The organism is Pseudomonas sp. R2-7-07, from assembly GCF_003852355.1.
Taxonomy (GTDB): Bacteria; Pseudomonadota; Gammaproteobacteria; order Pseudomonadales; family Pseudomonadaceae; genus Aquipseudomonas.
The window spans coordinates 410,858-468,528 of sequence record NZ_CP027759.1 but is presented as its reverse complement, the minus strand read 5'-3'; the positions used below and the strand labels follow the sequence as shown (position 1 = coordinate 468,528).

General features: G+C 58.6%; 48 protein-coding genes, 1 tRNA gene and 1 pseudogene (2 of these 50 running past the window's edge). 20 read left to right on the top strand and 30 right to left on the bottom strand.

The annotated features are described in order from the left end of the window. The 9 genes from hutH (C4J86_RS01955) to hutC all read right to left on the bottom strand — a co-directional run. On the bottom strand, positions 1 to 537 hold the 5' portion of the coding sequence (gene hutH / locus C4J86_RS01955) for a histidine ammonia-lyase (RefSeq protein ID WP_124369279.1). It extends 996 nt beyond the left edge of the window; the window shows 537 of its 1,533 coding nt (coding positions 1–537); its start codon is at positions 535 to 537; the stop codon falls past the left edge of the window. A 39-nt stretch (positions 538 to 576) separates the two neighbouring features. Next, on the bottom strand, positions 577 to 2,085 hold the full coding sequence (gene hutH, locus C4J86_RS01950; protein ID WP_124369278.1) for a histidine ammonia-lyase: 1,509 nt from the start codon (positions 2,083 to 2,085) through the stop codon (positions 577 to 579). A gap of 132 nt (positions 2,086 to 2,217) precedes the next feature. Then, the gene (locus tag C4J86_RS01945; protein WP_124369277.1) at positions 2,218 to 3,042 is read right to left on the bottom strand and encodes a glycine betaine/L-proline ABC transporter ATP-binding protein; all 825 of its coding nucleotides are present in this window, start codon (positions 3,040 to 3,042) and stop codon (positions 2,218 to 2,220) included. Next, a complete protein-coding gene (locus tag C4J86_RS01940; protein WP_124360879.1) occupies positions 3,039 to 3,890 on the bottom strand; it encodes a proline/glycine betaine ABC transporter permease in 852 nt (283 codons plus the stop codon). The genes C4J86_RS01945 and C4J86_RS01940 overlap by 4 nt, the downstream gene beginning before the upstream one ends. A gap of 71 nt (positions 3,891 to 3,961) precedes the next feature. Continuing rightward, complete coding sequence (locus C4J86_RS01935; protein WP_124369276.1) at positions 3,962 to 4,927, bottom strand: ABC transporter substrate-binding protein; 966 nt, start codon at positions 4,925 to 4,927, stop codon at positions 3,962 to 3,964. Positions 4,928 to 4,995: 68 nt separating this feature from the next. Further along, a complete protein-coding gene (locus C4J86_RS01930) occupies positions 4,996 to 6,456 on the bottom strand; it encodes a cytosine permease (protein ID WP_124369275.1) in 1,461 nt (486 codons plus the stop codon). 79 nt (positions 6,457 to 6,535) lie between these two features. Beyond that, the gene (gene hutU / locus C4J86_RS01925) at positions 6,536 to 8,239 is read right to left on the bottom strand and encodes a urocanate hydratase (protein WP_124369274.1); all 1,704 of its coding nucleotides are present in this window, start codon (positions 8,237 to 8,239) and stop codon (positions 6,536 to 6,538) included. Between the two features lie 671 nt (positions 8,240 to 8,910). Next, on the bottom strand, positions 8,911 to 9,471 hold the full coding sequence (locus tag C4J86_RS01920) for a HutD family protein (protein WP_124369273.1): 561 nt from the start codon (positions 9,469 to 9,471) through the stop codon (positions 8,911 to 8,913). Next, positions 9,468 to 10,247, bottom strand: coding sequence for a histidine utilization repressor (gene hutC, locus C4J86_RS01915; RefSeq protein ID WP_177412738.1), 780 nt, complete (start codon positions 10,245 to 10,247; stop codon positions 9,468 to 9,470). Before hutC ends, C4J86_RS01920 begins: the two co-directional genes overlap by 4 nt. A gap of 78 nt (positions 10,248 to 10,325) precedes the next feature. On the opposite strand from hutC, the gene C4J86_RS01910 reads away from it, so the two are divergent. Then, positions 10,326 to 11,690 (top strand): formimidoylglutamate deiminase, encoded by a 1,365-nt coding sequence (locus tag C4J86_RS01910; protein ID WP_124369272.1) that lies wholly within the window; start codon positions 10,326 to 10,328, stop codon positions 11,688 to 11,690. A 114-nt stretch (positions 11,691 to 11,804) separates the two neighbouring features. Here C4J86_RS01910 and C4J86_RS01905 read toward each other — a convergent pair whose 3' ends face one another. The 4 genes from C4J86_RS01905 to C4J86_RS01890 form a co-directional block, all read right to left on the bottom strand. Then, positions 11,805 to 12,374: a lipocalin family protein gene (locus tag C4J86_RS01905; protein WP_124369271.1), complete on the bottom strand. Its 570-nt coding sequence runs from the start codon at positions 12,372 to 12,374 to the stop codon at positions 11,805 to 11,807. Between the two features lie 30 nt (positions 12,375 to 12,404). Further along, entirely contained in the window at positions 12,405 to 12,659 is a 255-nt protein-coding gene (locus C4J86_RS01900; protein ID WP_033897714.1) for a lipoprotein, read from the bottom strand. A gap of 176 nt (positions 12,660 to 12,835) precedes the next feature. Further along, on the bottom strand, positions 12,836 to 13,846 hold the full coding sequence (locus tag C4J86_RS01895; RefSeq protein ID WP_124365499.1) for a class 1 fructose-bisphosphatase: 1,011 nt from the start codon (positions 13,844 to 13,846) through the stop codon (positions 12,836 to 12,838). A gap of 261 nt (positions 13,847 to 14,107) precedes the next feature. Next, complete coding sequence (locus C4J86_RS01890; RefSeq protein WP_124369270.1) at positions 14,108 to 16,558, bottom strand: glycogen/starch/alpha-glucan phosphorylase; 2,451 nt, start codon at positions 16,556 to 16,558, stop codon at positions 14,108 to 14,110. Positions 16,559 to 16,786: 228 nt separating this feature from the next. On the opposite strand from C4J86_RS01890, the gene C4J86_RS01885 reads away from it, so the two are divergent. Continuing rightward, positions 16,787 to 17,221, top strand: coding sequence for a YkgJ family cysteine cluster protein (locus C4J86_RS01885; RefSeq protein WP_003237464.1), 435 nt, complete (start codon positions 16,787 to 16,789; stop codon positions 17,219 to 17,221). A gap of 175 nt (positions 17,222 to 17,396) precedes the next feature. Here the strand turns inward: C4J86_RS01885 and typA are convergent, their stop codons facing one another. Together typA and thiI are read right to left on the bottom strand one after the other, a co-directional pair. Beyond that, positions 17,397 to 19,217: a translational GTPase TypA gene (typA, locus tag C4J86_RS01880; RefSeq protein ID WP_124365497.1), complete on the bottom strand. Its 1,821-nt coding sequence runs from the start codon at positions 19,215 to 19,217 to the stop codon at positions 17,397 to 17,399. 139 nt (positions 19,218 to 19,356) lie between these two features. Further along, complete coding sequence (thiI, locus tag C4J86_RS01875) at positions 19,357 to 20,811, bottom strand: tRNA uracil 4-sulfurtransferase ThiI (RefSeq protein WP_124360869.1); 1,455 nt, start codon at positions 20,809 to 20,811, stop codon at positions 19,357 to 19,359. A gap of 334 nt (positions 20,812 to 21,145) precedes the next feature. On the opposite strand from thiI, the gene glnA reads away from it, so the two are divergent. The 4 genes from glnA to ntrC all read left to right on the top strand — a co-directional run bounded on the left by glnA (position 21,146) and on the right by ntrC (position 26,177). Then, complete coding sequence (gene glnA / locus C4J86_RS01865; RefSeq protein ID WP_124360867.1) at positions 21,146 to 22,552, top strand: glutamate--ammonia ligase; 1,407 nt, start codon at positions 21,146 to 21,148, stop codon at positions 22,550 to 22,552. Between the two features lie 184 nt (positions 22,553 to 22,736). Beyond that, positions 22,737 to 23,273 carry a chorismate mutase gene (locus C4J86_RS01860; RefSeq protein WP_124369268.1) on the top strand — a complete coding sequence of 179 codons (537 nt, stop codon included), beginning with the start codon at positions 22,737 to 22,739 and terminating at the stop codon, positions 23,271 to 23,273. 385 nt (positions 23,274 to 23,658) lie between these two features. Then, a complete protein-coding gene (glnL, locus tag C4J86_RS01855) occupies positions 23,659 to 24,744 on the top strand; it encodes a nitrogen regulation protein NR(II) (protein ID WP_005783937.1) in 1,086 nt (361 codons plus the stop codon). Further along, complete coding sequence (ntrC, locus tag C4J86_RS01850; protein WP_003218003.1) at positions 24,741 to 26,177, top strand: nitrogen regulation protein NR(I); 1,437 nt, start codon at positions 24,741 to 24,743, stop codon at positions 26,175 to 26,177. The genes glnL and ntrC overlap by 4 nt, the downstream gene beginning before the upstream one ends. Before the next feature lie 449 nt (positions 26,178 to 26,626). Here the strand turns inward: ntrC and C4J86_RS01840 are convergent, their stop codons facing one another. Next, positions 26,627 to 27,067, bottom strand: coding sequence for a hypothetical protein (locus tag C4J86_RS01840; RefSeq protein WP_124369267.1), 441 nt, complete (start codon positions 27,065 to 27,067; stop codon positions 26,627 to 26,629). On the opposite strand from C4J86_RS01840, the gene C4J86_RS01835 reads away from it, so the two are divergent. Then, the gene (locus tag C4J86_RS01835; protein WP_003171120.1) at positions 27,066 to 27,521 is read left to right on the top strand and encodes a tRNA (cytidine(34)-2'-O)-methyltransferase; all 456 of its coding nucleotides are present in this window, start codon (positions 27,066 to 27,068) and stop codon (positions 27,519 to 27,521) included. The genes C4J86_RS01840 and C4J86_RS01835 overlap by 2 nt on opposite strands. A 120-nt stretch (positions 27,522 to 27,641) precedes the next feature. Here C4J86_RS01835 and secB read toward each other — a convergent pair whose 3' ends face one another. Genes secB through C4J86_RS01820 form a run of 3 tightly spaced genes read right to left on the bottom strand, consistent with a single transcriptional unit; the run spans position 27,642 to position 28,825 of the window. Next, complete coding sequence (gene secB, locus C4J86_RS01830; RefSeq protein ID WP_012721755.1) at positions 27,642 to 28,121, bottom strand: protein-export chaperone SecB; 480 nt, start codon at positions 28,119 to 28,121, stop codon at positions 27,642 to 27,644. Positions 28,122 to 28,155: 34 nt separating this feature from the next. After that, positions 28,156 to 28,410, bottom strand: coding sequence for a glutaredoxin 3 (gene grxC / locus C4J86_RS01825; RefSeq protein WP_124365491.1), 255 nt, complete (start codon positions 28,408 to 28,410; stop codon positions 28,156 to 28,158). A gap of 1 nt (position 28,411) precedes the next feature. Continuing rightward, positions 28,412 to 28,825 carry a rhodanese-like domain-containing protein gene (locus tag C4J86_RS01820; protein ID WP_124360862.1) on the bottom strand — a complete coding sequence of 138 codons (414 nt, stop codon included), beginning with the start codon at positions 28,823 to 28,825 and terminating at the stop codon, positions 28,412 to 28,414. 151 nt (positions 28,826 to 28,976) lie between these two features. Between C4J86_RS01820 and gpmI the strand changes: the two genes are divergently transcribed. From gpmI to C4J86_RS01800, 4 genes are all read left to right on the top strand, one after another. After that, positions 28,977 to 30,503: a 2,3-bisphosphoglycerate-independent phosphoglycerate mutase gene (gene gpmI, locus C4J86_RS01815; RefSeq protein ID WP_124369266.1), complete on the top strand. Its 1,527-nt coding sequence runs from the start codon at positions 28,977 to 28,979 to the stop codon at positions 30,501 to 30,503. Between the two features lie 258 nt (positions 30,504 to 30,761). Continuing rightward, a complete protein-coding gene (locus C4J86_RS01810) occupies positions 30,762 to 32,057 on the top strand; it encodes a murein hydrolase activator EnvC (protein ID WP_124365489.1) in 1,296 nt (431 codons plus the stop codon). A gap of 30 nt (positions 32,058 to 32,087) precedes the next feature. After that, positions 32,088 to 33,404: a S41 family peptidase gene (locus tag C4J86_RS01805; protein WP_124365488.1), complete on the top strand. Its 1,317-nt coding sequence runs from the start codon at positions 32,088 to 32,090 to the stop codon at positions 33,402 to 33,404. A gap of 1 nt (position 33,405) precedes the next feature. After that, a complete protein-coding gene (locus C4J86_RS01800; protein WP_124369265.1) occupies positions 33,406 to 34,179 on the top strand; it encodes a divergent polysaccharide deacetylase family protein in 774 nt (257 codons plus the stop codon). A gap of 166 nt (positions 34,180 to 34,345) precedes the next feature. Here the strand turns inward: C4J86_RS01800 and C4J86_RS01795 are convergent, their stop codons facing one another. The 7 genes from C4J86_RS01795 to C4J86_RS01765 all read right to left on the bottom strand — a co-directional run bounded on the left by C4J86_RS01795 (position 34,346) and on the right by C4J86_RS01765 (position 40,105). Beyond that, positions 34,346 to 35,101: an ABC transporter substrate-binding protein gene (locus C4J86_RS01795; protein ID WP_124369264.1), complete on the bottom strand. Its 756-nt coding sequence runs from the start codon at positions 35,099 to 35,101 to the stop codon at positions 34,346 to 34,348. A gap of 63 nt (positions 35,102 to 35,164) precedes the next feature. Beyond that, positions 35,165 to 35,935: an imidazole glycerol phosphate synthase subunit HisF gene (hisF, locus tag C4J86_RS01790; protein WP_003171107.1), complete on the bottom strand. Its 771-nt coding sequence runs from the start codon at positions 35,933 to 35,935 to the stop codon at positions 35,165 to 35,167. Between the two features lie 9 nt (positions 35,936 to 35,944). After that, on the bottom strand, positions 35,945 to 36,682 hold the full coding sequence (gene hisA / locus C4J86_RS01785) for a 1-(5-phosphoribosyl)-5-[(5-phosphoribosylamino)methylideneamino]imidazole-4-carboxamide isomerase (RefSeq protein ID WP_124369263.1): 738 nt from the start codon (positions 36,680 to 36,682) through the stop codon (positions 35,945 to 35,947). Between the two features lie 39 nt (positions 36,683 to 36,721). Next, a complete protein-coding gene (locus C4J86_RS01780) occupies positions 36,722 to 36,979 on the bottom strand; it encodes a DUF2164 domain-containing protein (protein ID WP_005783916.1) in 258 nt (85 codons plus the stop codon). Next, the gene (gene hisH / locus C4J86_RS01775; protein WP_124369262.1) at positions 36,980 to 37,618 is read right to left on the bottom strand and encodes an imidazole glycerol phosphate synthase subunit HisH; all 639 of its coding nucleotides are present in this window, start codon (positions 37,616 to 37,618) and stop codon (positions 36,980 to 36,982) included. After that, positions 37,618 to 38,211, bottom strand: a complete 594-nt coding sequence (gene hisB, locus C4J86_RS01770) for an imidazoleglycerol-phosphate dehydratase HisB (RefSeq protein WP_003237513.1) — start codon at positions 38,209 to 38,211, stop codon at positions 37,618 to 37,620. Before hisB ends, hisH begins: the two co-directional genes overlap by 1 nt. Positions 38,212 to 38,443: 232 nt before the next feature. Further along, entirely contained in the window at positions 38,444 to 40,105 is a 1,662-nt protein-coding gene (locus C4J86_RS01765; RefSeq protein ID WP_124369261.1) for an OFA family MFS transporter, read from the bottom strand. Positions 40,106 to 40,428: 323 nt separating this feature from the next. Here C4J86_RS01765 and C4J86_RS01760 point away from each other — a divergent pair, with 323 nt between their 5' ends. From C4J86_RS01760 to C4J86_RS01725, 9 genes are all read left to right on the top strand, one after another. Continuing rightward, entirely contained in the window at positions 40,429 to 42,645 is a 2,217-nt protein-coding gene (locus C4J86_RS01760) for an AsmA family protein (protein ID WP_124369260.1), read from the top strand. Next, positions 42,642 to 43,709 (top strand): A/G-specific adenine glycosylase, encoded by a 1,068-nt coding sequence (gene mutY / locus C4J86_RS01755; RefSeq protein ID WP_124369259.1) that lies wholly within the window; start codon positions 42,642 to 42,644, stop codon positions 43,707 to 43,709. Before C4J86_RS01760 ends, mutY begins: the two co-directional genes overlap by 4 nt. Continuing rightward, the gene (locus C4J86_RS01750; RefSeq protein ID WP_124369258.1) at positions 43,706 to 43,978 is read left to right on the top strand and encodes an oxidative damage protection protein; all 273 of its coding nucleotides are present in this window, start codon (positions 43,706 to 43,708) and stop codon (positions 43,976 to 43,978) included. The genes mutY and C4J86_RS01750 overlap by 4 nt, the downstream gene beginning before the upstream one ends. A 103-nt stretch (positions 43,979 to 44,081) precedes the next feature. Then, positions 44,082 to 44,157 (top strand) — tRNA-Phe (locus C4J86_RS01745). Between the two features lie 689 nt (positions 44,158 to 44,846). Beyond that, entirely contained in the window at positions 44,847 to 45,023 is a 177-nt protein-coding gene (locus tag C4J86_RS26780; RefSeq protein ID WP_164487760.1) for a hypothetical protein, read from the top strand. Between the two features lie 577 nt (positions 45,024 to 45,600). After that, positions 45,601 to 46,752 (top strand): hypothetical protein, encoded by a 1,152-nt coding sequence (locus C4J86_RS01740; RefSeq protein ID WP_256681719.1) that lies wholly within the window; start codon positions 45,601 to 45,603, stop codon positions 46,750 to 46,752. After that, entirely contained in the window at positions 46,753 to 47,232 is a 480-nt protein-coding gene (locus C4J86_RS01735; RefSeq protein WP_256681718.1) for a three component ABC system middle component, read from the top strand. It begins immediately after the preceding gene. Beyond that, positions 47,229 to 49,367 carry a DUF3732 domain-containing protein gene (locus C4J86_RS01730; RefSeq protein WP_124369256.1) on the top strand — a complete coding sequence of 713 codons (2,139 nt, stop codon included), beginning with the start codon at positions 47,229 to 47,231 and terminating at the stop codon, positions 49,365 to 49,367. Before C4J86_RS01735 ends, C4J86_RS01730 begins: the two co-directional genes overlap by 4 nt. Positions 49,368 to 49,695: 328 nt before the next feature. Next, on the top strand, positions 49,696 to 50,034 hold the full coding sequence (locus C4J86_RS01725) for a hypothetical protein (protein ID WP_124369255.1): 339 nt from the start codon (positions 49,696 to 49,698) through the stop codon (positions 50,032 to 50,034). A gap of 586 nt (positions 50,035 to 50,620) precedes the next feature. Here C4J86_RS01725 and C4J86_RS01720 read toward each other — a convergent pair. The 4 genes and pseudogenes from C4J86_RS01720 to C4J86_RS01700 form a co-directional block, all read right to left on the bottom strand. Continuing rightward, a complete protein-coding gene (locus C4J86_RS01720) occupies positions 50,621 to 51,124 on the bottom strand; it encodes a hypothetical protein (protein ID WP_124369254.1) in 504 nt (167 codons plus the stop codon). 487 nt (positions 51,125 to 51,611) lie between these two features. Then, positions 51,612 to 52,448: pseudogene (locus C4J86_RS01715) on the bottom strand (IS4 family transposase); the annotation flags it as partial. Between the two features lie 559 nt (positions 52,449 to 53,007). Continuing rightward, complete coding sequence (locus C4J86_RS01705; RefSeq protein ID WP_124369252.1) at positions 53,008 to 53,337, bottom strand: hypothetical protein; 330 nt, start codon at positions 53,335 to 53,337, stop codon at positions 53,008 to 53,010. Continuing rightward, positions 53,337 to 57,671: the final stretch of a DNA/RNA non-specific endonuclease gene (locus tag C4J86_RS01700; RefSeq protein WP_124369251.1), read on the bottom strand. It continues 6,195 nt past the right edge of the window; 4,335 of the gene's 10,530 nt are visible here — the last part of the coding sequence; its start codon lies beyond the right edge, outside the window; it ends in the stop codon at positions 53,337 to 53,339. The genes C4J86_RS01705 and C4J86_RS01700 overlap by 1 nt, the downstream gene beginning before the upstream one ends.

Sequence of the window (57,671 nt, the reverse complement as noted above, 5' to 3'; positions counted from 1 at the left end):
GGCGATTTTCAATGCGTCGGTGGCCGAAAGCCACTCGCCCTGGTAACGCGCCTTGCCTTCGCCGAGCAGCACCAGGGACATATGGGCCAGCGGCGCCAGGTCACCGGACGCACCGACCGAGCCCTTGAGCGGAATATGCGGGTAAACCTCGGCGTTGATCAGCGCGATCAGCGCGTCGATCACCTGTCGACGAATCCCGGAGAACCCACGGCTCAGGCTGTTGACCTTGAGCACCATGACCAGCCGCACCAGCGCATCGCTGATCGGCTCACCTACGCCGGCAGCGTGGGACAGCACCAGGGAACGCTGGAGGTTTTCCAGGTCAACACTTGCGATGCGGGTCGAGGCCAGCAGGCCGAAACCGGTGTTGATGCCATAGGCGGTGCGGTTCTCGGCGAGAATCTGCTCCACACAGGCCACACTGGCGTCGATTTGGGCAGTGGCGCTGTCATCCAGGCTGAGGGTTACCGGCTGCTGGTAGATGGCCCGCAGTTGGGCAAGGCTCAGTTGGCCTGGAATCAGGTTTAGCGCAGTCACATTCGTTCTCCTTGTGAATTGTTCTTCTTGAATAGGTGTTCAGTGCACATTCGGTAATGCGGTGTGTTTGAGCAGGTGGGCGGCCGCCGCGATGTCCGGCGCCAGCCAGCGGTCCTCTTCGTAGGCCGGTACGACTTCGCGCAGCAAGCGCCAGGCGCGGTCGGTGCCGGCGCCGAAGCGCTGGTCCTTGAGGAACTCGAACGCCTGGGCCGCCAGCAGGTATTCGATGGCCAGAATCTGGGTAACGTTGGCCAGTAGCTGATGCAGCTTGAGCGCGGCGTTGGTGCCCATGCTCAAGTGGTCTTCCTGCAGACCCGAGGTGACAAAGTTGTCGAGCACCGCCGGTTGCGCCAACTGGCGGTTTTGCCCGCACAAGGAAGCGGCGACGTACTGCACGATCATCATTCCGGAGTTGACCCCCGGTTTGCTCACCAGGAATGCCGGCAGACCGCTGACGTGCGGGTTGATCAGGCGGTCCAGGCGGCGTTCGGCCACCGAGCCGATCTCGGCCATGGCGATGGCGAGCATGTCGGCGGCCATTGCCACGGACTGCCCGTGGGGGTTGGCCTGGGACACCACGCGGTAGTTGCCCGGCGTGCCGAGCAGCAGCGGATTATCCGTGGCGCTGTTGAGTTCGGTCTCGATCTGGCGGGTCGCGTGCTCCACCTGATCGCGCGCCGCGCCGTGGATTTGCGGGATCGAGCGCAGGCTCAAGGCGTCCTGGGTACGAATGCCCCGGCTGCTGGCGATCACTTCACTGCCGTCGAGCAAGGCGCGCAGATGGCGGCCGACGTGCTGCATCCCCGGGTGCGGCTTGAGGGCGATGATTGCTTCGTCGAACGCGTCGATCTGGCCGCGCTGGGCTTCAAAGCTCATGGCGCCGATCACGTCGGCCCATTCCAGCAAGTGATGCGCATCGGCCAGGGCCAGGCAGCTCAGGCCGGTCATGCACGGCGTACCGTTGACCAGGCACAGCCCATCCTTGGCGCCGAGCACCACCGGCTGCAAACCTTCGGCTGCCAGTGCTGCTTGCGCGGTCACCACCTGGCCGCGATAGCTGACGTTGCCGACCCCGAGCAGCGCTACGCCGACATGGGCCATGTGGGTGAGGTAACCGACCGAACCCTGGGACGGCACCTGTGGCGTGATGCCGTGGTTGAGCAGCGCCAGCAGCGCATGCACCACTTGCGGGTGCAGGCCGGAGTTGCCGTGAGAGTAGTTGATGATGGCGGCGCAGATGATCGCGCGGGTCTGCTCATCGCTCAGTACCGGACCGACGCCGCAGGCGTGGCTGAGCAAGGTGTTGCGCGACAACTGGCTCAGTTGCTCGCCCTCAAGCGAAACATTGCACAGCGCGCCCAGGCCGGTGTTCACCCCATAGGCGCGTTCGCCGCTGGCGACGATGCGCTGCACGATGGCCTGGGCATTGTCGATACGCGCCCAGGCGTGGCCCGAGAGTTCGAGCACGGCGCCGTGGCGGGCGACGGCGACGACGTCCTGCCAGCGCATTGGGGCGTCGGCGAGGGTGATTTTTGTTGCCTGGGACATTTTCAGCCTCTTAAGTTGATCGTTCCCACGCTCTGCGTGGGAATGCCGCCTGGGACGCTCCGCGTCCCGCTGTCAGGGAGTGACGCAGAGCGTCACGGGATGCATTCCCACGCGGAGCGTGGGAACGATCAGTCAGACCACCGCCGCCCGCCGCTGAACGAACCGGTCCACATATTCATCCGCCGGCGAGTGCAGGATTTCCCTGGGCGTGCCGACCTGAATCAGCTTGCCGTCCTTGAGGATCGCAATGCGGTTACCGATACGCACCGCCTCGTCGAGGTCGTGGGTGATAAATACGATGGTCTTGTGCAGGGTCTTTTGCAGCTCGAGCAACTGGTCCTGCATCTCGGCACGGATCAGTGGGTCGAGGGCGCTGAACGCCTCGTCCATCAGGATGATGTCGGTGTCAGCCGCCAGGGCGCGGGCCAGGCCGACACGTTGCCGCATGCCGCCAGAGAGCTGGTGCGGGTATTTGTTTTCATAGCCCTTGAGGCCCACGGTTTCGATCCAGTGCAGGGCGCGTTCGGCACACACCTGCTTGGTTTCGCCGCGCACTTTCAAGCCATAGGCAACATTGTCGAGCACGCTCTTGTGGGGCAACAGGCCGAAGCTCTGGAACACCATGCTGATCTTGTGGCGGCGGAATTGGCGCAGGGCTTCCATGTCCAGTTGCAGAATGTCTTCACCGTCGACCAGGATCGCGCCGCTGGTGGGGTCGATCAGGCGGTTGAAGTGGCGCACCAGGGTGGATTTGCCGGAGCCCGACAGGCCCATGATCACAAAGATCTCACCGGTGCCGATGCTCAGGGACAGGTCGTTCACGCCGACCACGCAACCGGTCTCGGCCAGCACTTGGTCCTTGGTCTTGCCCTGGCCAATCAGCGCCAGCGCTTCCCGCGAGCGGTTGCCGAAGATCTTGAAGACGTTTTTGACTTCGATTTTGCTGACGGTAGTCATTTGCTCGCCTCATGCCGTGGACGACCATAGGCCTGGGTAATGCGGTCGATGACCACGGCGAGAATCACGATCGCCAGCCCGGCTTCGAGGCCTCGGCCGACGTTGAGGGTCTGGATGCCGACGAGTACGTCTTCACCCAAGCCACGGGCGCCGATCATCGAGGCGATCACCACCATCGACAACGCCATCATGGTGGTCTGGTTGATGCCCGCCATGATGCTCGGCAGCGCCAACGGCAGTTGCACGCCGAACAGCTGCTGCCAACGGTTGGCGCCGAAGGCGTTGATTGCTTCCATGACTTCGCCGTCGACCTGGCGGATACCCAGGTCTGTGAGGCGGATCAGCGGCGGCGCGGCGTATATGACCGTGGCGAAAATCGCCGGCACCTTGCCCAGGCCAAACAGCATCAGCACCGGGATCAGGTACACGAAACTGGGCATGGTTTGCATGATGTCGAGCAACGGCATCAGTACCGAACGCAAGCGATTGCTGCGCGCGGAAAGAATGCCCAATGGGATGCCGATCAGCACCGAGATCACCGTGGCGACCATCATCAGCGCCAGAGTCTGCATCAGTTTGTCCCACAGGCCGACCGCGCCGACGAGGAACAGCAAACCGACGATCACGGCCGTGGTCACCACCTTGCGCGTGGCATGCCAGGCGATGACGCCGACGATGGCCAGCATCAGCCACCAGGGCGCTGCGCGCAGCAGGCTTTCCAGATTGACGATGGCCCATAGCAGGGTGTCGGAAATGTGCCGGAACACGTCGCCGTAGTTGGTGACCAGCGAATCCACCCAACCGTTGACCCAGTCGGCAATGGAAAACGTAAAACTCTCAGGAAACATAGCGTGCTCTCGATCCAGTGGGTTGAGGCCAGGCGCCCGGCTGCCCCTCAGGGTAGCCGGACACGCTTGACCTACAAGGCCGCGTCGATTTTCTTGGCGGCGTCTTCGCTCACCCAGGCGTGCCAGACTTCAGGATGTTCCTTGAGGAAAATTTTCGCCAGTTTCGGCGACTCGATCCGCTCCTTGGCCATGCGGCCCAGGTTCTGGTTCAGCAGGTCGATGGGCAGGTTGACCTTTTCCAGCACGGCCACCAGTTCCGGCGCTTGCTCGTGGAAAACCTTGGACAGGCCGACCTTGATGCTCACGCTTTTATCCACGCCCGGCTTTTCTTCCAGCTTGACCAGATCCACCTGGCCCATCAGCGGCGTCGGCGACCAGTAATAGAACAGGATCGGCTCACCGCGCTTGTAGCTCGACAGCACCGCCGCATCCAGCGCCGGGCCGGTGCCGGGGCGGAAGTTGGTGTAGGTGCTTTCCAGGCCGTAGCTTTTGAGCATTTCACTGTTATCCAGCTCGCAGGTCCAGCCGGCCGGGCAGTTGTAGAAGCGTCCCTTGGAGGGCTCTTCCTGGTCCTTGAACACCGCAGCGTACTTGGCCAGGTCGGCAATGGTCTTGAGGTCCGGGGCCTTGGCTTCCAGCTTGCGCTTGGCGTCGCCTTCGATCACGTAGCGCGGCACGTACCAGCCTTCGATGGCGCCAACCACGGGCGCACCGACGCCGACGACTTTGCCGGCCTTCTCGGCCTTGTTCCAGACTTCGCTGCGGCCGACCCACTCTTCGGCAAACACTTGGATGTCGTTACTGCTCAGGGCGTTTTCCATGGTGATGGAATTGCCCGGCAGGCTGTCGGTTTTGCAGTCGTAGCCTTTCTCCAGCACGGTTTGCAGGATGTCGGTGAGCAACATGCCGCTTTCCCAGTTCAGCCCGGCGAACTTCACCGGCTTGCCGGATTCGCACCAGCCGGCCGCCTGGGCGCCGGCGCTTGCCAGCAAGCCCGCAGAAAACAACGTGGTCAGCAGGGTCTTATGCATTTTCATTGTGTGACGCTCCCAATCATGAAATGGATTACGGCAGTCAAAAGGCATCCTGCCTTGTCCACGTCCCGTCAGGCCTGCGCCGCAGCGCGACCGATACCGCTTGTTTGCGTGGGTGCAACGCTGTCCTGCTCGATCGGCAGGATCAGTTGATCAGGCATCGTGCCGTGCCATTTTTTCGCGCACAGGTAGTACAGGGCCGCCGGCAACACCAGGCCGATGATCCAGGAGATATCCACCCCACCCAGGGTTTCTACCAGCGGGCCGGTATAGAACTTGGTGGAAATGAACGGCAGCTGCACCAGCACACCGAATACATAAACGCTGATGCCCAGGGGGTTCCAACGCCCGTAGCGACCTTTGGGATCAGCCAGCGCCGGCACGTCATAACGCTCGCGGGTGATGCAGTAGTAATCCACCAGGTTGATCGCGCTCCAGGGCGTGAAGAACGCCAGCAGAAACAGGATGAACGACTTGAACGCTCCCAGGAACGAGTGCTGGCCGAGCAGCGCGATCAGGGTTGCCGTGCCGACAATCGCCAGCACGAACAGCAGGCGCTGCAGGCGCGATACCCGCAGGTGGCCCTGGAAGCCGCTGATGATGGTCGCGATGCACATGAAACTGCCGTAGGAGTTCAGCGTGGAAATCGTGACCTTGCCGAACGCGATACTGAAGTACAGCAACGCCGCCGCTGCACCGCTGCCGCTCAGGCCAACGATGTAAGCCACTTCGTGCCCGGCGAATTGCCCGTTGGCCATGGCGGCGGCAAATACACCGAGAACCATCGCCACCTGCGCGCCGATGACCGACCCTGCGCCAGCCGCCAGGAAGGTTTTCACCGAGGAGGTGCTGCTCGGCAGGTAACGTGAGTAGTCCGCCACATAAGGCCCGAACGCGATCTGCCAGGACGCTGCCAGCGAAACCGCCAGCAAAAAGCTGCTCCAGCTGAAATGGCGGATCTGCAGCAATGCGCCGATGTCGGCCTGGCCCATCAAGCGGCTGAACAGGTAGACGAAGGCGATCACCCCAATGACGCTGGCGACGCGCCCGATGAAGTGGATCACCCGATACCCCAGCACCGTGACCAGCACGATGACACTGGCGAAGATCAGAATGCCGACGCTGTCGCTGACCCCAAACAACTGGCCCAGCGCCTGTCCGGACAGTACCGTGCCGGTTGCGGTGAAACCCAGGTACATCAGGCACACCAGCACGATCGGGATGGCCGCGCCATATACGCCGAACTGCACCCGGCTGGAAATCATCTGCGGCAGGCCGAGCTTGGGCCCTTGTGCCGCATGCAACGCCATCACCCCGCCGCCCAGCAGTTGGCCGATCAACAGACCGATCAACGACCAGAACACATCCCCGCCCAGCACCACGGCCAGAGCCCCGGTGACGATAGCCGTGATCTGCAGGTTGGCACCCAGCCACAGGGTGAACTGGCTCAATAGACGACCATGTCTTTCCGCTTCCGGGATGTAGTCGATCGAACGCCTTTCGATCAACGGGGTGGTGTCGTTTGCAGCCATGGGTGTTCAACCTCTGATGGATTGTCTTGGGTTCGCCGCCGTTCCAATGTGGGAGGGGGCTTGCCCCCTCCCACACTTGTTACTTGATCATCGGCAGATTCAGGCCCTGTTCCTTGGCGCAATCGATCGCAATCTGGTAACCCGCATCCGCATGCCGCATCACCCCGGTAGCCGGGTCGTTATGCAGCACCCGCGCAATGCGCTCGGCCGCTTCGTCGGTGCCGTCACACACGATCACCATGCCCGAGTGCTGGGAAAAGCCCATGCCGACGCCGCCGCCGTGGTGCAACGACACCCAGGTCGCGCCGCTCGCAGTGTTGAGCAAGGCGTTGAGCAGCGGCCAGTCGGACACAGCGTCGGAGCCGTCCTGCATGGATTCGGTTTCACGGTTGGGGCTGGCCACTGAGCCGGAGTCGAGGTGATCACGACCGATTACGACAGGCGCGGACAACTCGCCGCTGCGCACCATTTCGTTGAACGCCAGGCCGAGCTTGGCGCGCTGGCCCAGGCCGACCCAGCAGATACGCGCCGGCAAGCCCTGGAAGCTGATGCGCTCGCGCGCCATGTCCAACCAGTTGTGCAGGTGGGCGTCGTCGGGAATCAGTTCTTTGACCTTGGCGTCGGTCTTGTAAATGTCTTGCGGGTCGCCCGACAGCGCAGCCCAGCGGAACGGGCCGATACCCCGGCAGAACAGCGGGCGAATGTAGGCCGGTACGAAGCCTGGGAAATCGAAGGCGTTTTCCACGCCTTCTTCCTGGGCCATCTGGCGGATGTTATTACCGTAGTCGAAGGTCGGAATGCCTTGCTTCTGGAATTCGAGCATGGCTTTGACGTGCACCGCCATCGACTGCTTGGCGGCCTTGATCACAGCGGCAGGCTCGGTCTTGGCGCGGGCGCGGTACTCGTCCCAGGTCCAGCCGGCCGGGAGGTAGCCGTTGAGCGGGTCGTGGGCGCTGGTCTGGTCGGTGACCATGTCCGGGCGCACGCCACGCTTGACCAGCTCCGGCAGAATTTCAGCCGCGTTACCCAGCAGGGCAATGGAGATCGCCTTGCTTTCCTGGGTGTACTTGGCGATGCGCGCCAGGGCGTCGTCAAGGTCGGTGGCCTGCTCGTCGACATAGCGGCTGTTCAAACGGAAATCGATGCTGACCTGCTGGCATTCGATGTTCAGCGAACACGCGCCGGCCAGGGTCGCGGCCAAAGGTTGGGCACCGCCCATGCCGCCGAGGCCGGCGGTGAGGACCCAACGGCCTTTCAAGTTGCTGTCGTAATGCTGGCGACCGGCTTCGACGAAGGTTTCGTAAGTGCCCTGGACGATGCCCTGGCTGCCGATGTAGATCCAGCTGCCGGCAGTCATCTGGCCGTACATGGCCAGGCCCTTGGCATCCAGTTCATTGAAGTGCTCCCAACTGGCCCAGTGCGGCACCAGGTTGGAGTTGGCGATCAGTACGCGCGGGGCATTGCTGTGGGTCTTGAACACGCCGACCGGCTTGCCGGATTGCACCAGCAGGGTTTCGTCGTCGTTCAGATTCGTAAGGCTCTCGACGATCTGGTCGTAGCACTCCCAGTTGCGCGCGGCACGCCCGATACCGCCGTACACCACCAGCTCCTTGGGGTTCTCGGCCACTTGCGGGTCGAGGTTGTTCATCAGCATGCGCAGCGGCGCTTCAGTCAGCCAGCTTTTGGCGGTGAGCTTGTTACCGCGGGCGGCACGGATTTCCACGTCACGGTATTTTGTAGGCCTTGCTTTCGAAAAATCGGTCACAGCTGGACTCCTCGGCATGATGCGCGAACATGGATGGTGCGAAGCACAGTCTTACGCACACATCTTTACTTGTATGTACAAGCATATGCAATCAAGCGGCCAACTTTCAGAGCGAGGGTTTGGATTTTTTCGAAAGCGCGTGGAAGCCTTGGAAATTAAGGCTTCGAGGCGTGATGAAATTTCCTACGAAGGAGTTTTGCAGCGATGGAGGTTTGTCACGACAACGTGGCTTTGCGCCGCGCTGGGGCGTTAGGTAACAATTTGGTGCGGGGCTGTGGAAACAGATCCTAAGAGCAACACAAAACAAATGTGGGAGGGGGCTTGCTCCCGATAGCGGTGTGTCAGTCAAAGATATATTGACTGATCCACCGCTATCGGGAGCAAGCCCCCTCTTATCAAACTTAAAATAACTCGCTGATTTTAAAGGATTAATTTTTCAGTTAAAAACTGAAATTTCACATTCAAAGATCGTTCCCACGCTCCTGCGTGGGATTGCAGCCCGTGACGCTCCGCGTCACCTGTGCGCAATCGCCGAAACTTGCAGCGCTTGGCGGGACGCGGAGCGTCCCAGGAGGCATTCCCACGCAGAGCGCGGGAACGATCACCTCAGCGCCAAGAATATTTGTAGGCGCCCCCAGTTTGCTGCGCGACAGCGCTACGTCGAAGAGGTAGTGGGGCCTCCCACATTTTTAACCGCGCTGGGTCAGTTCGATCAGGCAGCAGCGGCCACTGACCGAAATATCCAGCAAGCCGGTGTTACCGTCCACTTGCAGGCAATCGTGATGACCCAGCACATGGTCCAGCACCTTCACTTCATCCACCACGCTGAACACCAGCACAGTGTGCGCCGAACTGAAAAACCGCTGTACGCCATCCACCCACTGCAACCGCGCATGATAACGCTGGGGCGAGTAGATCAGGTTGAAATCGCGGATCGGCCCGGTGATCAAGCGGCACGCCACCTGACTGTCACCCTTGAACGCGAACGGTTGCAGCGGTAACAAACCGCGCTGCTCCTCACCGTCCACGGTCAACACCATGCCCGCGCCCTTGATCACGGTGATCACGCGCTGGTAGCCAGCGAAGGTGGAAAATCCACCCGACTCGGCGATGTCGGCAATCGACAGGCGCCAGCCGAAACCATCGAGGCCGGTGCCCGCGTCACGGGCGATTTCTTCGGTACTGCCGCCGCCGTTCTTCCACGGCATGCGCACGTAGTCGGCAGCGCGCCAGACGTTGACTGAACTCATTTGCTGAAGCGTCCTTCAAGGCTGTGCCGGGAACCGGGGTGGATCAAGCGCGCGGCCGTCACCGGCTGGCGGCCAGACCAAGTGCGTCGGCGGATCAACAGGCAGGGCTCGCTCGGCTCGATCTGCAACAGCTTGCACTCGGCAGCATCGGCGAGAATGGCTTCGACCACATGCTCGCCCTCAGTCAGCGGCGCGACCTGGTTGAGGTAGGCGTAGGGCGTTTGCTGGGTGAAATCCTGTTGCAGGTATTCCGGCGCAACCAGGGCGTTGACGAAACGGTCTTCGATCTGCACCGGAATGTCGTTTTCGAAATGCACGATCAGCGAGTGAAACACCCGCCCGCCTTCGCGCATTTCCAGCGCGACGGCACGTTCCGAGCCGGCCGCTTCTTCGCCCAGGGTGATGACCTGGCACGTATGCCGATGGCCGCGGGAGGCGATCTCATCGGCAATGTTGTGCACTTCAAACAGCGCCGACTGACTCTTGGGCTCGGCGACAAACGTACCGACGCCCTGCATGCGCACCAGCAAACCTTCGGCCGTGAGCTCGCGCAACGCGCGGTTGATGGTCATGCGGCTGAAGCCCAGTTGGCTGACCAGCTCGCTCTCCGACGGCACGCGGTAATGGGGCGGCCAGTTGCCGTTGAGGATCTGCTGGCTGATCATCTGTTTGACGCGGGCATACAAGGGCGCCGGACTTTCGTCCATGTGGGCAGCCAGCGGAGACTTGGCAGGCGGAGTCGGCACAGGGAATCCTTGCAGGGGGAAAAGATGCATAGATTGCCGGAGTTTACCGAGCAGGCAAACGTCTGTATATGTATATACAAATAAACACACGACCGGGGTGCCTTGATCATGTCCGCTTTCTTTGCCGAACGCGCGCTGCTGCCTGATGGCTGGGCCAATGATGTACGTCTTGAAGTCAGTGCCGATGGAGTGCTGACACAGGTTGAGGCCAATGCCAGCGCGGTGGGCGCCGAACGGCTAAGAGGTCCGGTATTGGCCGGCATGCCCAACCTGCATTCCCACGCTTTCCAGCGCGCCATGGCGGGGTTGGCGGAAGTGGCGGGTAACCCCAATGACAGCTTCTGGACCTGGCGTGACCTGATGTACCGCATGGTCGGCAAGATCAACCCGGAGCAGTTGCAGGTCATCGCCCGCCAGCTGTACATCGAGATGCTCAAGGCCGGCTACACCTCGGTGGCAGAGTTTCATTATGTGCACCACGACGTCAGTGGCCAGCCCTATGCCGACCGCACTGAGCTGTCGCGTCAGATCAGCCAGGCCGCCGCCAGCAGTGGCATCGGCTTGACGTTGGTGCCGGTGCTTTATACGCATTCGGGGTTCGGTGGCCAGGCGCCCAACGACGGCCAGCGCCGGTTTATCAACAGCACCGACAACTATCTGGATCTGCAGTCGCGCTTGCAGCCGATGCTCGCCGCGCAACCTGCGCAGCAACTGGGCCTGTGTTTCCACTCCCTGCGTGCGGTCACGCCCGAGCAGATCAAGGACGTGCTGGCCGCCAGTGATCAGGTGTGCCCGGTGCACATCCACATTGCCGAACAGCAAAAAGAAGTCGACGACTGCCTGGCCTGGAGCGGCAAACGCCCCTTGCAGTGGCTGTACGACAACGTGGACGTCGACGAGCGCTGGTGCCTGGTGCACGCCACTCACGCCGATGCCGACGAAGTCGCGCGCATGGCCAGGAGCCGGGCGATTGCCGGTTTGTGCCTGACCACCGAAGCCAACCTGGGCGACGGGATTTTTCCGGCGGTGGATTTTCTGGCCCAGGGCGGGCGCATGGGCATCGGGTCCGACAGCCATGTGTCACTGAGCGTGGTGGAAGAATTGCGTTGGTTGGAATACGGCCAGCGCCTGCGCGATCAACGGCGCAATCGCTTGTATCGCAATGACCAGCCGATGGTCGGCCGCACGCTGTTCGATGCCGCATTGGACGGCGGCGCCCAGGCATTGGGCCAGCCGATTGGTCGATTGGAGGTGGGCAAGCGCGCGGACTGGATCGTGCTGGACGGCAACGACCCTTACCTGGCGACAGCGACAGGGGACGGCATTCTGAATCGCTGGCTGTTCGCTGGCGGTGATCGACAAGTGCGGGATGTGCTGGTCAACGGCCAGTGGGTGGTGCGGGATGGGCATCATGCCGGCGAGGAAGAAAGCAGCCGGGCGTTTACCCAGGTCTTGAGAGACTTACTCGGTTAAAAAATGTGGGAGGGGGCTTGCTCCCGATGGCGATGTATCAGTATCAGATGCGCTGATTGACACACTGCTATCGGGGGCAAGCCCCCTCCCACATTTGGATTTATGGTGATCCAGTTACTGCGAAGTCTTCGCCATCTGCTTGTCCGACGTGCGCCAGATCAAACGCGTGGTGTCATACCCCTGCTGTCGTGCCCTGCTCAAGAGATCTTCACGTGTTTCGGCACTTACCGTTGGCGTACGCGACAAAATCCACATGTAACGCCGGCTCGGGCTACCGACGATGGCGGTCTTGTAGTCATCGCTGACATACAGCACCCAGTAGTCGCCCTTGGCAACGCCCGGCAACAACGACGTAAACCAGTTATCGAATTCTACCCAGAGCTTGTCGGTCTTGCCCGGCACTTGCGGCGTGGCCGTGCCTTTGGCTTCCTGCCATTTCCACTCAGGCGTCAGGCAGCGATTGAACACCGACATGTCGCCATCCGGCAACAAGGTGTAGCGGGCTTCGGATTGCGCGCAGTTGCGCTGGAAGTACATCGGCAAGCGAGCCAACTCATACCAGGTGCCCTGGTAACGCTTGAGGTTGACGTTGCTCGCGGTCTTGGGTTGCAGATCATCGCCAGAATGGCTGGCGCAGCCCGCCAAAAACAGGCTGGCGCAAAGGAACACAACAAAACGCATCATTCTTCTTCTCCCGCAGGCTCGCGCCCCGGTTTACTTCAGGCCTTGCCCGGAAAACATCAGAACTTTGTCACCGGCGTACTGCACGCTGATAAAGCTGTTTTTATCGCCCCAGGTGCAGCTGGACATGCCCAGTGCGCCGGAACAATCGGTCGGCTTGCCCAGCAACGACTCAACCTCGGCCTTGGCCATGCCGGCCGACAGCTTCTGGTAATTTTCTTGGTTGACCTTGCTGCAGGCGGCTAACAGCACGCAAAAAGCCAGCAGGGCGAGACGGCGTAAAGACATGGAAAAGCTCCTGGAGAGACAAAGCAGCTGGGGTATCTGCCAGAAGCTTAGAAGGGAAAAGAGGTGTCTGGTTCCCGACGAGCGAAAACAAAAAAGCCCCGAAAACGCTGAAACGTTTCGGGGCTTCTTTAACGGTGATCCGCCTCACAACACGGCGGATAACCTATCGCAGCAGCTTACTTCTTGTGATACGCCGTCACACGCTCAACTTCTTCCTTGGAACCCAGGAACACCGCCACACGCTGGTGCAGGCCTTCGGGCTGGATGTCGAGAATGCGCTGGTGGCCGTCAGTGGATGCACCGCCCGCCTGCTCCACCAGGAACGACATCGGGTTGGCTTCGTACATCAGGCGCAGCTTGCCCGGCTTGGACGGCTCGCGGTCGTCACGTGGGTACATGAACAAGCCACCACGGGTCAGGATGCGGTGCACATCGGCAACCATGGCCGCGACCCAGCGCATGTTGAAGTTTTTCTTCAGCGGGCCTTCTTCGCCTTCCATCAACTCGTTGACGTAGCGCTTCACCGGTTCTTCCCAGTGACGCTGGTTGGACATGTTGATCGCAAATTCCTGGGTGGAAGCCGGAATGGAGATGTCTTCGTGGGTGAGTACGAAGCTGCCCATTTCGCGGTCCAGGGTGAAGCCTTTGACGCCATCGCCCAGGGTCAGCACCAGCATGGTCTGTGGGCCGTAGATCGCGTAACCGGCGGCGACCTGCTCGGTGCCCGGCTGCAGGAAGGCCTTTTCGTTCAGGGCTTCGTTCTGGCTCAGGTATTCGTTCGGGCAACGCAGTACCGAGAAGATAGTACCGACCGGCGCGTTGATGTCGATGTTGGACGAACCGTCCAGTGGGTCAAATACCAACAGGTACGCGCCTTTGGGGTATTTGCCCGGAATCTGGTAGGCATTGTCCATTTCCTCGGAGGCCATGCCGGCCAGGTGACCGCCCCATTCGTTGGCTTCGAGCAGGATTTCGTTGGAGATAACGTCGAGCTTTTTCTGCACTTCGCCCTGCACGTTTTCAGTGCCCATGCTGCCCAGGACACCACCCAGTGCGCCTTTGGACACGGCGTGGCTGATCTCCTTGCAAGCACGCGCCACCACTTCGATAAGGAAGCGCAGATCGGCAGGCGTGTTGTTGCTGCGGGTCTGCTCGATCAAATAGCGACTCAAGGTAACGCGGGACATGGACGGCTCCGGAGAATGGGGGGCTTAAAAACCCGCGCAGTTTAACGCGAGTCGGGGCTGATTTCCTCTAATCAGAGGATTTAACGCCAATAGAGTTCACGGCAGGCCCTGCGGTTTGCGCACCATGGCGCCTGGTATATCGACGCGGACCCCATGTGGGAGGGGGCTTGCTCCCGATAGCGGTGTGCCAGTCGACATCGCTGTTAACTGATAGACCGCTATCGGGAGCAAGCCCCCTCCCACATTTTTTTACTGTGGCGTTTAGTCGAGGGCTTTCCAGATTTCGGTGGCGTATTCGCGGATCGTCCGGTCCGAGCTGAACCAACCCATCCGCGCCGTATTCAGCACCGCCGAGCGCCACCAGGCCTTGGAGTCATGCCAGTGCGCCTCGACCCGCGTCTGGGCGTCCCAGTAGGAGTCGAAGTCGGCACACACCAGGAAGCGGTCATAGTCGATCAGCCCGTCGATCAAACCCACATACCGGCCCGGATCATCCGGCGAGAACACCCCGCCACGGATCGCCTGCAGCACATCGCTCAAGCGATGGGAGGCGGCGATTTCCGGCCCGGCGTTGAATTCACCGGCGTGCTTGCGGGCTTCGACCTGCTGGGCACTGAGGCCGAAGATGAACATGTGCTCGGCGCCCACCCGCTCGTGCATTTCCACGTTGGCGCCGTCCATGGTGCCGATGGTCAGCGCGCCGTTGAGGCCGAACTTCATGTTACTGGTGCCCGACGCCTCGAAACCGGCGGTGGAGATCTGCTCGGACAAATCCGCCGCCGGGATGATGCTCTCCGCCAGGCTGACGTTGTAGTTGGGCAGGAACACCACTTTGAGCAAGCCGCGTACGGTCGGGTCGTTGTTGACGGTGCGCGCGATATCGTTGGTCAGCTTGATGATCAGCTTGGCCTGGTGATAACTCGCCGCGGCCTTGCCGGCGAAGATTTTCACCCGCGGCACCCAGTCGACCTCCGGCTCGGCCCGGATCGCCTGATACAGCGCCACGGTGTGCAGCAGGTTGAGCAACTGGCGCTTGTACTCGTGGATCCGCTTGACCTGCACGTCGAACATCGCCGCCGGGTTCACCGAAATGCCCAGGCGCTCATGGATGATCTCGGCCAGCGCCCGCTTGCTGTGCAGGCGCTGGTCGGCGAAGGCTTTGCGGAAGGTCTGTTTCTCAGCGAAGGTTTCCAGTTCGCCCAGGCGTGTTTCCATGTTGTCGAGAATGTCAGCACCCAGCGCTTTCACCAGCATATCGGTGAGCTGGGGGTTGGCCTGGTACAGCCAGCGGCGGAAGGTGATGCCGTTGGTTTTGTTGTTGATGCGCTCAGGGTAGAGCTTATGCAGTTCGGAAAACACCGTGCTGCGCATCAGCTGGGTGTGCAGGCCGGACACGCCATTGACACTGTGGGAACCGAGGAACGCCAGGTTGCCCATGCGTACACGGCGGCCGTTGTCTTCTTCAATCAACGACACGGCGCGCAGTACGTCGAAGTCGTGAACGCCCTTGGCGCGCAGCGAGTCGATATGCTGGGCGTTGATCAGGTAGATGATCTGCATATGCCGGGGCAGCATGCGCTCCATCAAACCGACCGGCCAGGTTTCCAATGCCTCAGGCAGCAAGGTGTGGTTGGTGTAGGAAAGCGTTTCAACGGTAACGTCCCACGCGGCTTCCCACGGGATGTCATGCAGGTCAACCAGTTGACGCATCAACTCGGCCACCGCGATGGACGGGTGGGTATCGTTGAGCTGGATCGCCGCGTGTTCGCCCAGGCTCAGCACCGAGCCGTGCATGTTCTTGTGGCGGCGCAGCAAGTCTTGCAACGAAGCGGAAACGAAGAAGTATTCCTGGCGCAGGCGCAGTTCCTGTCCCGCTTCGGTGCTGTCGGCCGGGTACAGCACCCGGGAAATGCTTTCGGCGCGGGCCACCTCGGCGACGGCGCCCAGGTGGTCACCGGCGTTGAAGCGTTCCAGGTGCAAATCTTCGACCGCCCGTGCGCGCCACAGGCGCAAGGTATTGACGCTGGCGCCACGCCAGCCGACCACCGGGGTGTCGTAGGCAACGGCACGTACTGTTTCGCTGGGCGTCCACACCTGGATCAGCTTGCCGGAGGCGTCCGGCAGGGTTTCGACGCTGCCGCCAAAGCCGATCGGGTAAATCACCTCGGCCCGCTCAAACTCCCACGGGTTGCCGAAATCCAGCCAGCGCTCGGTCTGCTCCTGCTGCCAGCCATCGACAATCGCCTGGCGGAACAAGCCATGTTCGTAACGAATGCCATAACCATGGCCGGCAATGCCCAGGGTCGACATGCTTTCCATGAAGCATGCCGCCAGACGGCCCAAGCCACCATTGCCAAGCGCCGCGTCGGGTTCGAGTAGGCGAATGCGCTCAAGGTCTACGCCCAGCTCGGACAGGGCTTCGCGCGCGATTTCCAGCACGCCGAGGTTGCTCAGGCTGTCGTAGAGCAAGCGACCGATGAGAAATTCCAGCGAGAGGTAATAAACCCGTTTCTGGCCTTTGCGGTAGATGCGCCGCGTATGGTCCATCCAGTGGTCGACCATCTGGTCGCGGGCGGCCAGGGCAATGGCTTCGAACCAGTCGTGGTCGAAGGCGTGATCCGGGTCCTTGCCCACCGCGTAGGTGAGTTTGGTCAAGACAGCATCGCGAAATGCGGCTACCTCTGCTTCTCGTGCAAGTGGTTCCTGAGACATCAATTGCGACCTCGGGCGAGATAGAAGGAGTTGCTAGAGCCTAGACGGTCTGACAGACGGTGGACGCTCTGGTTCGTCAGTTTTTTAACTCATTGCGCGTTGCATGAATTTGATGCAGAGGTCGTGCCTGATCGCCGTTCGCGCAGAAACTCTGAAAAGGTTGTTCAAAAAACCACCAATCCCGGTATGATCGCGCGCCCGGATACAGCCCCACCTTTTGGAACCCTGATGAAGCCTCAACTGATCGCCGCCGCGGAACTCGACCGTCTCGAGACCTGGCAGAAATATTCCGCCCACATGTGCGGTGGCTGCGTGTCCAGCTGCTGCACGCTGCCGGTCGAAGTGAAGATCAAGGACCTGATCCGCATCGGCATCGTCGATGAGTTCGAGCGCGGCGACCCGCCGAAGAACATCGCCAAGCGTTTGCAGAAGGAAGGCATCGTCGAGCGCTTCAATTCCAAATCCGAAATTTTTACCTTGCAGCGCATGAGCAACAACGACTGCCTGTACCTGGATCGTAAGACGCGCTTTTGCACTATTTATGACAAGCGCCCGGATACCTGCCGCAACCACCCGAAAATCGGGCCGCGGCCGGGGTATTGTGCGTACAAGCCGAAAGAAGTGGTGCGCGAGACTAATTTCAAGACACTCGACAAGTTTTGATGATCGTTCCCGCGCTCCGCGTGGGAACGCAGCCCTGGACGCTCCGCGTCCGCTCTTGAGGGCTGGACGCAGAGCATCCCAAGAGGCATTCCCACGCAGAGCGTGGGAACGATCAGACATAAAAAAACGCCCCCGGCCTTTCGACCGGGGGCGTTTTTATTCAGCCTGAGTTAACTCAGTTCTTGGCTTTCTTGGCAGCGCGGGTGCGCTCGCCTTCGTCCAGGATCTTCTTACGCAGGCGGATCGACTTAGGCGTGACTTCGCACAGCTCGTCGTCCTGGATGAATTCCAGGGCCTGTTCCAGGGTGAACTTCACCGGTGGAACCAGAGCGATGGTTTCGTCTTTACCCGAAGCACGCATGTTGTCGAGCTTCTTGCCTTTGGTTGGGTTGACGCCCATGTCGTTGTCACGGCTGTTCAGACCAACGATCTGGCCGTTGTAGATCTCTTGACCGTGTTCAACGAACAGCTTGCCACGCGCCTGGAGGGTTTCCAGGGAGTAGGTCAGCGCCTTGCCGGTTTCTACCGATACCAGCACACCGTTCTGACGGCCGGACATGTCGCCGGACTTCATGGTGTCGTAGCGATCGAAGATCGAGGTCAGGATGCCAGCACCGTTGGTCAGGGTCAGGAACTGGTTACGGAAACCAATCAGACCGCGAGCAGGGATGTTGTATTCCAGACGTACACGGCCTTTGCCATCCGGCACCATGTTGGTCAGGTCGCCCTTACGCAGGCCCATCTCTTCCATCACCTTGCCCTGGGATTCTTCCGGGGTGTCGATGGTGACGTTTTCGAACGGTTCCTGCTTCACGCCGTCAACGGTACGGATGATCACTTCCGGACGACCAACACCCATTTCGAAGCCTTCGCGACGCATGGTTTCGATCAGTACCGAGAGGTGCAGCTCACCACGGCCGGAGACCTTGAACTTGTCGGCCGAGTCGCCTTCTTCAACGCGCAGGGCAACGTTGTACAGCAGCTCTTTGTCCAGACGCTCCTTGATGTTACGGGAGGTCACGAACTTGCCTTCTTTACCGCAGAACGGCGAGTCGTTGACCTGGAAGGTCATGGAAACGGTCGGCTCGTCAACGGTCAGAGGCTTCATCGCCTCGACGGTGTCCGGCTGGCACAGGGTGTCGGAGATGAACAGCGAGTCCATGCCGCTGACGCACACGATGTCGCCGGCGAAGGCTTCTTCGACGTCGATACGGTGCAGGCCGTGATGGCCCATCAACTTCAGGATACGGCCGTTACGCTTCTTGCCGTCGGCGCCGATCGCTACAACCGGGGTGTTTGGCTTGACGCTGCCACGGGCGATACGGCCAACGCCAATAACACCCAGGAAGCTGTTGTAGTCCAGTGCCGAGATTTGCATCTGGAACGGGCCTTCACGGTCAACCTTCGGTGGTGGAACGTGGTCAACGATGGCCTGGTACAGCGGGGTCATGTCTTCCGCCATGGCGGTGTGTTCCAGACCGGCAATACCGTTCAGGGCCGAGGCGTAGATCACTTGGAAATCAAGCTGCTCTTCGGTGGCACCCAGGTTGTCGAACAGGTCGAAGATCTGGTCCAGAACCCAGTCCGGACGCGCGCCTGGACGGTCAACCTTGTTGATGCACACGATCGGACGCAGGCCGGCTTCGAAAGCCTTCTTGGTCACGAAACGGGTTTGCGGCATAGGGCCGTCTTGAGCGTCAACCAGCAGCAGAACGGAGTCAACCATCGACATTACGCGTTCTACTTCGCCGCCGAAGTCGGCGTGGCCCGGGGTGTCCACGATGTTGATGTGGTAGCCGTTCCAGTTGATTGCGGTGTTTTTTGCCAGGATGGTAATACCGCGCTCTTTTTCCTGGTCGTTGGAGTCCATCACGCGCTCGTCGTTGAGCTCGTTGCGCTCCAGGGTGCCGGATTGACGCAAGAGTTTGTCTACCAGGGTGGTTTTACCATGGTCAACGTGAGCAATGATGGCGATGTTACGTAGATTTTCGATCACTTGTGTATCTCGATCAGAGGATTCGGTGTGCTGACAGGTCGTGGCAGCGATTTACAGTAGAGTCAGGCCTTGCCGTTACAGCTTGACGGCAGAGTCGGGGGGCCGGTGACGCAGGCCACAGGCAAACAGCCCCGGGCTCTTAGCTCGGTCGATAAACGCGCACATTGGCATGCCCCTCACTGAGCAAATGGTGGGCATGCAGGCGACTCATCACGCCTTTGTCGCAATACAGCAGGTACTGACGGCTGTCATCCAGTTCCTTGAAACGCGCGTTCAATGCATAAAACGGCAGCGTTTGTACGTCGATGCCAGGAATTTCCAGCGGCTCATCCTCGGCGGCATCCGGGTGACGGATGTCGACGATGATCTGGCCGGCCAGGGCTTCGCTGACTTCTTCGATCTGCACATCCTGGCCCAGCTCGTCGATGACGCGATCGATCGGGACCAGTTTGGCGTTCTCGAGCGCTCGCTCCAGAATCGCCATGTCGAACTGTTGTTCTTCATACTCCACGCGGTTGCGCTTGGCGTGGGTCTTGGGGTTCACCGAGATGACCCCGCAATACTCAGGCATATGCTTGGCAAAGTCGGCGGTGCCGATCTGCTCTGCCTGATCGATGATGTCCTGCTTGTGGCTGGCGATCAGCGGGCGCAACACCAGTTTCTCGGTGACGCAGTCGATGATCGACAGGTTTGGCAGCGTCTGGCTGGATACCTGAGAGATCGCTTCACCGGTCACCAGCGCGTCGATCTGCAACCGATCGGCAATCCGCGACGCCGCGCGCAACATCATACGCTTCAATACGACGCCCATATGACCGTTATCGACTTTGCCGAGAATTTCGCCCAGCACTTCCTCGAACGGTACGCTCACAAATAGCACGCGTTGGGAGCTGCCGTACTTCTTCCAGATAAAGTGCGCGACTTCCATCACGCCCAATTCGTGTGCACGCCCGCCCAGATTGAAGAAGCAGAAGTGGCTCATCAGGCCGCGACGCATGATCTGGTAGGCCGCCACCGTCGAATCGAAACCGCCGGACATCAATACCAGGGTCTGTTCCAGGGCGCCCAGCGGGTAGCCGCCGATGCTGTTGTGCTGGCTGTGGATCACGAACAACCGTTTGTCGCGAATTTCCATGCGCACTTCAATTTGCGGTGCTTTCAGGGAAATTCCGGCGGCGCCGCACTCGCGACGCAGCTTGCTGCCGACGTATTTCTCTACGTCCATGGAGCTGAACGGATGCTTGCCGGCACGCTTGCAGCGCACCGAAAAAATCTTGCCGGCCAGCGCGTCACCGAAGTGCTGTTTGCACTTCTCGGTGATGTCGTCGAAGTCGCCCAGCGGGTATTCATCCACCTGCAGGAAATGCGCGATGCCCGGCATGCAGCTCAGGCGCTCGGTCATGTCCTTCAAGGCTTTGGCGTCGGTCAGGCGGGTTTCCAGCTCGAGGTTGTCCCACACGCCATTCACCACCACAGCCGGGTCCAGGTCACGGAGCACGGCACGGATGTTCTTGGCCAATTGACGGATGAAACGCGTCCGTACCGGTCGGCTCTTGATGGTGATTTCGGGGAAGACTTTAACGATTAATTTCATGGAAACAGCGCGCGCCGGGCCTGCTGAAAAAGGGGGGCGCGGATTATAGCGGAAATCGCTCAAGGTTTAACCAGTTAATATGCAGCGCATTCGCTGCGCACCAAAACGGGTCATTTACGCCCATTAACGCTACATTGCAGTGCGCTATTTGCCGCGCTTTGGCCGATTGCACCGTTATAGGGGCCATTTTGACGCAAAAAGACCATGTTGGCGCACTGGCATGCAATTTGCTCTCTTGTGAGGCAGGTTGCCTTGGCGGAGTATCCGCGCCGGCATCACCCAAATTCTAAGGGCTAACTCCACTACCCTAGCCCGAAGCCACCCGGAGGACACCATGTCGAAGTCGGTTCAACTCATCAAAGATCATGACGTTAAATGGATTGATCTGCGCTTCACGGACACCAAAGGTACTCAGCACCACGTGACCATGCCGGCTCGCGACGCGCTGGATGATGCTTTCTTCGAAGAAGGCAAGATGTTCGACGGTTCCTCCATCGCCGGCTGGAAAGGCATCGAAGCCTCCGACATGATCCTGATGCCGGACGACAGCACTGCCGTCCTCGACCCGTTCACCGAAGACCCAACCCTGATCATCGTCTGCGACGTGATCGAGCCTTCGACCATGCAAGGCTACGACCGCGACCCACGTGCGATCGCCAAGCGTGCCGAGGAATACCTGAAGTCGACCGGTATCGGCGACACCGTATTCGTAGGCCCGGAGCCAGAATTCTTCATCTTCGATTCGGTCAAGTTCAAGTCCGACATCTCCGGCTCCATGTTCAAGATCTACTCCGAACAAGGCTCGTGGATGTCCGACCAGGACGTGGAAGGCGGCAACAAAGGCCACCGTCCAGGCATCAAAGGTGGCTACTTCCCTGTTCCGCCGTTCGACCACGACCACGAAATCCGTACCTCCATGTGCAACGCCATGGAAGAAATGGGCCTGGTCATCGAAGTTCACCACCACGAAGTGGCGACTGCCGGCCAGAACGAAATCGGTGTGAAGTTCAACACCCTGGTCGCCAAGGCTGACGAAGTCCAGACCCTGAAGTACTGCGTACACAACGTGGCTGATGCCTACGGCCGTACCGCTACCTTCATGCCTAAACCGCTGTACGGCGATAACGGTTCGGGTATGCACGTTCACTTGTCCATCGCCAAAGAAGGCAAGAACACCTTCGCCGGCGAAGGTTATGCCGGCCTGTCCGACACCGCCCTGTACTTCATCGGCGGTATCATCAAGCACGGTAAGGCCCTGAACGGCTTCACCAACCCGTCGACCAACTCCTACAAGCGTCTGGTTCCAGGCTTCGAAGCGCCGGTGATGCTGGCCTACTCGGCCCGTAACCGTTCCGCCTCTATCCGTATCCCTTACGTGTCCAGCCCGCGCGCTCGTCGTATCGAAGCCCGCTTCCCGGACCCGGCGGCCAACCCATACCTGGCTTTCGCAGCCCTGGTCATGGCTGGCCTGGACGGCATCCAGAACAAGATCCACCCTGGCGACGCCGCCGACAAAAACTTGTACGACCTGCCGCCTGAAGAGGCCAAAGAGATTCCACAAGTGTGCGGCAGCCTGAAAGAAGCCCTGGAAGAGCTGGACAAGGGCCGTGCGTTCCTGACCAAAGGCGGCGTGTTCAGCGACGACTTCATCGATGCCTACATCGAGCTGAAAAGCGAAGAAGAAATCAAGGTTCGTACCTTCGTACACCCACTGGAATACGAGCTGTACTACAGCTGCTGATCCGGTAGCGCTGCTTGATGTAGCGTGATTGAAAAAAGGCCTCCTTCGGGAGGTCTTTTTTTGCGCAATTTTTTGTAGGAGCGAGCTTGCTCGCGAAAAACGCAAAGACACCTCATTTCTTCAACATTTACGCGCTATCGTTAACGACCTTCGCGAGCAAGCTCGCTCCTACAGGGGATCGCCTTTGAAATCTCGATTCGTATTTGCCTTGATGTTCGTCAGTGCCGGTGCTTGCGCCGCCCCGCCCACGCTCGAGCCGCTGCTCAACAGCATCGCCGAGCGCCTGGAGATAGCCGACCAGGTAGCCTTGAGCAAATGGGACAGCCATAAGCCCGTAGAAGATAAAAAGCGCGAGCAGGAAGTGATCGCCAGCGTCGTCGCCCAAGCACCGAGCTACAAACTGGACCCCGCCTCTGCCGAGCAATTCTTCGCGGCGCAGATCGAGGCAAACAAACTGGTGCAGTACACCCATTTGTCCGACTGGCAATTCCAGGGCAAGGCCCCCGACGATCCGCGTCCGGACCTGGTCAAGCAGATTCGCCCGCGATTGGATGAGCTGCAAAAAAGCCTGCTGCAGCAACTGGCCGACTTCACGCCCATGCGCACAGATCCTCAATGCCCCCAGTGGCTTGCCGAGGCGGTGCATGAGCCGCTGAATGATCCGCTGCGCCAACTGGCGATGATCCGCGCCACGGCGGAGCTGTGCGTCTACAAAGGTTAACTCGTGCAAACCCAATCAAAACTGTGGGAGGGGGCTTGCTCCCGATAGCGGTGTATCAGGCATGTAGATGTCGACTGACACTCCGTCATCGGGGGCAAGCCCCCTCCCACATTTTGATTGCATGTATTCAGGACCGTCTCTGGCAGCTCCCTGAACAACCTTTACAAACCGCACTATATTGGTGCGATAGGTTGCACCCATCCCAGCGACCCAGCCCATTTTGGTTCGATTCTTCCCGAACAAGCTGGCGGAACGCCACAGTTTCGCGCCTGAACCCCTTATTTCAGGGCTTTAACGCTTCTTTTCGGAGCCTTGGTTTGGTTTTTGCATTTTCCTTGTATCAGCGTGTGCCTCAAGCCTGCGCCTTGCTCCAAAAGAGGTCCTGATGACCATCAGTGATGCACTGCACCGTTTGCTACTCGACAACCTGACCACCGCGACCATCCTGCTCAACGCCGACCTGCGTCTTGAGTACATGAACCCGGCGGCGGAGATGCTCCTGGCCATCAGCGGCCAGCGCAGCCATGGGCAGTTCATCAGCGAATTGTTCACCGAGTCGGCCGAGGCCTTGAGCTCGTTGCGCCAGGCCGTGGAGCAGGCACACCCGTTCACCAAGCGTGAAGCGATGCTCACCGCACTCACCGGCCAGACCTTGACCGTCGACTACGCAGTGACGCCGATCCTGAGCAATGGCGCGACCCTGCTGCTGCTCGAAGTGCACCCCCGCGACCGCCTGCTGCGCATCACCAAGGAGGAAGCGCAGCTGTCCAAGCAGGAAACCAGCAAGATGCTGGTGCGCGGCCTGGCCCACGAGATCAAGAACCCGCTGGGCGGCATTCGTGGCGCGGCGCAGTTGCTGGCCCGCGAGCTGCCGGAGGAGCATCTCAAGGACTACACCAACGTCATCATCGAAGAGGCCGACCGCCTGCGTAACCTGGTGGACCGCATGCTCGGCTCCAACAAGCTGCCGTCGCTGGCGATGACCAACGTGCACGAAGTGCTGGAGCGCGTCTGCCAACTGGTCGAGGCCGAAAGCCAGGGCTGCATCACCCTGGTGCGCGATTATGACCCCAGCATCCCCGATGTCTTGATCGACCGCGAGCAGATGATCCAGGCAGTGCTCAACATCGTGCGCAACGCCATGCAGGCCATCAGCAGCCAGAACGAGTTGCGCCTGGGCCGCATCAGCCTGCGCACCCGCGCCCTGCGCCAGTTCACCATCGGCCATGTGCGCCATCGCCTGGTGACCAAGGTCGAAATCATCGACAACGGCCCGGGCATTCCTGCGGAATTGCAGGAAACCATCTTCTTCCCCATGGTCAGTGGCCGCCCGGACGGTACCGGGCTGGGCCTGGCCATTACCCAGAACATCATCAGCCAGCATCAGGGCCTGATCGAATGTGAGAGCCATCCCGGCCACACCACGTTCTCGATCTTCCTGCCATTGGAACAAGGAGCCCCCACGACATGAGCCGTAGTGAAACTGTCTGGATCGTCGATGACGACCGTTCTATCCGCTGGGTCCTGGAGAAAGCCTTGCAACAGGAAGGCATGACCACCCAGAGCTTCGACAGCGCCGACGGTGTGATGAGCCGCCTGGCTCGCCAGCAGCCGGATGTGATCATCTCCGATATTCGCATGCCCGGCGCCAGCGGCCTGGACCTGCTGGCGCGGATTCGCGAACAGCACCCGCGCCTGCCGGTGATCATCATGACGGCGCACTCGGACCTGGACAGCGCTGTCGCGTCGTATCAGGGCGGCGCCTTCGAATACCTGCCCAAGCCGTTCGATGTGGATGAGGCGGTGGCGCTGGTCAAGCGCGCCAACCAGCACGCCCAGGAACAGCAGAACCAGGAAGCCCCGCCGGCCCTGACGCGCACGCCGGAAATCATCGGTGAAGCGCCGGCGATGCAGGAAGTGTTTCGCGCCATCGGGCGCTTGAGCCATTCCAACATCACCGTGCTGATCAACGGCGAGTCGGGTACCGGTAAAGAGCTGGTCGCCCACGCGCTGCACCGCCACAGCCCTCGGGCGGCGTCGCCGTTTATCGCGTTGAACATGGCGGCTATCCCGAAGGATTTGATGGAGTCCGAGCTGTTCGGCCATGAAAAAGGTGCGTTCACCGGTGCGGCCAACCTGCGGCGCGGGCGCTTTGAGCAAGCGGACGGCGGCACCCTGTTCCTCGATGAAATCGGCGACATGCCCGCCGATACCCAGACCCGCCTGCTGCGGGTGCTGGCCGATGGTGAGTTCTATCGCGTCGGCGGGCATACGCCGGTCAAGGTGGATGTACGCATCATCGCGGCGACCCACCAGAACCTGGAAACCCTGGTCCACGCCGGCAAATTCCGCGAGGACTTGTTCCATCGCCTCAACGTGATCCGTATCCACATCCCGCGCATGTCGGACCGCCGCGAAGACATCCCTACCCTCGCCCGTCACTTCCTCAGCCGCGCCGCCCAGGAGCTGGCCGTCGAGCCGAAGCTGCTCAAGAGCGAGACCGAGGAATACCTGAAGAACCTGCCATGGCCCGGCAACGTACGCCAGCTGGAGAACACTTGCCGCTGGATCACGGTGATGGCCTCCGGGCGCGAAGTGCACATCAGCGACCTGCCGCCGGAACTGCTGAGCCTGCCGCAGGATTCGGCACCGGTCACCAACTGGGAACAGGCACTGCGCCAATGGGCCGACCAGGCCCTGGCACGCGGCCAGTCGAACCTGCTGGACAGCGCCGTGCCGGCGTTCGAGCGGATCATGATCGAGACCGCGCTCAAGCACACCGCTGGCCGCCGTCGCGATGCCGCTGTGCTGCTGGGCTGGGGGCGTAATACCCTGACGCGCAAGATCAAGGAACTGGGGATGAAGGTCGACGGCGGGGACGACGACGAAGGTGACGAGGGCTGATCACCGCTCTCTGATCCACCGAAGATCCAATGTGGGAGGGGGCTTGCTCCCGATTGCAGAGTGTCAGTCAACATCTACCTGACTGATACACCGCAATCGGGGGCAAGCCCCCTCCCACATTTGGATCTTCATAAGGCTCATAGTCATGCACCGATTCAATGCACCATGAACCGGCATCGGGCATGGAGCCGGCGCCCGAAAGATTGCTACGGCTGAAAAACTCTTCAACGCTGAGGCCACCAAAGCCCCGAATTCCGGGGCTTTGCGCTTTCTTGCAAGTTTTATGGCGCCAATTGCAAACTCTGGCACGCCCCCTGCAATACCCCTTGTACTACCCAGTTTCGGGGACCTTGGTACAGGCAGGCCGAGAATCCCCTCTTTAACACCGAAGCCCTAGGCTTCACCCCGTTTTGGGAGCCCTGGTACAGGCAGGCCGGGAACTCCCTCTTTTATTGTTCGTGGAGATGGATCTCCAGCCGCCAGCGGTCATCGACCTCTTCGCCCTTCCACTCCCCGCGTAATGGTCGAGCCGCCACCAGGTTCAGCAGCAAGCCGCCGTCGGTCTTGCGTACGCGCCAGTTCACATCCTTGTCATTGACCTTGAGTTGCCCACTGGCGGCATTGCCCTGTGCGTCGAACAGCAGCGCCACGGTGCCGTCGATATGCTCGCCATGCAGCTTGGGTTCGCTGTTGAACCACACCACCAAACCGTCCGCCACAGGTTCCACCTGTTGCAGCTCGACCGGGTCGGCAGTGGTCAAGCGACCGATCATCAAGCCAATCATCAAGCCGACAATCGCCAGTGAGCCGAGCACCCGCGGCAATAGCTTCGGCCTCGGGTCGTCTTCGGGGGTAGAATGCAGCGCATCTTTACCTTCGGAGCCGTGCATGTTTCACGTCATCCTTTTTCAACCAGAAATTCCGCCGAATACCGGCAACGTTATCAGGCTGTGCGCCAACAGTGGCTGCCACCTGCATTTGATCGAGCCGCTGGGCTTCGACATGGACGACAAACGCCTGCGCCGCGCCGGGCTGGATTACCACGAGTACGCTACCCTCAAGCGCCACGCCGACCTGGCAAGCTGCCTGGAAAGCCTGGGCCACCCGCGCTTGTTCGCGTTCACCACCAAGGGCTCGCGGCCGTTTCATGATGCCAGCTTCGCCGAGGGTGACGCGTTTCTGTTCGGCCCCGAGAGCCGGGGCCTGCCGGCCGAAGTGCTCGACGCCCTGCCCGACGGCCATCGCCTGCGCTTGCCGATGCGTGAAGGCTGCCGCAGCCTGAACCTGTCGAACACCGTCGCCGTGGCGGTCTATGAAGGCTGGCGGCAACTCGGCTTCAAGTAACACCGCATAGCAAATGTGGGAGGGGGCTTGCCCCCGATAGCGGTATTTCAGCCAGCATATCTGTAGCTGACCCACCGCCATCGGGGGCAAGCCCCCTCCCACACTTTTTACCGCATCGACTTATTGAACCGTCGACGAACCTTCCTGTTGCATGCGCTGCAGCTCTTGAGCGTACAGGGCATCGAAGTTCACCGGTGCCAGCATCAGCGCCGGGAACGAGCCACGGGTGACCAGGCTGTCCAGGGTCTCACGGGCGTACGGGAACAGGATATTCGGGCAGAACGCGCCCAGGGTGTGGCTCATGGACGCTTCGTCCAGGCCCTGGATCAGGAAGATACCGGCCTGCTGCACTTCAGCGATGAAGGCCACTTCTTCGCCGTTCTTGACGGTGACCGACAGGGTCAGCACGACTTCGTGGAAGTCGCCTTCCAGGGCTTTTTGACGGGTGTTCAGGTCCAGCGCGACGCTCGGGGTCCACTCCTGGCGGAAGATGGCCGGGCTTTTCGGTGCTTCGAACGACAGGTCACGCACATAGATGCGCTGCAGCGAAAACTGTGGGCCTTGGGCTTCTGCTGCTTCGGTGTTCTGTTGATCAGTCATCGCAGATCCTTCTCTATCTTGGGGCTTTTAGGGGTTAGGCGGACAGCAGCGCATCAAGTTTACCGGCGCGCTCAAGGGCAAACAGGTCGTCGCAGCCACCGATGTGCCGGGTGCCGATCCAGATCTGCGGGACCGACGTGCGCCCTGCCTTCTGGGCCATTTCGGCGCGCACCTGGGGCTTGCCATCGACCTTGATCTCTTCGAAGGCAACGCCCTTCTTACCCAGCAAAGCCTTGGCTCGCACGCAATAAGGGCAATAATCGCTGGAATACACGACAACCTGGCTCATATCACTTCACCAGCGGCAGGTTATCGGCCTTCCAGCTGCCGATACCGCCGGACAGTTTGGCGGCGGTGAAGCCGGCCTTGAGCATTTCACGCGCGTGAGTGCCGGAATGCTGGCCCTGGGCGTCGACCAGGATGATGGTCTTGGCCTTGTGCTTTTCCAGCTCGCCCAGGCGCGCCATCAGCTTGTCCTGGGGAATGTTCAGGGCGCCGACGATATGGCCGGCGGCGAAATCCTTGGCCGGGCGGATATCCACGACAACCGCTTCATCCTTGTTGACCAGCGCGGTCAGCTCCGACGTGCTCAGGCTGCGGCCACCACGGCTCAATTCGTGAGCGATCAGCAGCGCCAGCAGGATGACGAAGGCACCCACGAGCAGATAGTGGGCAGTGGCAAATGCAATCAGGTGATCAACCATCAAGGAGGTTCCAGGGCGTTAAAATGGCGGTAAGTATACACAGCCGCCAGGGGCGGCCAACCCCCGTAAAGCGGTGACGCGGTTGGAACTTCGCTTTAAACTGCCACTCCCTTTTCCATTGTCTTCCTTTATTACCGCCGCGAGAGGATCTATGACTACCACGCCTAAACCTTTGGTCCTGATTATTCTCGATGGCTTCGGACACAGTGAAAGCCACCACGACAACGCTGTGTACGCAGCGAACAAGCCCGTGCTGGACCGCCTCACCGCCACCGTACCCAACGGCCTGATCTCCGGTTCCGGCATGGACGTGGGCCTGCCGGACGGTCAAATGGGCAACTCGGAAGTCGGCCACATGAATCTCGGCGCCGGACGAGTGGTCTATCAGGACTTCACCCGCGTGACCAAAGCGATCCGCGATGGCGAGTTCTTCGAGAACCCAACCATCTGCGCTGCGGTGGATAAAGCCGTCGCCGCCGGCAAGGCCGTGCACTTCATGGGCCTGCTGTCCGATGGCGGCGTGCACAGCCATCAGGACCACCTGGTGGCCATGGCCGAGCTGGCCTTCAAGCGCGGCGCCGACAAAATCTACCTGCACGCCTTCCTCGATGGCCGCGATACCCCGCCGAAAAGCGCGCAGTCGTCCATCGAACTGCTCGACACCACCTTCGCCGCCCTGGGCAAGGGCCGTATCGCCAGCATCGTGGGCCGCTACTTCGCCATGGACCGCGACAACCGCTGGGACCGCGTAGCCCAAGCCTACAACCTGATCGTCGACGGCCAGGCCGAATTTAACGCCCCTACCGCCCAACAAGGCCTGGAAGCCGCCTACGCGCGTGGCGAGAGCGATGAATTCGTCAAGGCCACCACCATCGGCGAGCCGGTGAAGGTCGAAGACGGCGACGCCATGGTGTTCATGAACTTCCGCGCCGACCGTGCCCGCGAGCTGAGCCATGTGTTTGTCGACGACGGCTTCAAAGACTTCGAACGCGCACGCCAGCCGAACGTCGAGTTCGTCATGCTGACCCAATACGCTGCCAATATCCCGGCCCCCTCGGCATTCGCTCCGGGCAGCCTGGAAAACGTGCTGGGCGACTACCTGGCAAAAAACGGCAAGACGCAACTGCGCATCGCCGAAACCGAAAAATATGCCCACGTGACCTTCTTCTTCTCCGGCGGGCGTGAAGAACCGTTCCCCGGCGAAGAGCGCATCCTGATCCCCTCGCCCAAAGTCGCCACCTACGACCTGCAGCCGGAAATGAGCGCACCGGAAGTCACCGACAAGATCGTCGACGCCATTGAGCATCAGCGTTACGACGTGATCGTGGTCAACTACGCCAACGGCGACATGGTCGGTCACAGCGGCAACCTGGAAGCGGCGGTCAAGGCCGTGGAATGCCTGGACCTGTGCGTCGGTCGCATTGTCGATGCCCTGGACAAGGTCGGTGGCGAAGCGCTGATCACGGCGGACCACGGCAACTGCGAGCAGATGTCCGATGAATCCACCGGCCAGGCCCACACTGCCCACACCACCGAACCGGTGCCGTTCATCTACGTTGGCAAGCGCGATTTCAAAGTGCGCAACGGCGGCGTACTGGCGGATGTGGCGCCGACCATGCTGATGTTGATGGGGCTGGAGAAGCCGAAAGAGATGACCGGGACCTCAATTCTGGTTTAATCCAAAACACACCACAAAACAGTGTGGGAGGGGGCTTGCTCCCGATAGCGGTGTGCCAGTCGACACTTATGTGACTGAGCTACTGCTATCGGGAGCAAGCCCCCTCCCACATTGGATTTCGCACGTTTGAAAGATATCTTTTTGCCATACCACCGCCACTCGGCACCTATCTTGCCCGCCAGCCCCAATTGGGCGTTTTTTTTGCAGCGCTTGGCGGGCATACTAGGCCGTCCCTTTCCCCTGGTGTCGCCCGCCTCTATGCTTCGCGCCTTGATTACCCTCGCTCTTGTCTGCCTGCTTCAACCGGCGTTTGCCGATGAGCGCGCACAAACCCAACAACAGTTGGACGCTACGCGTCAGGACATTACCGAGCTGAAGAAACTGCTCGGCAAGCTCCAGGAAGAGAAATCCGGCGTGCAGAAAGACCTGCGCGGCACGGAAACCGAAATGGGCAAGCTGGAGAAGCAGGTCCAGGAGCTGCAAAAAGAATTAAAGAAGAGCGAGTCGGAACTGGAGCGACTCGACGCTGAGAAAAAAAAACTCCAGAGCGCACGCGTTGAGCAGCAACGCCTGATCGCGATCCAGGCCCGCGCCGCCTACCAGAGCGGCCGCCAGGAATACCTCAAGCTGCTGCTCAACCAGCAGAACCCGGAAAAATTCGCCCGCACCCTCACCTATTACGATTACGTGAGCCAGGCACGCCTGGCGCAATTGAAGAGCTTCAACGAAACCCTGCGCCAGTTGGCCAATGTCGAGCAGGAGATCAATGACCAGCAGGCACAGCTGCTCGACCAGAAAACCGCACTCGACACCCAGCGCAACGAGCTCGATAAAGTCCGCAAGGAACGCCAGCAAGCCCTGGCCAAGCTCAACGACGACGTGAAAGCCCGCGACGCCAAGCTGCAAGCGCGCGAGCAAGACCAGGCCGATTTGGCCAAAGTGCTCAAGACTATCGAAGAAACCCTGGCGCGCCAGGCGCGCGAGGCCGAAGAAGCGCGGCAGAAGGCGTTGATCGCGCAGCAGGAAGCCGAAAAAAAGCGCCAGCGTGAGGCCGAACTGGCAGCCACTACCGATGCGCCGGCTCCACGCAAGCCGGCACATGCAGCGCCTGGCCCATTGGTTTCCAGCAGCGGCGAGTCGTTCGGCGGGCCTTTTGCTTCAGCTCGCGGAAAACTTCCATGGCCCGTTGATGGTCGACTATTGGCACGCTTTGGGGAAACCCGTGGCGATGACACCCGCGCCAAGTGGGATGGGGTGATGATCAGCGCCTCTGCCGGCAGCCAGGTCCACGCCGTCCACGGCGGGCGCGTGGTGTTTGCCGATTGGCTGCGCGGGGCCGGTTTGCTGGTGATTCTTGACCACGGCAATGGCTATTTGAGCCTTTACGGCCACAATCAGACGTTACTCAAGTCGGCAGGTGATGTGGTAAAAGCCGGTGAATCCATCTCCACTGTCGGTAACAGTGGTGGCCAGGACACGCCGGCGCTGTACTTCGCTATTCGTCAGCAGGGTCGCCCGAGCGATCCCGCACAATGGTGCCGATCCCAAGGATAGGGTCGCATCTACATTAGGAGCTCGTTCGACATGCTGCATTTGTCCCGCCTCACTTCGCTGGCCCTGACGATCGCCCTGGTGATCGGCGCGCCTCTGGCTTTCGCCGACCAGGCCGCACCGGCTGCGCCCGCCGCTATGGCCGCGACCACCAAGGCGCCGTTGCCGCTGGACGAGCTGCGTACCTTTGCCGAGGTCATGGACCGGATCAAGGCAGCCTATGTCGAACCCGTAGACGACAAGACCCTGCTGGAAAATGCCATCAAGGGCATGCTCAGCAACCTCGACCCGCATTCCGCCTACCTGGGCCCGGAAGATTTCGCCGAACTGCAGGAAAGCACCAGCGGTGAGTTCGGTGGCCTGGGCATCGAAGTCGGCTCCGAAGACGGCCAGATCAAAGTGGTCTCGCCCATCGACGACACCCCTGCGTCCAAGGCCGGCATCCAGGCCGGCGACCTGATCGTCAAGATCAACGGCCAGCCGACCCGCGGCCAATCCATGACCGAAGCCGTCGACAAGATGCGCGGCAAGCTCGGCCAGAAAATCACCCTGACCCTGGTGCGCGACGGCGGCAACCCGTTCGACGTGACCCTGGCCCGCGCGACCATCACGGTCAAGAGCGTGAAGAGCCAGTTGCTGGAGTCGGGCTACGGTTACATCCGCATCACCCAGTTCCAGGTCAAGACCGGCGACGAAGTGGCCAAGGCCCTGGCCAAGTTGCGCAAGGACAACGGCAAGAAGCTCAACGGCATCGTGCTCGACCTGCGCAACAACCCAGGCGGCGTGTTGCAGTCGGCGGTGGAAGTGGTCGATCACTTCATCACCAAGGGCCTGATCGTTTACACCAAGGGCCGTATCGCCAATTCCGAGCTGCGCTTCTCGGCCACCGGCAACGACCTCAGCGAGAACGTGCCGCTGGCCGTGCTGATCAACGGCGGCAGCGCCTCGGCATCGGAGATCGTCGCCGGCGCCCTGCAAGACCAGAAGCGCGGCGTGCTGATGGGCACCACCAGCTTCGGTAAAGGTTCGGTACAAACGGTGCTGCCGCTCAATAACGAACGTGCGCTGAAGATCACCACGGCGCTGTACTACACGCCCAATGGGCGCTCGATCCAGGCCCAGGGCATCGTGCCGGACATCGAAGTGCGCAGGGCCAAGATCACCAACGAGATCGACAGCGAATACTACAAGGAAGCCGATCTGCAAGGCCACCTGGGCAATGGCAACGGCGGGGCCGACCAGCCGACCGGCAGCGGCGCCAAAGCCAAGCCGATGCCGCAGGACGACGACTACCAGTTGGCCCAGGCGCTGAGCCTGCTCAAGGGCCTGAGCATCACGCGCAGCCGTTGATATGCGTGTTGCACTGATTATCGCGGTGCTGTGCAGCCTGGCCGGATTCGCCCAAGCGACGCCGGCCGGTGAGCCGCACAAAGCCTACCTGACCCTGATCATCGACGACCTGGGGCAAAACCTGCCCAGGGATCGTCGCGTGCTGGCCCTGCCTGGGCCGGTCACCACCGCGATCATGCCCGACACCCCCCACGCCGCCGAATTCGCCCGCGAAGCCCACAAGGCCGGCAAGATCGTCATCCTGCACATGCCCATGGACCCGGCCACCGGGCCGTATGCCTGGCACCCTGAGCTCCCCCTCGAAGAACTGGGCAAGCGCCTGGACGCCGCATTCGCGGCCGTGCCCTACACCGCTGGTGTCAATAACCATATGGGTAGCCGCATGACCGCGCAGCCGCAAGCAATGGCCTGGTTAATGGGCGAGCTGCAGCGGCGTCACAAGTTCTTTGTGGACAGCCGTACCAGCGCGCAAACGGTGGCTGCGGCTGAGGCGCAGCAGATTGGTTTGGCGCATGTTTCGCGGGATGTATTCCTCGATGACGAACGCACCGAGGCGGCGATTACCACGCAGTTGCAAACCGCAATCAAGCTGGCGCACAAGCAGGGTTCGGCGGTGATGATCGGGCATCCTTATCCGCAAACGCTGGCGGTGCTCGAGCGCGAGCTGCCCAAGCTCAAGGCCCAGGGCGTGGAGTGGATCGATATCAAGTTGATGATCAGCGTGCGCAGTAACCGGGCGATGGCCGGGCACGGCAAAGACGGCATTTACCGCTAAATGAAGGCTGCGAAGATCCAATGTGGGAGGGGGCTTGCTCCCGATGCGGTGGGCCAGCCCCTAATGTATTGACTGACACTCCGCCATCGGGAGCAAGCCCCCTCCCACATTTTTGAGCGCGTTTATTCTGCTGATTCCCCTGCGCTGCACATGGGAACTGCAACCTTTAGAGGTAACGCGCCATGATTTCATCTACTCGACCGCTCCTGCGTAACTCATCCAGCGCCGCCTGGAGCTTGGCAACCATCTCATCCGGCACGTCCTTGTTCAACGCAAGGTAAAGCTGCGCACTGTTGAAGCGCAGTACGGTCTTGAGCCCGTTCACCCCCACCTGCCGCGCCAGGTAACGGCCAGCAGGATCGCCGGTGGCCCACAGGTCTATCTGGCCCTCCATGAGCTTTTGCGCATTATCCTGGTCACGCAAGGCGACAATCGGCTTGAGCCCCTGCTTGTCCAGGCTCTGGGCAATGGCATCGCCCTTGTAGGCGCCAATCCTGTAGCGGCGCGCCTGCTCAAGGCCGTCGAGCTGGATCTTGCTGTCAGCCTTGGCCAGCAGCACCCAGTCGTCCGGGCCGATGGGGCCGACCCATTTGAACAAGGCTTCACGGTCCGGCAAACGCGCCATGACGAATACGCCATAGCCAGGCTTTTCCAGGGCGAGTTTGTAGATTCGCTCCCAAGGAAACCGCAACGTGAGATTGTAGGAAATGCCGGCGCGCTTGAAGGTTTCCCGCACGATGTCCACGGCGATACCTTCGATGTTCTCGTCCTTGGCGAAATTCTTGCCGTTCTTCGCCATGTTGTAGGGCGGGAAATTTTCCGTCAGCAACACCAGGGAGGCGTCAGACGATTCTTCGGCGTGTGCCGTAGCCACCATGAGCATGGAGGAACTGGCGAGGGCGAGCAGCAGGTGTTTGAACATGAAGGCTACCGGAATCCATGGCAAGCGCAGAGAGTGCCGCGAGCCTGCCATGGTGTCCAGCGTTTAGCGAACGACGATACCGCGCGCGGCCATGTAGGCCTTTGCCTCAGGGACCGTGTATTCGCCGAAGTGGAAAATACTCGCCGCCAGCACCGCGCTGGCGTGGCCTTCGATGACGCCATCGGCCAAGTGCTGCAGGTTGCCGACCCCGCCGGAAGCGATCACCGGGATGCCCAGCGCGTCGCTGATGGCGCGTGTCACGCCCAGGTCGAAGCCGTTTTTCATGCCGTCCTGGTCCATGCTGGTCAGCAGGATTTCACCAGCGCCCAGGCCTTCCATTTTCATCGCCCATTCCACCGCATCCAGGCCGGTGGGTTTGCGCCCGCCATGGGTGAAGATCTCCCAGCGCGGGGTTTCGCCAGGGCCGGAGACTTTCTTGGCGTCGATGGCAACCACGATGCACTGCGAGCCGAAGTGCTGCGCGGCCTCGCCGACGAACTCCGGGTTGAACACCGCGGCGGTATTGATCGAGACCTTGTCCGCACCGGCATTGAGCAGGTTGCGGATGTCCTGCACGGTGCGCACGCCGCCGCCCACGGTCAGCGGGATAAACACCTGGCTGGCCATGCGCTCGACGGTGTGCAAGGTGGTGTCGCGGCCGTCGACGCTGGCGGTGATGTCGAGAAAGGTAATTTCGTCGGCACCTTGCTCATCGTAGCGACGGGCAATTTCCACCGGGTCGCCGGCATCCCGGATGTTCTCGAACTTGACGCCCTTGACCACGCGACCGTTGTCGACGTCCAGGCAAGGGATGATGCGTTTGGCCAGCGCCATGGTCAGTCCTCAGCCGTTGTAGGCATCGCAGTAAGCCTGGGCTTCAGCGACGTCCAGGGTACCTTCGTAGATCGCGCGGCCGGTGATGGCGCCGATGATGCCAGGCGCCTTGGCGTCCAGCAGCGACTTGATATCGCCCAGGTTGTGGATACCACCGGACGCAATCACCGGAATCTTCGTCGCCGCCGCCAGCGCTGCGGTGAACGGCACGTTGCAGCCCTGCATCATGCCGTCTTTGGCGATGTCGGTATAAACGATAGCGGACACGCCGTCGGCTTCGAACTGCCTGGCCAGGTCGATCACTTGCACAGTGCTGATCTGCGCCCAGCCGTCGGTGGCGACGAAGCCGTTCTTGGCGTCCAGGCCCACGATCACTTTGCCTGGGAAGGCGCGGCAGGCTTCGGCAACGAAGGCCGGGTCTTTCACGGCCTTGGTGCCGATGATCACGTAGCTCACGCCGGCCTTGACGTAGTGCTCGATGGTTTCCAGGGAACGGATGCCGCCGCCGATCTGGATCGGCAGGTTCGGGTAGCGCCTGGCGATGGCGGTAACCACCTCGCCATTGACCGGCTGGCCTTCGAAGGCGCCGTTCAAGTCCACCAGATGCAGACGACGGCAGCCCCCTTCCACCCATTTGGCAGCCATGCTCACCGGGTCATCGGAGAACACGGTGGAATCTTCCATGCGGCCTTGGCGCAGACGTACGCAGGCGCCGTCCTTGAGATCGATAGCGGGGATAATCAGCATCTGGCAAACCTTATTCGATATTCAGCAATGCTTGGGAAATCAGGGTTTCTCAAGCGACCACAAGTCGCTTTCGATGCTTTCGAACCTTTCTTTAAGGAGCGTCTGCGTATCGAAAATCGCCCTGTTGTAATAGTGCGGCGCCACTTCGGTGGTGAACAGCTCAAGAATCTCGGCGACCTCGAACGAGCCCAGCTTGAGCTCGAAGCGGTCCTCCATGAAACGCTTGATCTTGTCAGTAGCCTCACGTTCCTGCTCAGGCGTAAGGTTCAAGATCGGCGGCTTGGGCTTCTTGGCCATTTACCAGCGACCGTCCCACGCGGCAAAGTTCTGCAGCAATTGCAGGCCATGGGTATGGCTCTTCTCCGGGTGGAACTGCACGGCAAAGCGCGAACCGTCGGCCAGCGCGGCGGCGAAGTCGACGCCGTAGTGCCCGCCACCCACCACTTGCTCCGGTTTACCGGCGGCGATGTAGTAGCTGTGCACGAAGTAGAAGCGCGCCATGTCCGGCACTTCGTGCCACAGCGGGTGATCCATGCTCTGGCGCACTTCGTTCCAGCCCATGTGCGGGACTTTCAGGTGGGCGCCGTCTTCATGCAGGTTCTTGCCAAAGAACTTCACCTGGCCTGGGAACAGGCCGATGCAGTCAACGCCATCGTTCTCTTCACTGCTGTCGAGCAAGGCTTGCATGCCCACGCAGATGCCGAGGAACGGGCGGTCCTGGCTGACTTCACGCACCAGGCTGTCAAAGCCCAGACGGCGGATCTCGGCCATGCAGTCGCGAATCGCGCCCACGCCTGGGAACACCACGCGGTCGGCTTCGCGAATCACGCTGGCATCGCTGGTGATCAGCACCTTGCCGGCCCCGACGTGCTCGAGGGCTTTGGCCACCGAGTGCAGGTTACCCATGCCGTAATCGATAACCGCGACCGTCTGCATTACAAAACGCCCTTGGTCGACGGCATTTGCCCGGCCATGCGGTCATCGAGCTCGACGGCCATGCGCAGCGCGCGGCCGAAGGCCTTGAACACGGTTTCGATTTGGTGGTGGGTGTTGGTGCCGCGCAGGTTGTCGATGTGCAGGCTGACGAGTGCGTGGTTGACGAAACCCTGGAAGAATTCCTGGAACAGGTCGACATCGAAGCCGCCCACGGTGGCGCGGGTGTAGGGCACGTGCATCTGCAGGCCTGGGCGGCCGGAGAAGTCGATGACTACGCGCGACAGCGCTTCATCCAGCGGGACATAGGCGTGGCCGTAGCGACGAATGCCTTTTTTGTCGCCGATGGCCTTGGCAAATGCCTGGCCGAGGGTGATGCCTACGTCTTCCACCGTGTGGTGGTCGTCGATATGCAGGTCGCCCTTGCTGACGATATCCAGGTCGATCAGCCCGTGACGGGCGATCTGGTCCAGCATGTGCTCAAGAAAAGGGACACCGATATCAAATCGGGCCTTTCCGGTGCCATCCAGGTTGATCGAGGCTTTGATCTGGGTTTCCAGAGTGTCGCGCTCGACGGACGCCATACGTTCGACCATCACCAGCTCCGCAAATCATTGGGCGAAAAAGGCAGCCATTATAGGGGCGCGGGCGCTAAACAGAAACATCGGAGGGGATAAGACTGACGAGTTGAAGCGGGGAATGTCGGGGATAGACATGTGTATACATGTGGGAGGGGGCTCGCTCCCGATCGCGGTGGCTCAGTCGCCTAGTGGCTGACTGATCTAACGCTATCGGGAGCAAGCCCCCTCCCACAAGGGTTTTGCAGTGTTAGTGGAACAACACCGCCGTCTTCTGCAGCGTCACCCACACACCCCACGCCAGCGGAATGCCCACCACCAGCCAGGCGGCGATCGCCATGGGCACGGTGCCAGGAGCCGCTTTCCACTCCAGGGAAGTGCTGGCATCAGCACCTTTGTCATGGCCCAGCGCCTGCTCGGCGGCAAGTTCGGCGTCGGTCATGAAGTACTTGTCGGCCACCGGACGCACCAGCAGATTGCAGATGAAGCCCAGCACCAGGAGGCCGGCGAGGATGTATAAGGTGATGTCGTAGGCCGCAGCGCGCTCGACGCCGATGCTCAACTGATATTCACGCAGGTAGTTCACCAACACCGGGCCCAGCACGCCGGCCGCAGCCCACGCGGTCAGCAGGCGACCATGGATCGCGCCGACCATTTGCGTACCGAACAGGTCCGCCAGGTAAGCCGGCACCGTCGCAAAACCACCGCCGTACATCGACAGGATGATGCAGAACGCCGCCACGAACAGCGCCACGTTGCCCAAGTGCCCCAGGTTCGGGATCAGCGCGTACAGGGCAAAGCCCAGGGCGAAGAACACGAAGTAGGTATTTTTACGGCCCAGGTAGTCGGAGAACGACGCCCAGAAGAACCGGCCACCGATATTGAACAGGCTCAACAACCCGGTGAAGCCTGCCGCGATGGCTGCAATCGACGCCAGTTGCCCGGCATCCAGCTGACCAAACGGCACATCCACACCCAGCAGCTTGCCGCCGAACACTTCCTGCAACAGTGGCGACGCCATGCCGAGGATGCCGATACCGGCCGACACGTTCAGGCACAGCACCAGCCATACCAGACGGAATTGCGGGGTTTTCCACGCCACGTTCACATGCACATGACGGTGGGTGATCATCGCGTTGCTGGCTTTTTTCGCCGGCGCGGTCCAGCCCTCAGGCTTCCAGCCGGTCGGCGGCACGCGATACGAGAGTGCGCCGCCGATCATGAACACGAAGTAAATCGCAGCCATCACCAAAAAGCTCTGCCATACGCCCACGCTGGTCGGCGAAGCGAAGTGGCCCATCAGTGCTGCGGCCAGCGGTGCACCGACCATCGCGCCGCCACCGAAGCCCATGATCGCCATGCCGGTGGCCATGCCGCGCTTGTCCGGGAACCACTTGATCAGGGTCGACACCGGCGAGATATAGCCCAGGCCCAAGCCGATACCGCCAATGACCCCGGAGCCGATCCACATCAGCCAGATCTGGTGGGTATAGATACCCAAGGCCGAGATCAGCAGGCCACCACACCAGCACAGTGCCGATACGACACCGGCCTTGCGTGGCCCGGCGTGTTCCAGCCAGCCGCCCCAGATTGCTGCCGAGCAGCCCAGGAAGATGAAGAACAGGGTGTAGATCCAGCCCAGCATGGAGATGGGCCAGTCGCATTGGGACGAAAAGACTTGGGCGATGAAGCCCATGTCCGGCGCACAGGCGACCGGCGCGGTGATACCCAGCGCCTTGGACAGCGGCAACCAGAACACCGAGAAACCGTAGGCCATGCCGATGCACAGGTGGATGGCCAGGGCGGCCGGTGGAACCAGCCAGCGGTTGAAGCCGGGCTTGGCGATAATGCGTTCCTTGGACAGGAACGCAGGCTGTGCGGCGCTGATATCAGCCGCAGTGCTAGTGCTCATTGGTGTTTCCCCCAGTTATTGGTATGCGTCCGTCAGGCGCTCTCCCCCTCGGCCTTGCACGCAAAGCGTGACCGTTTTTTTGGGTGAAACTCCATTTTGGCGCGACGATACGTCGCAGAAGGCAGACGAACGCGCAGAGATTAGCACTTGCGGACGCGAGAAAAACCAAAGTGACATCACTTTTTTCAGCAAATCGGTTTTTTTGACGCCAGAATCTTGTTTCGGCGGTCGTAGATACAATGTAACGATCCACGAACTGATGCAGGCCGTCGGGCGTTATACTCTGCGGCTAAATTTTGAAATCGACATACAAGGACTCGCCCATGAAAGCGTTCGGCAAAATCCTGGGTCTGGTATTTCTCGGGCTGTTGCTGATCATTGTGGCTCTCGGCTTTGCCCTGACCCATCTCTTCGATCCCAACGACTACAAAGAAGAAATTCGCCAGATTGCCCGCGACAAGGCCCACATCGAGCTGACGCTCAATGGCGACATCGGCTGGAGCCTGTTCCCCTGGCTGGGCCTGGAGCTGCACGAAGCCGGGGTGGCGACCCTGACCAACCCGACCCAACCATTCGCCGACCTGCAGATGCTCGGCCTGTCGGTACGCGTGCTGCCGCTGCTGCGCCGCGAAGTGCAGATGAGTGATGTGCGCGTCGAAGGCCTGAACCTGCGCCTCAACCGCGACAAGAACGGCCACGGCAACTGGGAAGACATCGGCAAGAACCTGCCCGATGAACCCACAGGCACCCCCGCTCCCGCGCCGGTCGAGCCGGTGGCCGAAACCAAGCCGGAAAAACCGCCGCAGCCGATCCGCCTGGACATCGACAGCCTGACCATCAACAACGCCCGCGTTGAATACAACGATGAACAGACCGGCAAGCAGTTCAGCGCCGAAAGCATCCAGCTCAGTGCCGGCGCGATCCACGAAGGCGCCAACATTCCGCTGAAACTCACCGCGTTCCTCGGCAGCAACCAGCCGGTCATGCGGCTCAAGACCGAGCTGAACGGCAATCTGCGCATCCAGCGCGCCCTCAAGCGCTACCAGTTCGAAGACATGCGCCTGAGTGGCGAAGCCACCGGCGAGCCGCTGCAAGGCAAGACCCTGACCTTCTCCACCCAGGGTCAAGTGCTGGTGGACCTGGCGGCCAACTTCGCCGAATGGACCAACCTGAAACTCTCGGCCAACCAATTGCGCGCCCTCGGCGAACTGCGGGTCAATGACCTGGACAAAACCCCGCAGTTCAGCGGCGCGTTGTCGGTCGCCCAGTTCGACCTGGCCAAGTTTCTGGAGAGTGTCGGCCACCCGTTGCCAGCGATGGCGCCGGGCAGCCTGAGCAAAGTCGAACTGGTCAGCCGCGTCCAGGGCACGCCGACCAGCGTTGCGCTGGAAGACCTCAACCTGAAACTCGACGGCAGCACCTTCACCGGTCGCGTCGCCGTGGATGATTTCGCCAAGCAGTCCCTGCGCGTGCAGCTCAAGGGCGATACCTTCAACGCCGACAATTACTTTCCGGCCAAATCCGAAGCCGCCAAAGGCGCCACCGCCGCACGCCAGGCCGAAGTGCAGAGCAGCGAAGCCGGGGCGATGGCCGCCGGCGGTACCACTCCGCTGCCGGAAGCACCAACCAAGGGCGCCTGGAGCAGTGACAAACTGCTGCCGCTGACCCGCCTGCGCAGCCTGGATGTGAACGCAGACCTGGCCTTTGGTCAGCTGACCTTGAGCCAGTTGCCAATCCAGAATGCAGTATTTAAAGCCTCCGGCATCGACGGCCAGCTCAAGCTCGACAGCCTCAGCGGCGGCCTCTACAACGGTACGTTCCAGGCCAACGGCAGCCTCGACGTGCGCCAGGACATCCCGCTGCTGGCGCTGCAAAGTCATATCAAGCAAGTGCCCGTCGAACGCATCCTGCAGGCCCAGGGGAAAACCCCGCCGGTCAAGGGCCTGATCACCCTCGACAGCAACCTGAGTGGTCGAGGCAACAGCCAGAAGGCCCTGATCGACAGCCTCAACGGCACCGCCAACGTCGTGATCAACAACGGTGTGTTGCTCAATGCCAACATCGAGCAACAACTGTGTACCGGTATCGCCCTGCTCAACCGCAAGACCCTGAGCACCACGCCACAAGGCAAGGACACGCCCTTCCAGGAACTGCGCGGCAACCTGACGTTCCGCAATGGCGTGGCCAGTAACCCTGACCTGAAGGTGCGCATTCCGGGGCTGACGCTCAACGGCGATGGCGATGTCGACCTGCGCGTGCTGGGCATGGACTACCGCGTGGGCATCATCGTCGAAGGCGACCAGCGCGACGTGCCGGACCCGGCCTGCCAGGTCGGCGCCAACTTCCAGGGCATCGAAGTGCCGCTGCGCTGCCGTGGCCCGCTGGAGCTGGGCGCCAAGGCCTGCCGCCTGGACAAGGACGGGCTTGGCCAGGTCGCCATCAAGGCGGCGGGCAATCGTCTTAACGAGAAGCTCGAAGAGAAGCTCGACAAAGTGAATCCAAAGCTCAAAGACGCACTGAAAGGCTTGTTCAACCGATGAGAAACGAGCAGTTTTCAGCGGCGGTACTCGACTGGTACGACCGCCATGGTCGCCACGACCTGCCCTGGCAACAGGGCATTACGCCTTATCGGGTGTGGGTGTCGGAAATCATGCTGCAACAGACCCAGGTCAGCACCGTGCTCAATTACTTCGACCGGTTCATGGCGTCCCTGCCGACGGTCGAAGCCCTGGCCGCCGCGCCGGAAGACGAAGTGCTGCACCTGTGGACCGGCCTGGGCTACTACACCCGGGCGCGTAACCTGCAAAAAACCGCAAAGATCGTCGTAGCCGACTACGGCGGCGAATTTCCCAGGGATGTCGAAAAGCTCACCGAGCTGCCCGGCATCGGCCTGTCCACCGCCGGAGCGATCGCCAGCCTGAGCATGGGCCTGCGCGCGCCGATCCTCGACGGCAACGTCAAACGCGTGCTGGCACGCTTTACTGCGCAAGAGGGCTACCCAGGCGAACCCAAGGTCGCCAAACAGCTGTGGGCCACCGCAGAGCGCTTCACGCCCCATGACCGCGTCAACGCCTACACCCAGGCGATGATGGACATGGGCGCGACCCTTTGTACCCGCAGCAAACCCAGCTGCCTGCTGTGCCCGCTGGAAAAAGGCTGCGAAGCGCACATGCTCGGCCTGGAAACGCGCTACCCGATCCCCAAGCCACGCAAGACCATCCCCCAGAAACGCACGCTGATGCCGCTGCTCGCCAATGCCGAAGGCGCGATCCTGCTTTATCGTCGCCCCTCCACGGGCCTGTGGGGCGGTTTGTGGAGCCTGCCGGAGCTGGACGACCTGGAAGACCTCGATCATCTGGCCAACCAGCACGCATTGGCATTGGGCAAGCATCAGGAACTGCCGGGGCTGATCCACACCTTCAGCCATTTCCAGCTGGCCATCGAACCCTGGCTGGTCCAGGTCGAGGAAAGCGCCCATCACGTGGCCGAGGCCGACTGGCTCTGGTATAACCTCGCCACCCCGCCGCGCCTGGGCCTTGCCGCCCCGGTAAAGAAACTGCTGAAGCGCGCGGCTGAAGTATTGAACGCAGGAGAGTCGTCATGACCCGCACCATCATGTGCCGCAAGTACAAAGAAGAACTGCCCGCACTCGACCGCGCCCCTTTTCCGGGTGCCAAGGGCCAGGACATCTACGACCACGTCTCCGCCAAAGCCTGGGGCGACTGGCAGAAACACCAGACCCTGCTCATCAACGAAAAACGCTTGAACATGATGAACGCCGAAGACCGCAAATACCTGCAGGGAGAAATGGATAAGTTCTTTTCCGGCGAGGAATACGCCCAAGCCGAAGGTTACGTTCCGCCTGCTCAATAATTGATCAAAAACCGGGGTCGGCACGTAAGCGACGGTAATAATTAAATATTTTTTGAAAACTTGCTTGACGACCCCCTGAAAAACCCGTTTAATGCGCCCCGTTGCCCAGATAGCTCAGTCGGTAGAGCAGGGGATTGAAAATCCCCGTGTCGGCGGTTCGATTCCGTCTCTGGGCACCAAAATACCGAAAAACCCCAAGGAACCATGTTCCTTGGGGTTTTTTATTGCCTGCGATTTAATGGCTGCTGGACCATTTCTGGACCAAGTCGCTTTGGAGGTGTGGCTGAAAGGTGTCCAAGGGATTTATGGAATAGTTACGAAAATCTAATATTTTTAACCTAATTTAAATTTTCAAGTTGAGAGCCTCCCTCAGGCAAGCTGAGGCGTCGGCAAATACCGTCCGCAGCCCTTTCGCTCCCCCAGGCACGCCACAAGGCCTCCGAGCAACCGTCGTAGCTTTTGTTTTTCATGGGCTCTGAAGTCACGCGGTATGCGCGGCGAAAGAAGGCTAGAGTGCACGCTCAGTACCAAGTACCTGCCTATCGAACGGCCCCCCTCCCCAAATGAAAAACCAAGTAGCGCTGATCCTTCCTTTTAACTCAAGCCAATGCCCCCCTCAAATAACAATATCTCTCCCGCCTCGAAAACCTCACTTTTATTGAAGCCTCGAACTATTCGGACGGTTGCGCTGATGGACGCGGCCCTCCGCAAATGCTGCTCCTGCATTGCTTGCAAAGTATTCAACCACTGCGTCGTTTGTAATTTCTAAGCAGCACTCATGGGCTAGGCCGCTGCTATGCTTTGCTTTTTTTCGACGGAGCAGCGCACATGTCCAGGTGAGTATTCACTCGCGGATTTGCTTGAACGGATGTACGAAAATCAGCTCGCGCTGGAAGCAGGCCTGATGGAGTTGGTGCTCCAAAGCGAGAAGCAGGGATTGAGTGAGGCTGGCGATAACGTGCGTGGCGCTCTGTTTGTGATCAGTGAAAATGCTGGCCACATCAAACAGGGGCTGGCCAAGCTGAAGGGATCAAGAGCAGGCTAGCCGTCCTTAAAGGCATTTCAGAATCGCGGCGGGTAAGCCTGATGATGGGCAATATGAATTATTCTGACGAGCTGCTTCCGGCCAAAAGCGGGCATTAGGTTGGCAATGACGGCGGCTAACGGGTGGCGGGGAGTGCTACGCAAGACCAGTACATATTGGCAACCAGCGTCAGGTTGCCCGGCTGAAGATAGGCACCCGATCACCTTGGGCACTTCACCTAACTCACTTCTCCTCACCGTCTCTGTCTAGAAAGTCAAAGAGCGTCACTTCATCGCAATTCATACAATGGTACATACCTTACTCCCTGCAGAAGAGCCGCTAGGGTCGACTTGATCAGCAGATGCACCAGCTGGCTCGGGGCTCTCCAGCTCCTTTGCCAACAAAAGGCCATCACGATAGAATCCAGTGAGCGCTCACTGGGACACTGTATATAAAAACAGCTCCAATGATTGGCGTATTTGGCCTCTGCGTTTATAGCGGTTTTTCTTATTTCTGGATGAGGCTTGCCAGGGTGGCTGTATCTCACGCTCCTGGTGAAATTCTCCTTTTCACGACAATAACGTGATGAGCGGAGGACGTGTTGAATAAGCTCGCTAATAATGCAACGAGACTACTCGAAGCCATTTCCTATCAACTGATAGTGACGCTGGAGTATTGCCATGCTCTGGCTAAAGGGCAGACCCTTTGGCTTGAATATTATGGCGACGTCACTGTCAGCGGCGAGGTTCAGGTTGAAGTAAAGGATTTTGTCGAAGACCTGACAGATGGCCACATCAACTTCTGGAATACACTGAAAAACTGGATGTCGCCCAATTTTAAACAGGCAAAGTATTCTGAGTTGATCTTGTTGACTACACAGACATACGGTGCCGCTTCAAAGCTTCGTCACTGGAACCAGTTGACGGTTCAGGAGAAGCTAGATCTTCTACAGGGTGTCCTTGATCAAAGCGAGGCCAGGAACTCAGCCTCAGTGGATAAGCCGTCGCGGGCTGTCCAAGCTCAGCGGTTTGTGATGGCTAAAGAAAGAAGGCAGACATTGCTGGATGTTATTGAGAAAGTCCACATCCTTACCGATGAGCCTGATTTAGTCACGCGTGCTGACCGCGTAAAGAGTGTGCACTGCAAGGGTGTACACCCTGATAAACATGACGATTATTTCCGGGCCATGATGGGGTTTTTGATTGATCCTGAAAAGTCCAAGAATGGTTGGAAGGTTGGCTATGAAGACTTTGACTTACAAATCGCCTCACTAAATGCCTTGTATGGCAGGCACTCCCGAAGATTTCCAATTGTGGATAAGAGTCTATTCAAAGACAATGTGGGCGAGCCATCCTATTCAGAGCGTCTGTTTGTAAAGAAGCTTCATGAGATTAAATACCCTACAAAAGTTCCTACGGCGATTTTGGAGCACATGGTTGCTGTGCACACCATCAGCAGTGAGTTCCAAAGATTCAACCTAGAGAAGGATGATATTGATCGCTACAAAGAAGAACAGCTAAACCGTCATGTGAGCCTCAGGGCTGCGGCAATGAGGAAATGTCGCCGTGAGCCTAAAGAGTACTGGTGTGATGAGTCAAAGAGCTTCTTCGATCTTCGCTGCGGTGAAACCCCAGACAAAATACCCACCTTCGATGATACAAGCTTAGATTTCCGCAATGGCATCTGGCATATGCTTGCTGATGACGAGGATGAGGTGGATTCTGAAAAGCTTCATTGGAGACTCTGGTAAATGGACGTTATGGGAATGAAGGTTTCAACATCTGATCATATCCACACCCTGCATCGAAGCCCATTTATAATGGCTCCAATTATTCATGCCTTTTATAGCGAACTAAAACCAAGCCCAAACAATATTCTATTCAGCTACCTTGTCCTTCCCCTTGTGCTTCATGAACCCACATCCGCTTATTTATACCGCTTGAGCACACGCAGCAACTGGCGAACCATGATCTCGGATAAGACTCGGATATCAGGAGTGCACAAGAGAATCCAGACTCTGAGAGAGATCACTAACGTCACTATCATGAGCCTTGAGAGTGCTGGATATTTAGAGATTGACGAAAATTTGGCTGTAAAGCCGACCACCAAAAAATTCCCACATCTGCAGGGTGTGGAGAGAAAGATTACATCGGCTCGAAAGCTTGCAGGGGTAATGGAAGATAGAGAGCCACAGCATATATATAAGTCGCTAGGGATTGCTCAGTTATGAAGTGCTTCGTCAAGTCGGTTGGCGTGATTGATCACGACAACGAAATACACAAGGTAATATTCAAGCCAGGTTTGAACGTCATTACGGGAAAATCTTCGATGGGCAAAAGCGCCATCATTGAGATTTTTGATTTCTGCTTCGGCAATAGCGATGACACCATCCCCAAAGGGGTCATAACGCGACGCTCACAATATTACTTCACTATCCTGCAGTTTGAGAGCCAAACTGTCGTTCTGGCTCGTGACAGAATTAGTGATCGGGTCTTCATCAGTGAAGTTCCTGGCACACTAGATGAAATCCTCACTAGGATGAAAGATCCTAAAAAGTTCTTCAGCCCTAATTTATTTCTGCCTTTACGTGATTTCAAGAAAGAACTAGGCCGGCATTTTGCGATAACAATGACGGATATTGATGAAGATCAAAGTGGCAGGGCGTTTGGTAAGAGCAAAAGCGCGACGCCCTCTGTTCGTAGCTTTGTATCTTTCATGTTGCAGCACCAGAATCTTGTGGCTAACAAGCATGCTCTTTTCTATCGTTTTGACGAGAAGGAAAAACGTGAGCAGGTTATTGATCACCTCAAGATATTCATGAATTTTGTGGATCAAGATTATTTCTGGTTGTCCCAGGAATACAATTCTCTTAAGGCAGACCAGAGGAAGCTTGAGGCACAGATACCTAAGAACAAAGATGCAAAAGACAAATTTATCAAGAGAGTAGATGAATTACTTGCAGAGTATAAGTCCGCCGCAGGCACTCCTTTAACTGCTTTGACAGGAGCGCAGATCGCGGCCAGCCTCAAGTCCTCGCTTGAAAAAATCAGTAATGCTAATGTTCGAATTGATAGCCAGACAGACGATTATGCCGTACAGAAAAAGGAGTTAGAGCAACGGAGATCAAATCAAACCCTGGTAGTTCGTGAGCTTAACGATCAATTAAGCGCTGTCAGATCTTCAATTAGTTTTACCGAGGACTTTGCAAAAAATATAAGCGAAACCCCTTTGCCGGAATATGCAGAGATCAAAGAGGCACATTGTCCGTTTTGTGACTCACCCAGCCAGCATGTTGAACACGAAGCGAATAAACTAACTGATGCCATTGGCTGGATGAACAAAGAACTTAGAACCTCCTCCTATGCACGTGAGAGCTTTCGCGAAGAGGAAGGACGGATTCTATCCAAACATAAAGAAGAAAAGGAAAAACTATTAGGCATTCAGGCCAAGATTACTCAGCTGGATAAGCAGGTAGACGATCTTAAGAAGAAAAAGACAGTTGACGAGATTGCACTACGCGTCAAGCATCGCATTGAAATAGTTATTGAGGATTATGCCAGCAGGCCAAAATATGAAGTCGACGGCACTCTGCTGACCATTAAAAATAAGCTCCTGGAAATTAAGCCACGCTTAGACGCTTATAATGTGCCCAACAAGATGAGTAATCTAAGCGATCTGATCAACAGTGAAATGGCTCGCATAGGCGCCGGGTTCGACTTTGAGGAAGCTTACAAACCGATCAATCTCAAGTTTGACTTGCACAACTTTGATCTGTGGCATGACAGCACTGAAATGGGGGGCGTGTATCTGCGTTCAATGGGCAGTGGAGCGAACTGGCTGTATTCGCACCTAACCTTATTTTTAGCCCTCCATTCAGTATTTGCGTTGAAACATGAGGAGGGATGCAAAATACCCCCTATCCTTTTCCTCGATCAGCCAACACAGGTGTATTTCCCTGCAAAGATCGATCATGGCCAGGCCTTTGACGCAAAAGCACTGGCCGTGTTCACGAATACGACGGCAAGAGTAGATGCAGACCTGCAGTCGGTCAGCAACATGTTTGACAAACTTGCCGAGTTCTGCCAGCAAACAAAAGACGCGACTGGAATGATGCCGCAGATCATCGTGACCGATCACGCCGACGAACTGGAGCTGAGTGGCGATGTTACGTTCGAGTCCTTCGTGCGTGCTACTTGGCGTACGCGTGGATTCATTGCAGATCGTATCGCAGGCGCTCCTGCCGAGTCCCTAGATGAAGAGGTTGTAGCGTCACAGGCTCAGGATCCTACTCAAGCGTCGACTGACGACTCCGGTGAAGATCTGGCTGGAGACCTTGCTGAAGATACGACCGGGGGCCCTGCGTAAGAGCCTGTTTGAGGGGATGCTGCCGAAGATGGCTAGGCCGTGTTGAAGGCTGTATGTAGTGGTCAGGCCGATGGCAGGAGCCTGTTTGACGGGAAGACGGGTCTACAAGGATAGGTCTAGGCTGAAGGTGGCGTTGAAGGTGACGCCGCTGTAAGCAAGAGCCGTCGACATGGAGATTTTTGACAAGACTTAGTTTTTTGATGCAAATGGCAAAACATAACACGCGCTAAAGACCAAAACGAGACATCACTGGGCACGGTTTTTCTTGGGCTGGCGCGGTAGCCAAGTGCTATCCTGGCATCTCCTTTTGACATCAGAGAATGAATCTATGGCAGCTGAAGAGAAGGCGCTCAGTAAACTGCTTGAATACGGGCATTTCGATCAAGAAGAAAACAAGGTTGAAGGCATCGCAAAGCGAGCCATGAGCCATGGTTACGACAGCCTTACTCAACCGCAGAAAGCAGTTCTCAGTAAACATCTCACAAGAAACTGCGAAGGCGTTACAGACCCGGGCGGACACCACAATGGCTGTCAAGCAGAGCTTGAGGGTGAAGCACTCGCCGAAGCGCTCGAAAGAGAGAGCTACGGCGATGGTTTCATTTGTGACTCGTGCGACCAAGAATCACATGAGCATCAGCGTCAGTGGGACAAGATGAACGCTGAGTAAGTCATGACCTGCACACGCCGATTGTGTAGGGGTATGTAGGAGATTTTGAGAAATAGGCCCGTGGCTGGTGGCTGCGGCACTCGTTCATAGCAGGTGGCACAAATGCATATTGGGCATTGAATGGCATAGATTGGCGTACGGTTTGCCCCATTTTTGCCCCATGCGAGGGTCTAGGACTCCCGCCTGCCCAAGCAGCACAATGACCGAAGCACTCTCCTCTTACAGCCATTCCTTAACACCCAGGGTTCACGGTCGCGTCAGGCAAGTCTGATGATGGGCAATATGATTTTTTGATGGGCAGCTTTCGGCCCAGAGTGTGTAAAAACGCTTCGCCAAAATTGAAGTGTGCGCGTCTACGTTAAATCTGAAATTTATTGGCCCGTCAGCAGATGTGGATTTCGCATAGAAGCGCGATTTCCAGTCCAGTTTTGAGTACCTGTCGCGCTGAAGCACGTTTTTACACAGCCTCGACCAAAAGCTGCCGGTCACCAGAGCCCAAGAACGGGCCAGAAGTGGAAATCTAGCGTCTGCTAAGTCGGAGTCTTAGCCCGTCCCATTGAGCGAAGAGGACGATTTGAACCAGCTGTTATCTGTGTGATGTCAAGTCAACGAGGGCTTCATAGTTAGCATGGAGGTCATAAATAAAATCCTCAGCCAATTCGGGGAGACCCAAAATATAGGTATCTCGGTAGGATATTTTGAATAGCTTGTAATTTTGCATGCTATCAATGCACCCTGTGGATACGGGCTTGAATGGTCTGCTTCTGAGTATTTTTCTATTAAGCTGCTTTTCTTCAATTATGTTGTATTGATCCGCTGTCAAGTCTATAGCTACGCCTTGATACTCAAGCCAGTAATGGGAAATCGCATCGTCCCCTTCATGGTTTGCGGCTCTACCACTAACACCATAGATCACTATAGATGGCCACTTTTGAAGTGCATGGTAAGCGAATAACAAGGATGATAGTTTGCAGTTCATGACTGGAAAATCTTCCGTGACTAATGGAAGATTTGCTTTTTTGGCAAGTTCCAGTTTGAGTCTGAATTGTTCTGCCTCAGCGATTACTTCATTGATATCTGGCTCGATCATGATTCTATTCACGCTACGATTGAGTTACGGGCAAGCAAAAGCTGGAGATGTATATGGTGCCGGGAGCCGCCCAACGCGCCTTGTAGCGCGCCATATCCCCCCGCCCCACTTTCGTACCAATACCATTCTCCAGCCCCTGCTACTTCCCGCCTGTTCCATCTTTGTAGCAAAAATTAAGCAATCTGTGCAGGCTCCAATCATGGGAACTGCCGTTGCTATGCTTGTGCTTTCTCGAAAGGAGTCGATCATCGTACTGTCCCGCCGGGAACATGGGGGCAGAAAACTGTCTTGATGACCTTGGCTACGCCGTCAATGAGATCTGAATCGTCCCTAGTTTCGTAGACACCCGATGGCCGCTTCTAGCCGCTCTCTACCAATCGAGACCATGAAAGGTACTGGTCAAATCCGATGCAATAGACTGTTGCCGCTGACCGAAAACTGACCCAGTAGAGGCTGCTCTGCCGACTGAAAACTGACCCAGGTGTTCAACTGCTTGTGCCGGGTTCCACTCACTTTGCGCAAGGTTGCTGGCAAGCAACCACGGCTCACGCTCACGTTTGGCGGACTGTCGGCTGAGCTTGCTTCTGGCGATTGAACCCGTGACTCGTTGGTGTTTTCGGCCCTTGGCTGAATGGCGAACGCAGTACAAATCGACGAAGTGAGGGGCGCTACGCGTCATCTCAACGCGCCCCAGCGATTTAGGTGATGAAGTGGCCAGAGCGTACAAATTCTTCACGGGTTGCCAGTCGTTTGCTTCTCGACGATAAAGTTCACGGTTGCGTATGCGAGCCACGTAATACCAGCCCTTCGCTACCACAGCCTTCATCCACGGACGCCGAAAACCCGCATCCGTGACCAAGACTGGAACGCATCCGTCAGGCAGTAACTCAGCTAACATTTTGAGCAGGCGGCTTTGATATTTGGGACAGCTCTCACGCTCATGAACGCTTTCATAAATAGGAAACGAGCGTCCCGCAAACGGGACCGCGGCTCTCAACAAAAACGCATCGCCAGGAGCATCAATTCGCGACCAGTCCACCAAGATTAAAGGGTGCTTCAGGGAGCCTAACAACGCCCGCAGCATCACCCAGTAGAACAGCGGGCGCTCTGCTCTGAGGTGTTGATTACCCAGTAATCGGTCCACTCGTTTGATCGCATGCTTGGGGTACGCCTGACCTGGCATAAAACGTCCCAGCGCTGTTAGCGTCAGGCGACGGCCTTGCAGTAACGAACTGACACAACTCATCAGCGTCGTTAGGCGGCGAGAATGGATCGAGGGCAGTGCTTGAGCGAGCGCTCTGTGTAAAAATCGGATGGCCTGCATGGGTTCGGGTTCTTAGTTTTGTGTGGTGCAAACCAAGTTGCCGGCTCATGCAGGCCTCTTCAATATTCCAACTTCTTGATTTTAAGTAAGAAAATTCGGGGATCCCTCAGGGTCTGACCCCATTTTCCCCCTCCTCCTTTTGCACCAACTAAACCTTAAGCGAAACAGAAAAATCCGGACCGAGTTCGCTTCTCAAACTTTCAGCTAATCGCTCTCCCTCTCGCTTGAATTCTCGCTCTAACTCTTCGCTCTTGAATCCAGAATTTGGAGGGTAATCAGCATCCAACGTTTCATCGTACATATTGGCCCACTTTGATAGACGCAGCTGGAGCTCTTTAGAGATAGGAAGGTCGCAAGGATCTATGTCCCCATACTCGTCATGGGACATATTCCAAAGTGGATGACACTGGTAATCAGCCATCAACTTTATATTTTTCACTTAACACTGCCTCTAGGAAAAATAGAGGAAAAATAGGGGTCAGACCACGTTTAGTGCTCCGCCAGAAGAATAGTGGTCTGACCCCGCTTTTCCACTACACCTAAACTTTCCGCTTAGTTCTCAAGGATAAATAAAATCCATACTAATTTTAACCTTAACTAAGTCCAAGGTCACCTCACAGCCACTCCACGCTGGCAGCCCTCCTGTAAGTTTATTCTCAACATACCAACTACGCAGCTCTGTTAAAAGATCTAAAATATCTGTATTGGCTCGCCCGCCTGCCGTGAACCAGGCAACGTTACCTTGTGCATCAATGTAGTCATACTCATACTCACAGCTATCTAGCTCTTGGGATAGCTGTGCACGCATTATAATTTTACAGGCTCCGCTGGGAGCAATCTCAAATAAAATACCCCCAATGTCATTGTAGATATCATTATCACTACGCATCAATTTCCACCCGGTGAGTTTTTAAATACAATCTCTTTTGGACGAGCACCGCCTATTGAATACTCCACATTAAAGCTATCTGGCCGAACACTTTTACCAGAATACACAGGCTCAATCTTCACGCTAACCTGCTTGCCCTCCTTAAGTGCGGACGCCCATGTATTCTCCATAGATTTCCAAGTACCTTTATTCAAGTTCCCATTCATGGGAAGGAGGTTCAATCTCTCCCCAGGCCCGTTGAATATACTAGCAATCAAGTGCCCACCCTCGTCCCCAGTGACGCCGCACTTTCCTGCCACACATTGCTGATATGTATTCCGATCATTTTTAGTCAATGAAAGATTTGACTCGACTTTCTCAACGCGGCCCAAGCCATCTGTTTGGAAGGTTTTATTCCCATCAACTTTATATACGGTATTCGGCACAGGCTTATTCAGCTCTTTATTCCATGCACCTTTACCACCAGAACTAATCTCGACTTCCCTTAAAGCTTGCCCTGTTCCTTTTGCACCGCCGGTTTCAGCGTTAACCTTACTCCAGTACGCCTCTGATTTACCAGCCTGCGCACCTGCGGTCTCACCCTCTCGAAGCGTAGGCTGCCTAGGACGCACGCCTCCAGCAACACCACCAGCTATGCCTGCAATATAAGGTTCATAGGTGTTAACCAACGTATGGAGCTTATCCAGATTCTCATACGCCCTAGCCTCCAATGTCTGCTTGTAGTTAAAACACACATCTGTTTGGCAGTTGAGCGATTTAAGCGCAAACAAACCACCTTCGAGCGTTGTTATCTGAGACTTTGCCCACGCCGGGCCAGCGGTTTTCATGGCCTCTTCATAATTTCCGAGGCTGATATTGTCGTACTTACCTGCCCTCCACGTTTTCTGCTGGCAGGTCACGTCTTTCCCGCAGATATTCATATCTGCTACAAAATCGGCGGCATCCTCATGATTTAAGCTGTTGTAATTGGTGGCATTCTGGGCGGCCCAAGCGGCGACTTGAAGGTTTTTCGTGTCGGCACCACCGTCAACCAATGCTGCTGCCGCTACACCAATCAGCTGAGCGGCGGTGGTGAGAAGAACGTCCCGCTTCTCAGGACTTATATCTGTGGCCAAGCGACGTAGCTGGTTTGCCAGTGCTTCGTTAGCTCCCGCGGCGATAGCCCCGCTAACAAAATCCCCTCCGGCCACCTCTGCGATAAATCCACCAACGAGCGCGTGGGTAGCTACTTTTTCGATGCTGCCCGTCTTCAAACCTATTTCACCAACTGCGTTGAAGCTGGTGGCCGCTAATGTATTGAATAACACGCTGGTGAGTGCATCACCCAAATCGGCATCCTGACCCAGCGCTTTTTTAAGCACGGCCGAGGTGCCGTTCTGTAGCGTCTGGTTGGCCGCAAACTGCCCTACGCCCTTCAGCGTATTAAGTTGTAAGTCGATTTTTCCGGAAGCTTGAGTCGTTTTACTTCCCGTCCAACCGTCAAAATATGCGGCCGTGAAACCTGCTGTGAGGCCAGATACTGCGTATCCCTTCATCGCATCAGACGAAGTGACGTCTTTAAATACCGCGCCGAGGTTGCCGCGATTATTAACCGCACTCACCGTGGCATTAGTCGCAGCACCTGCGGCAATAGCGCCCGTGCCAGCCGCGACGCCAATACCAGCCCCTGCGGTGGTCATTGCCCCCATGGCTGCAGGTCCAACAAATGCAGCCATCACAATCGCAATAATGATCTGCGACGCCGGCCCCAACCCCGAGTTGCTGTACTTGAAGCTGTCATGAATCTCCTTGACCTGCCTCCAGTCCACATCCCCCCGCGCCTCGGCGTCCTTGATCCAGGCCAGTTGCGGATCAGCCTTGACCATCGCGTCGATGGACTGGCTGACGGTTTGCTGGTTGACCTGCCTGACGTCGATCTTCAGGCCTTCCACCGCCTTGATCGCGATGTTGCCCTCAGCCACCATTTGGGTTTGGCGCAGGGTCTCATCTGTATTTCCTTTACCTTTTGACGATGTCCAGAACGCATCTCCCTTGCTCTTCTCATGACTCTCCTGATGCAAATCCTTCACCGCCTCAAACGTCACCGCCCCGCCACTGACAATCGCTATATCCCCGCCACTGTCGAGCTTCGCCGCTTGATACTTCTGATCCCCACCACTCTCCAGCGTCAGGTCTCCCCCCGTCTTGATCTCGCTGCCGATGTTCTTCACATCGGTCACTTCATCCCGCTGGGTCTTCTTGCTGCCCCACCCGCCTTTCTTGCTCATGTCATACAGCGAGTAGTTACTGTCTTGCGCGGCGAGCAGTTGCAGTTCGTTGTCGGCATGCACGTAGGCTTCGTTGCCCGCGCTGATTTTGCTGGCGACCAGGGTCAGGTCGGTGCCGGCCACAGCGATCAGGTCGCCGCCGGCTTTGAGTTCGGCGCTTTGTTGGGTGACGCTGTCCAGTTGGGTGGTGGTTTTGGTGTCGCCTTTTTTGCCTTTGGAGTAGTCGTGTTGTTCGTTGGCGGCGGCGGCCAGGGTGAGGTTTTCGCCGGCTTTGACGCTCAGGTCTTTGGCCGCGCTGACGGTGCTGGCGACCACGGCGATGTCGCGTCGGGCGTCGATGGCGAGGTTGCCGCCCACCTCCACGCTGGAGCCGTGTTGCAGCAGGGTTTGCTCGGTGCTCTTGACCCGGCGGCGCTGGTAGGCGGCGCTGTCTTCTTCGGTCTGGCTGGCGATCACTACGTCGCGGCCTGCGGTCACGCTGGCGTTGCCGCCAGCCTTGAGATTACTGCCTACGTTGAGCACATCCCGGCCGGCGTTAAGCCGCAAGGTATCGGTTGCTTCGAAGCGCGAGGCATCGCTGACCACGTCGTCGCGCAGTTGGAATTTCTCGCCGTCGCGCTTGAAGGTGGTGACGGTGCGCTCGTTGATGATGTCGCCGGTCACGGCCGTGGCGCTGATGTCGCGGCCGGTGATGATGCCGCCACGGCTGTTGCGGATCGAGTCGGTAGCGAGCATTTCCAGGCGGTTGCCGGCTTGCATCAGGCCGCTGTTGTCGATGTTGCCCGCGATCATGCTCAGGTTGTTGGTGGCGCGCAGGGTGCCGCTGTTGTGCAGGTCGCCGCCGCTGATCAGGCTGACGTCCTGGCCCTGGATCAGCGCACCGTTGGGCGCCAGGCGGTTGTTGGCCTGGGCCAGGTATAACACCGGGGTCAGGACTTTCTCCCCGTTGACCTCGGCCTCTTCCATCCAGACGATGTCGTGGGTCAGCGCCGCGACTTGTTCGGCGCTGAGGGACACGCCGAGTTGCAGGTTGAGCGAGTCCTTGTAGGAGATGGCGTTGTCCATCAGATAGCGGAACAGCGCGTCGTCGCTGGCGATGCCGTTGATGTAGCGCTGGCCGGTACGCGCCACCACGGCTTCGCGGATCAGGCGTTGCTCGTAGAGGCCGTCGCCCAGACGCTTCCAGCTGGCGTCGGGGTTGTAGCCGAGTTTGCCGAGCAGGTAGTCGGAGCTCATGAACTGCTTGAGGTCGGTGAGCGCCGGGTTGGTTTCGATCAGGTATTTGTGGCTGTTGTCCACCGGGGCAATGTCCGGCACACCCTGCACGCGGGTGACCGAAGGCGCGCGGCCGTCCAGCACCAGCGGGCCCTGGCCGTTGACCGCGCCGCTGGCAGGCTGGCCATCGAGGCTGAAGCCGCGCTCTTGCACGGCGCTGTAGTCGAGGGTTTTCTCGCGCTCGGCGGCGCTGACCACACGCCCGTTCACGCTGAAGTCACCGCTGCCGGTGGCGGTTTTACCCGCTGCGCCGGCCTTCGCGGCCTGGCCGCTGAGGCGGAACAAGCCGTTCTGACTGGTCGGCAAACTGAAGCCCGGCAAGGTCACCGGGTTGACCTGGCGCTGGGCCAGGTCCGGCGGCAGTTGCGCGGTGATCGCCGGTTTGACCGTGGAGGCAAACACGTCGGAGTTGGTATTGCGGTTTTGCGCCGGCGTATTGATATCCGTGGCGTTGGCGCGGATCACGCTGTTGTTGATTTGCTGCGTAGCGTTAACGGTGACTGATCCAGCCGCCTGAATAACAGCGGGGGCAATCACACGTCCGGCGGTGGCGACGACATAGCTGGAATCGTTGTAGAAGTTACCGATCCCGTCCCTCAGCTTGGCGATGGTCATTTCGCCCGGACGGTAGTCGGCCGAGTTGGGGTTGTTGTAAAGGTTGAACTGGTCCCTGCGAGTGATAAACGTGTTGTAGACGCTGTCGTTGCGGGTATAGAACTCCGAGTCAAAGTGACGATCCTCGCCACCGGCTGCGCCTGTGTTGTTCAGTACACCGGTATCGATCTGAATGTT

What these genes read in the sequence shown, in the direction of transcription:
- glnL (WP_005783937.1), top strand. Translation starts at nt 23,659, where the DNA reads ATGACCATCAGTGATGCACTGCACCGTTTGCTACTCGACAACCTGACC.
- C4J86_RS01945 (WP_124369277.1), bottom strand. Translation starts at nt 3,042, where the DNA reads ATGACTACCGTCAGCAAAATCGAAGTCAAAAACGTCTTCAAGATCTTC.
- hisB (WP_003237513.1), bottom strand. Translation starts at nt 38,211, where the DNA reads ATGGTCGAACGTATGGCGTCCGTCGAGCGCGACACTCTGGAAACCCAG.
- gpmI (WP_124369266.1), top strand. Translation starts at nt 28,977, where the DNA reads ATGACTACCACGCCTAAACCTTTGGTCCTGATTATTCTCGATGGCTTC.
- C4J86_RS01750 (WP_124369258.1), top strand. Translation starts at nt 43,706, where the DNA reads ATGACCCGCACCATCATGTGCCGCAAGTACAAAGAAGAACTGCCCGCA.
- C4J86_RS01835 (WP_003171120.1), top strand. Translation starts at nt 27,066, where the DNA reads ATGTTTCACGTCATCCTTTTTCAACCAGAAATTCCGCCGAATACCGGC.
- C4J86_RS01890 (WP_124369270.1), bottom strand. Translation starts at nt 16,558, where the DNA reads ATGTCTCAGGAACCACTTGCACGAGAAGCAGAGGTAGCCGCATTTCGC.
- ntrC (WP_003218003.1), top strand. Translation starts at nt 24,741, where the DNA reads ATGAGCCGTAGTGAAACTGTCTGGATCGTCGATGACGACCGTTCTATC.
- C4J86_RS01895 (WP_124365499.1), bottom strand. Translation starts at nt 13,846, where the DNA reads ATGTCCCGCGTTACCTTGAGTCGCTATTTGATCGAGCAGACCCGCAGC.
- hutH (WP_124369278.1), bottom strand. Translation starts at nt 2,085, where the DNA reads ATGTCCCAGGCAACAAAAATCACCCTCGCCGACGCCCCAATGCGCTGG.
- hutU (WP_124369274.1), bottom strand. Translation starts at nt 8,239, where the DNA reads ATGCCGAGGAGTCCAGCTGTGACCGATTTTTCGAAAGCAAGGCCTACA.
- C4J86_RS01900 (WP_033897714.1), bottom strand. Translation starts at nt 12,659, where the DNA reads ATGTCTTTACGCCGTCTCGCCCTGCTGGCTTTTTGCGTGCTGTTAGCC.
- mutY (WP_124369259.1), top strand. Translation starts at nt 42,642, where the DNA reads ATGAGAAACGAGCAGTTTTCAGCGGCGGTACTCGACTGGTACGACCGC.
- C4J86_RS01795 (WP_124369264.1), bottom strand. Translation starts at nt 35,101, where the DNA reads ATGTTCAAACACCTGCTGCTCGCCCTCGCCAGTTCCTCCATGCTCATG.
- C4J86_RS01705 (WP_124369252.1), bottom strand. Translation starts at nt 53,337, where the DNA reads ATGCGTAGTGATAATGATATCTACAATGACATTGGGGGTATTTTATTT.
- C4J86_RS01800 (WP_124369265.1), top strand. Translation starts at nt 33,406, where the DNA reads ATGCGTGTTGCACTGATTATCGCGGTGCTGTGCAGCCTGGCCGGATTC.
- C4J86_RS01810 (WP_124365489.1), top strand. Translation starts at nt 30,762, where the DNA reads ATGCTTCGCGCCTTGATTACCCTCGCTCTTGTCTGCCTGCTTCAACCG.
- C4J86_RS01820 (WP_124360862.1), bottom strand. Translation starts at nt 28,825, where the DNA reads ATGGTTGATCACCTGATTGCATTTGCCACTGCCCACTATCTGCTCGTG.
- grxC (WP_124365491.1), bottom strand. Translation starts at nt 28,410, where the DNA reads ATGAGCCAGGTTGTCGTGTATTCCAGCGATTATTGCCCTTATTGCGTG.
- thiI (WP_124360869.1), bottom strand. Translation starts at nt 20,811, where the DNA reads ATGAAATTAATCGTTAAAGTCTTCCCCGAAATCACCATCAAGAGCCGA.
- C4J86_RS26780 (WP_164487760.1), top strand. Translation starts at nt 44,847, where the DNA reads ATGTACGAAAATCAGCTCGCGCTGGAAGCAGGCCTGATGGAGTTGGTG.
- C4J86_RS01910 (WP_124369272.1), top strand. Translation starts at nt 10,326, where the DNA reads ATGTCCGCTTTCTTTGCCGAACGCGCGCTGCTGCCTGATGGCTGGGCC.
- hisF (WP_003171107.1), bottom strand. Translation starts at nt 35,935, where the DNA reads ATGGCGCTGGCCAAACGCATCATCCCTTGCCTGGACGTCGACAACGGT.
- C4J86_RS01735 (WP_256681718.1), top strand. Translation starts at nt 46,753, where the DNA reads ATGGACGTTATGGGAATGAAGGTTTCAACATCTGATCATATCCACACC.
- C4J86_RS01885 (WP_003237464.1), top strand. Translation starts at nt 16,787, where the DNA reads ATGAAGCCTCAACTGATCGCCGCCGCGGAACTCGACCGTCTCGAGACC.
- C4J86_RS01935 (WP_124369276.1), bottom strand. Translation starts at nt 4,927, where the DNA reads ATGAAAATGCATAAGACCCTGCTGACCACGTTGTTTTCTGCGGGCTTG.
- C4J86_RS01780 (WP_005783916.1), bottom strand. Translation starts at nt 36,979, where the DNA reads ATGGCCAAGAAGCCCAAGCCGCCGATCTTGAACCTTACGCCTGAGCAG.
- C4J86_RS01930 (WP_124369275.1), bottom strand. Translation starts at nt 6,456, where the DNA reads ATGGCTGCAAACGACACCACCCCGTTGATCGAAAGGCGTTCGATCGAC.
- C4J86_RS01940 (WP_124360879.1), bottom strand. Translation starts at nt 3,890, where the DNA reads ATGTTTCCTGAGAGTTTTACGTTTTCCATTGCCGACTGGGTCAACGGT.
- C4J86_RS01840 (WP_124369267.1), bottom strand. Translation starts at nt 27,067, where the DNA reads ATGCACGGCTCCGAAGGTAAAGATGCGCTGCATTCTACCCCCGAAGAC.
- C4J86_RS01730 (WP_124369256.1), top strand. Translation starts at nt 47,229, where the DNA reads ATGAAGTGCTTCGTCAAGTCGGTTGGCGTGATTGATCACGACAACGAA.
- glnA (WP_124360867.1), top strand. Translation starts at nt 21,146, where the DNA reads ATGTCGAAGTCGGTTCAACTCATCAAAGATCATGACGTTAAATGGATT.
- hisA (WP_124369263.1), bottom strand. Translation starts at nt 36,682, where the DNA reads ATGCTGATTATCCCCGCTATCGATCTCAAGGACGGCGCCTGCGTACGT.
- hutC (WP_177412738.1), bottom strand. Translation starts at nt 10,247, where the DNA reads ATGCATCTTTTCCCCCTGCAAGGATTCCCTGTGCCGACTCCGCCTGCC.
- hisH (WP_124369262.1), bottom strand. Translation starts at nt 37,618, where the DNA reads ATGCAGACGGTCGCGGTTATCGATTACGGCATGGGTAACCTGCACTCG.
- C4J86_RS01725 (WP_124369255.1), top strand. Translation starts at nt 49,696, where the DNA reads ATGGCAGCTGAAGAGAAGGCGCTCAGTAAACTGCTTGAATACGGGCAT.
- C4J86_RS01760 (WP_124369260.1), top strand. Translation starts at nt 40,429, where the DNA reads ATGAAAGCGTTCGGCAAAATCCTGGGTCTGGTATTTCTCGGGCTGTTG.
- C4J86_RS01920 (WP_124369273.1), bottom strand. Translation starts at nt 9,471, where the DNA reads ATGAGTTCAGTCAACGTCTGGCGCGCTGCCGACTACGTGCGCATGCCG.
- secB (WP_012721755.1), bottom strand. Translation starts at nt 28,121, where the DNA reads ATGACTGATCAACAGAACACCGAAGCAGCAGAAGCCCAAGGCCCACAG.
- C4J86_RS01720 (WP_124369254.1), bottom strand. Translation starts at nt 51,124, where the DNA reads ATGATCGAGCCAGATATCAATGAAGTAATCGCTGAGGCAGAACAATTC.
- C4J86_RS01905 (WP_124369271.1), bottom strand. Translation starts at nt 12,374, where the DNA reads ATGATGCGTTTTGTTGTGTTCCTTTGCGCCAGCCTGTTTTTGGCGGGC.
- C4J86_RS01805 (WP_124365488.1), top strand. Translation starts at nt 32,088, where the DNA reads ATGCTGCATTTGTCCCGCCTCACTTCGCTGGCCCTGACGATCGCCCTG.
- C4J86_RS01765 (WP_124369261.1), bottom strand. Translation starts at nt 40,105, where the DNA reads ATGAGCACTAGCACTGCGGCTGATATCAGCGCCGCACAGCCTGCGTTC.